Raw genomic sequence first — 57,671 nt, forward strand, 5'->3', positions numbered from 1 at the left:
ATGAAACGTCTTCTTTAGCATTATAAATAATATCGAAATTAAATTCTTCTTGAGGTAAGGCATACACCAATCTGTACATACCTTCTGTAACAGTAGAGTCTAGCTCTAAATTAAAGTTGCCTTTTTCATCCATTTGTGTATTTGCTACATACATAGTTGATGTTGGCGTTATTTTATACAACACAGCAAAGGGATAATCTTCTGCTGGCGAAAAAGTACCTTTAATAGTATGTTGCGCTATTAAAAAAGATGGTAATAATAAAAAGATGAAAATTATTTTTTTCAATTTAGTATGTGTTTATTTTTGTTAATACCTTTATTAGATAAGGCATATTTACTTATTTTATCAATTCAAGAATCACGCCAAAATTGGCTGTAATACCTCTAAAGCTTTATCTACCGATTTTACATTATCAAAAGTAAGCAATAATCGTAAACCTTGACGTGTTTGCTTTTCTTTCATTTTACACTTAGTTGGATGCGTTTGAATGTATTGCAATACTTTTGAAAAACCAATGCTTTGATAAAAACCACTCTGCTGATCTTTTATAAAATAGCCAATACATTTGTTTTTTTTCATCACTATTTTTTCGAAACCTAACTTGGTTGCAATCCATTTTATACGAACGCTATTTAATAAATCTGCTACTTGCGTTGGTAATTCACCAAAACGATCAATAAGTCTAGATTCAAAGTTAAGTAATTCTTCTTCCGTTTTTAAGTTGTTTAACTCGGTGTATAAGTTTAAACGTTCGGCAATATTATTGACATAATCATCTGGAAATAATAACTCGAAATCGGTGTCGATTGTTATATCTTTTACGTAATCTTTATCTTTATTTTCGTCTTTATATAAGTCTTTAAACTCATTTTCTTTAAGCTCTTCTATAGCTTCATTTAATATTTTTTGGTAGGTGTCAAATCCAATCTCATTAATAAATCCGCTTTGTTCACCTCCAAGTAAATCTCCTGCGCCTCTAATCTCTAGATCTTTCATTGCAATATTGAAACCACTTCCAAGTTCGGTATGTTGCTCCAATGCTGTAATACGCTTTCTAGCATCATTTGTCATTGCTGAATATTCTGGCGTAATAAAATAACAAAATGCTTTTTTGTTGCTTCTACCAACACGTCCTCGCATTTGATGCAAATCACTCAATCCGAAATTATTGGCATTATTGATAAAAATAGTATTAGCATTTGGCACGTCCAATCCGCTTTCTACAATGGTGGTACTCACTAGCACATCAAATTCACCATTCATAAATGCTAACATGAGCTGCTCAAGTTTTTTGCCTTCCATTTGTCCATGACCAATCCCTATTTTAGCATCAGGAACTAGTCGTTGAATCATACCTGCAACTTCTTTTATGTTTTCAATGCGATTATGAATAAAGAAAATTTGTCCGCCACGTTGAATTTCGTAACTCACAGCATCACGTATGGTTTCTTCATTAAAACGTATTACGTGGATCTCGATTGGATAACGGTTAGGTGGTGGTGTTGTTATAACCGATAAATCGCGAGCAGCCATTAAACTAAATTGAAGTGTTCGAGGTATTGGTGTTGCTGTAAGCGTCAATACATCAACGTTTTCTTTTATGGTTTTAAGTTTCTCTTTAACTGATACGCCAAATTTTTGTTCTTCATCAACAATTAATAATCCTAAATCTTTAAACTTTACATTTTTGTTAACTAATTGGTGTGTGCCTATAATAATATCAACACTTCCCTTTTCTAGGTTTTCTAAAGTTTCACGTTTTTGTTTTGCCGTTCTAAATCGGTTAAGATAATCTACTGTTACAGGAAAATCTTTTAAACGCTCGGTTAAGGTTCTATAATGTTGATATGCCAAAATGGTTGTAGGCACTAAAATGGCTACTTGCTTCCCATTATCAACAGCCTTAAAAGCTGCTCTAATAGCGACTTCGGTTTTGCCAAAACCAACATCTCCACAGACCAAACGATCCATAGGACGTTCGCTTTCCATATCTGCTTTAATATCTGAAGTTGCAGTTATTTGGTCTGGAGTATCTTCATAAATAAACGATGCCTCTAATTCGTGTTGCATATAGCTATCTGGATTATATTGATAGCCAGTCTTCATTTTACGTTTTGCGTATAATTTAATTAAGTTAAACGCAATTTCTTTAACCCTCGACTTGGTTTTTTGTTTAAGGGTTTTCCAAGCTTTACTTCCTAGCTTATAAACTTTAGGTGGTTTTCCATCTTTACCATTAAATTTGGTAATTTTATGTAATGAATGAATGCTTAAGTACAAAATATCTCGCTCTCCATATACCAACTTAATAGCTTCTTGTTTCTTGCCTTCAACATCAATTTTTTGTAAACCTCCAAAACGACCAATTCCATGATCTATATGTGTTACGTAATCACCAACATCTAAATTTGTAAGCTCTTTTAAGGTGATGGCTTGCTTTTTTGCATAACCATTTTTAAGATGAAATTTATGGTAACGTTCAAATATTTGATGATCTGTATAACAAACTACTTTAGCTTCATGGTCTATAAAACCTTTGTGCAATGACAATACAAATGTTTTGTAATGCACATCTTCATCTACATCATCAAAAATATCATGAAATCGTTTTGCCTGTTGTTCTGAAACACAACTAATATAGTTTGTATAACCCTTGGCATGATTTGTATTTAAATTATCAATTAATACATTGAACTGCTTATTAAAAGATGGTTGTGGAGATATATTAAATGTTATTGTTTGGGATGTATCAGACACGTTAGACATTACTGCCGAACTACCAAACTCAATAACATTAAAGTTTAAAAATTGCTTTTTCAATAAGTTTGAATCACAAAAAAGCTCCTCAGGTTGCGCATGTTTTATATCGCTTGATAAACTATTGAATACTTCAACAGCTTTCTCATAAAAACCATCAATTCTAGCAAACATAAGGCCAGCATTACTTGTAAAAATAACAGTTTTTTGGGCAATGTACTTTAAAAAACTCTGTCTGCTTTCTTCTAAAAACTTATTAGCAACATTAGGAATAATACTGATTTTTTTTATTTGCTCTGTAGATAATTGTGTTTCTACATCAAATGTTCGAATACTATCTACTTCATCTCCAAAAAATTCAATTCTATATGGTTCGTCATGAGAAAAAGAAAACACATCGACAATACCTCCTCTAACCGAAAACTCTCCAGGTTCGGTCACAAAGTCAACACGTTTAAATTTATATTCAAACAATACTTCGTTTACAAAATCAATTGATAAATTATCATCTTTAGATATTTTTAACGTGTTTTTTTCTAATTCTTTTCTGGTAACTACTTTTTCGAAAAGCGCATCAGGATAGGTAACAATAATTGCTGGTTTTTTTCTAGAATTAATCCTATTTAAAACCTCTGCTCGCAACAAAACATTGGCGTTGTCTGTTTCTTCTATTTGGTATGGTCTGCGATAGCTTCCAGGGTAAAACAACACATCTTTTTCATTTAGCAACTGCTCTAAATCGTTTAGGTAATAAGCCGCTTCTTCTTTATCATTAAAAATTAGTAAAAATGGTTTATCTGCTTCTTTAAAAGCATTAGAAATAACAAACGAAAAAGAGGATCCTACAAGTCCTTTTAAATGTGTCTTGTTTTCAATTTTGGCAATAGCATTTTGCAGTTTTTGCTGTTGCAAAGACTGTAAAAAAGTTTGCGAGATTGTTGCTTTACTCACTAAAAAAATTTTGAAACAAATATATAATAATTGTTGATTAGAATTTTACAATTTATAGAACAAAAACATATTAATAATATTATATTTGCATCACAAAAAAAGTACACATTATGTCAATTTCAGATTTATTTGATAGTGGATTTAAAAAGCGAAATGAAGACCATTTTGCGGCAATTGTTAGAGTTGCTATGAGCGATGATATTATTAATGACGCCGAAAAAGCTTTTTTAGATCGTTTAGCTAGGAATTTAAATATTTCGGAGCTAGAGTATAAACAAATATTAAAAGATTATAAAACACATCCTATTAATCCACCTTTATCTTACGACAGACGTTTAGAACGTTTATACGATTTAGCAAGAATGGTTTGGGCTGACCATATTGAAGGTGAAGACCAAGTGAAGATGCTCAAAAAGTTTGCTGTTGGTTTAGGTTTTAGAACCGAAAATGCCAAATACATTACAGATAAAGCACTTAAGCTAGTACATAAAGAGGTTGATTTAGATACATTTACAGAAGAAATGAAAACTATGAATCAATAGTTACATAGTACCATAAAAAAAGCGAACTTTATCAGTTCGCTTTTTTTATGGTACTATGTTAGTCTTATTTAGCATTTTTCATAAACTCCTCTGCTTTTTCAACCATATTTATACTACCGCAAATAAAAGGTACTCGCTGATGCAACTCGGTTGGTTGAATGTCCATAATTCTGTTAAATCCATCGCTGGCTTTTCCATTGGCTTGTTCTGCAATATATGCCATAGGGTTTGCTTCATATAGCAAGCGCAATTTACCATTAGGATATTTAGAACTTTCTGGGTACATATAAATACCTCCTTTAATCATGTTTCTATGAAAATCGGACACTAAAGACCCAATATATCTTGAAGTATAAGGTCTGTCTCCTTCTTCTAATTGGCAATATTTAATATAATCTTTTATGCCTTGTGGAAAACGTATGTAGTTTCCTTCGTTTACAGAGTAAATTTGACCATCAACAGGAAATTGCATATCTGGATGAGACAAATAAAACGTACCAATAGCTGGGTTTAAGGTGAAACCGTTTACACCATCACCTGTGGTATATACTAACATGGTTGATGTACCGTAAATAACATAACCAGCTGCTACTTGTTGATTACCTTTTTGTAAAAAATCATCAATTGTTACTGGTGTTCCTACTGGAGTAACACGTCTATATATAGAAAATATTGTTCCAACCGATACATTTACGTCTATATTAGATGAGCCATCTAAAGGATCCATTAATACAACGTATTTATTTTGATTGTTTTCGTCTTGACTATTTATTGATATATAATCATCTTCTTCTTCACTAGCTATACCACAAACTATGTTTCTGTTTGTAAGTGTTTGAATAAATTTTTCATTAGCATAAACATCCAACTTTTGTTGGTTTTCACCTTGAATGTTTTGGTCGCCAGCTGCACCTAATATATCTACTAAACCAGCTTTGTTAACTTCATAATTTACCACTTTAGCAGCCAACCTTATTGAGTTTATTAATCGCGATAATTCACCAGAAGTATATTTAAAAGATGTTTGATTTTCAATAATAAACTCTCCTAAAGTTTTGTTTTTTTGAGACATATTTAAGTTGTGGGTTGTTTTGGCAAATATCGTACTTTTTAACAAATTTATATAGTTTCGTTATATAATAAATAAACAATATTATCAACTTTAACCTATCTTTGAGCCTTAAAATTATTCAATAAATTACAATGAATTTTACTATTAGAGATGCCACAAAAAACGATATGCCTAGTGTATTAGAGCTCATCATTGAACTAGCTGTTTTCGAGAAAGAACCAGATGCAGTTGAAGTAACTGCAGAAAGTTTGGTTGAAGATGGATTTAGTGATAACCCTGCTTTTAAATGTTTTGTTGCCGAAGTAGAAAACAAAGTAGTTGGTGCGGCTATTGTATATAATCGTTTTTCTACCTGGAAAGGAAAAATATTACATTTAGAAGATTTAATAGTTTCACAAAACATGAGAGGGCATGGCATTGGCACTAAGCTGCTTGATGAAGTAGTAAAATATGGTCATCATTTAGGTGTAAAACGTATTAATTGGGAAGTTATTAGCTGGAATGAAGGTGCCATAAAATTATATGAAAGAAAAGGAGCCAAAGTATTACGCGATTGGAATGTTGTACACTTAGATGAAAATGGAATTAAAAACTACATTGAAAACTTAAGTTAATGCAAGTATTTAAATTTGGTGGTGCATCGGTTAAAGATGCTAATGGCGTAAAGAACTTAGCTAAAGTATTACAAACTGTTGGCTATAACGATACCTTAGTTATCGTTTCGGCAATGGGAAAAACCACCAACGCACTAGAGGCGGTAATTAATAATTACTACAAAAACAAGAAAGAGTTACAAAGCTCTATTCAAGACGTTAAAAAATTTCACAATGCTATTTTATTAGATCTTTTTGAAAACGAAAACCATACTGTATTTAAAAAGGTGGCTAATTTTTTTGAAGAACTAAGTGTATTTTTTGATAGAAATAAATCTCCAGACTACAACTTTGTTTATGATCAGGTGGTTATTTTTGGTGAGTTAGCGTCAACAACTATTGTAAGTGCTTATTTAGAAGACTTAGGTATAAAAAATAATCTTTTAGACGCAAGAGAGTTTATTAAAACAAATAGTTATTATAGAAATGCAACTGTTGACTGGGAGACCACTCAAAAAAATATCTCTAACAAAGTTTCAAAATCAGTTCTTAATATATCTCAAGGATTTATAGCAAGTGACAAGAATAACTTTTCTACCACCTTAGGCAGAGAAGGTAGTGATTATACTGCGGCTATTTTTGCTTATTGTTTAAACGCTAACAGTGTTACAATCTGGAAAGATGTTCCAGGTGTTTTAAACGCAGACCCTAGGTATTTTGAAAACGCTCAATTGCTTAATCAAATATCCTATCGCGAGGCTATAGAGCTTGCTTTTTATGGTGCTTCAGTCATTCATCCTAAAACATTACAACCCTTACAAAGAAAAGAAATTCCTTTGTACGTGAAGTCATTTCTTAATCCAAAAGAAAATGGCACTACGATAAGCAAAGGTATCGATATTGAGCCAAAAACTCCTTGTTTTATCGTTAAAAAAAACCAAGTGTTATTATCGCTCTCTTCACTAGATTTTTCTTTTATAGTTGAGAAAAATATTAGCTATATTTTTCAATTACTACATCAATATAAAATGAAGGTTGATGTCATTCAAAATTCTGCTATTAGTTTCTCTGTTTGTATCGACAATAATTACAATAAGCTTGAAGAATTGTTACAACAACTAAAGGCTACATTTAAAGTAGATTATTTTGAAAATGTTTCGCTTTACACCATTCGTCATTATAACCAGCAGTCTATTAAAGCTTTAGAAGCAGGCAAAACTGTTTTATTAAAACAAATTTTCAAAGAAACCGTTCAAATTGTAACAAAATAAGACCTATAGTACTCTTTAATTGTATAAAAAAATTGATTAGGTTTGTAACACTTTCTTTAAAATAACTAAATGGGACTTGTAACTGCAAAAGAGGTGGCTAAAGCCATTCATGCTGATAAGTATGGATTTATTGGAACTTTTTTTGGATGGATTATCATGAAGGTTCTTAATATTTCTGCTATTAATAAGATTTATAATAGAAATAAACATCTTAAAAATCTTCCTTTTTTAAATGCTCTTTTGGACGATTTTCAAATTAAGTTTGAAATTCCTGAAGAAGACCTTAAGCGCTTACCTAAAGAAGGACCCTATATAACCGTATCCAATCACCCTCTTGGTGGTATAGATGGTATTTTATTGCTTAAGTTAATGCTTGAACAGCGAAGCGATTTTAAAATTATTGGTAATTTTTTATTGCATCGTATTGAGCCTTTGAAGCCTTATATAATGCCTGTTAATCCATTTGAAGACAGAAAAGATATTAAATCGAGTGTTGCTGGTTTTAAAAACTCATTATTACATTTAAAAGATGGACATCCTTTGGGTGTTTTCCCAGCTGGTGAAGTATCGACTTACAAAGATGGTAAACTAGTAGTTGATAAACCTTGGGAAGAAGCAGCTATGAAGCTAGTAAAAAGAGCTGAAGTTCCTGTAGTTCCAATTTATTTTCATGCTAAAAACAGTCGTTTATTTTACCGACTTTCAAAGATTAGCGATACACTACGCACTGCCAAATTACCATCCGAATTACTAACCCAAAAGCATCGAACAATCCGTGTTAGGGTAGGAAAACCTATTTCGGTAAAAGACCAAAAAGAATACCAATCTCTTGAAAGCTTTTCGGAATTTATAAGGCGAAAAACTTATATGCTATCTAATGTGTATGACAAGCCAAAAATATTAGACAACTTTCAATCAAGCTTAAAGGTTCCTAAAGCGCCAAAAAATATTGTTACGCCTGTAAGTACAGAAAGTATGATATCTGAAGTAGTTGCACTAAATGATAGTGACTGCAGACTTCTAAAAAGTAAAAATTACGAGGTGTATTTATCGCATGCCAAACAAATACCTAACATTTTAAGAGAAATTGGACGCTTAAGAGAAATTACCTTTAGAGAAGTTGGAGAAGGCACTAATGAAGCTATAGACTTAGACAAGTTTGATAGTTACTACCATCATATGTTCCTTTGGGATGCAGATAAACATGTGATTGCTGGTGCTTACAGAATGGGATTAGGCTCAAGGATTTTTGAAGCTTATGGTATTGATGGTTTTTACCTTCAAGATTTATTTAGGTTTGAGCCTGAGCTCTATAAAATGATGAGCCAATCTATTGAAATGGGACGTGCATTTATTATCAAAGAATATCAGCAAAAACCTATGCCTTTATTTTTACTATGGAAAGGTATTGTGCATACAACTCTTCGTTTTCCTGAACATAAATATTTAATTGGAGGCGTAAGTATTAGTAATCAGTTTTCAAATTTCTCAAAATCGTTAATGATTGAGTTTATGAAATCACATTATTACGATCCTTATGTAGCACAATATGTACATCCTAAAAAAGAGTTTAAAGTAAAACTTAAAGATGCTGACAAGGACTTTGTATTTGATGCGACCGAAGCCGATTTGAACAAGTTTGACAAGATTATTGATGAAGTAGAGCCAGGAGCATTACGTTTACCTGTACTACTTAAAAAATATATTAAACAAAATGCAAAATTAGTAGCGTTTAATGTAGATCCATTATTTAATAATGCCGTTGATGGCTTAATGTATATTAAAATTGCCGACTTACCTGAAAGCACTGTACGTCCTGTTATGGAGGAGTTTCAAACGGAATTGGAACGTAAGTTTTCTGGAAACAATACTAATGAAGATACTTAATCTTTTAAAATTGTATCTATAACATTTCTTAAGGTATTCTTCAATGTTATTTTCAATTTTTATTGGTGTTCGTATCACACTTTGACTACACTTAGTGGGACAGCATGGAATGACAAATTATTTATAATCCTACTTTTTTACTTCGTCTTTCTAGAAAATGATTATTAAGCCATTTACCATCGCGTTTACCTATTTTTTCTCTAACACCTACTACTCTAAAACCACATTTTTCATGTAATTCTATACTAGCTTTATTTAGAGAAAAAATTCCAGCTTGTAAGGTCCAAAAGCCTTCTTTTTCGCTTTCTTCAACAAGAGCTTCAAGTAACAATTTCCCAATACCTTTTCCTCTACTATTTTTAGCCACATAAACGGTTACTTCGGCAACACCTTTGTAAACATCTCGTTTTGATACTTGCGATAACACTGCAAACCCAACTACTTCGTTATTAGTTTGAGCAACTAAGCGACATTTTTTTATGAATTTCTCATTCCAAATTTCAAACGAAGGGACTTCGGTTTCAAAAGTTGCAATTCCGGTAGCTATACCTTCAGCATAAATTTTTGAAACCGAAGCCCAATCCTGTTCATTAAATGTTCGGATTGAAATATTCATTCTTAGCAACAATTACCACTTGGTGAACAACAAGGTTCATCCGACACTAAATCGGTTTTTGCTTCTTCAACTATACCACAAGCCTCTTTAGCTTTACAGTCGGTTTTTTCAACACCTAACTTAATAATTAAGTTGTTATTTTGTATTTCAAAATCGTTAACAAACATTTGTGCAGTATGAAACGTTTTGTTACTATATTCAAATTTGAGTTCAGCTTCCATATCGTATGGCTTCATTTTACCAACCTTGTTTAAAATGCTCAATGCTTTATAAACACTCATAAAATCACGCTTGCCAATTTCCAATGGGCTTTCCCAAAGTTGTATAATGGTTTCATTCCAAGTATCTGTACCTGAGCCACAATCTACCGAATCGATTTTAATATGCTTTACTTCAGTAATGTGGTAATTTGCTCCAACAAACTCTTGTGGTTTGTATTCAAATAGTAACGACTTATCTTTATGTGTATTAAAGATGTCGAATAGTTCTTTTGTTTTCATGTTTTATTATTTATTTGTTTTGCGCTTGAATGGGCTAATAACATATGTCTTTGGCCTTAGCAACAGTTTAGTTTTGTTTGATTAAAGAACTGGTTAAATAAGGCTTGTAATTCTTGAAACCTATCAATATTTAAGCAATAACAAAGGCTTTTGCCTTCAAAAGTGCCTTTTAGCAATCCTGAATCGTTAATTACTTTTAGGTGTTGTGAAATGGTGGCTTGTGCTAAGCCAATTTCATCAACAATATCATTACAAATGCATGCCTCTTGTTTGCTTATAAATTGTAATATAGCCACTCTTGCAGGATGAGAAAATACCTTTGCAATAACTGCAATTTCATTGATTTCATCTGAATAAATATCTACTTTAGACGCTCCCATTAGTTTTATTTTAGATTACAAATATACAAATTAATTGTATTATTGCAATATTACGATAATGTATTTTTAAAAAAAGTCGAAGTATCTAGCTTCGACCTTATTTTTTGTGCTTATTTTAAAACCAAGGTTTCTTTCCTACTTGGTAAGTGTTATGAAATTCGGTGTCTGATTTTGTTAAATATATAATACCTTCAATTAATCCGATAAGACCGGAAATAGCAGAAGTGATTCCACAAGTAAAAAAACCTAAGAGACCTAAAATCAATAATACAATTCCTTCTGTATTATAGCCTAAAATAAACTTATGAATTCCTAGCCAACCTAATAATATCCCTAGAACTCCAGCAATTAATTTTTTATTATCACTAGCTGTAACCTCTTCGAATGTTTCTTTGGCGCTACTTGCAAATTCTTTTGCGCTTTCTTTTGCTTCTTCAGCAAATTCACTAGCCTTTTCTTTGGCTTCTTGCCCAAATTCTTCAGCTTTTTGTGCCGCTTTTCTTGCACCTTCTTTTGCGTCGCCTAACATATCATTAAGGTCGTCGCCTAAACTTTTTTCGTCTGACATTTTAAATAATTTTGGTTAGATATTTAAATATACTAAAAATAAAGGTTGATTAGTTTATTATTTTTCAACTAGTTAAAAGCAAACAACCTTACTGGAAAGCACTGTCTATAGGTTCCCATAGTTCAATTTTATTACCATCGTTATCCATGATATAACCAAATTTGCCGTAATCATATTCCTGAATATCACCAATAATCTTAACGCCTTCTTCTTTTAGAACCTCTATAAGCGCAACTAAATTCTCAACTCTATAATTAAACATGAAGTCTTTTTTGGAAGGCTCATAATACTTGGTATCGTGTGCAAAAGGACTCCATTGTGTAGAGCAATCGTTTCCTTCTTTATCTTTCCACCAAAAGGTGCAGCCATAGTCGTCTGTATTAAACCCCAAGTGCTTTTTATACCACTCTTTTGTTGCCTTTGGATCTGTTGTTTTAAAAAACAGACCTCCTATTCCTGTGACTCTTTTTTTCATGTGTATAAATTATTAGTCTTTGTGATACGTAATTTGTTACAGATTGTTATTTTGTCTTAACAGCAGACTCATATATATTAATCCAATCTTGAACGCTTAATTTAGTTGATAATTCGCCTATTAAGTCAAACGGAATTTCCTCTAATTTTTTAAAACGAATACAACTTTTCCCCATATCAGGCTTTCTTTTACAGTGTTTCGGATATTCATTTATAAACCAATTGTGCAATTCTGGTTTTGCATATATACCACTATGATACAAATTAACAGAGTTTTTTTGAGACGCAAAACTCATAAATGGTAATGGTTCAGAGGGTTTACAATGGTAGCCATCTGGATAAATACTGTGAGGGACGTAATAACCTATCATGCCATATTGAATGCCTTCTTCAAATCCTTTTGGAAGATTATCATTTATAACTTGTCGCAATTTTTTTAAAGTTTCCTGACGTTCTTCAGGCACTTGGCTTATATAATCTTCTGGTGATGTTGCTTTATACTGCATGGAAATTTTGTTTGAAGTACTAAAGTTAACAAAATTTCGCCTTTATTTTATTTACAATGGTTTGTGCTAACTTTTCTTTGCTTTCGACTGTCCAACCTGCTACATGAGGTGTTAGTAAAACATTTTTTGCTTCTATCAGGTATTGAAATGCATCAGGCATTTTAGATGAAAATAAACTCTCAAATGATGCTTTTTCGTATTCTAAAACATCTAATCCTGCTCCTAATATTTTACCAGATTTTAAAGCCGAGACTAAATCTTTGGTCACAACACTTTTTCCTCGAGCAGTATTTATAAGCCAAAATGATTTTTTGAAAGCATTTATAAATTCAGAATTTACCATATTGATAGTTAATTCTGTTTGTGGAGTATGTAAACTTAGAATGTCTGCTTTATTTTGAAGCTCACTCAAAGAAACTTGCTTAGCATTTTCATCACCAATATTGGGTTTAATGTCATAGCAAAACACCTCAACATCAAATCCTTTTAGTTTTTTAGCAAAAGCTTTTCCCATATTACCATAACCAATAAGTCCAACAGTTTTACCATCGAGTTCAATACCTCGATTGTCTTCTCTTAGCCATTTACCTTGTCTTACTTCTTTATCGGCTTTATTTAGTTTATTAAAAAGAGATAATATCATTCCTAAGGTATGCTCACCTACAGCATTTCTATTCCCTTCTGGAGCTGAAATAAGATAGATACCTTTAGATTCGGCATAATTGCAATTTATATTTTCCAATCCTGCACCAACACGACCAATGAATTTAAGGTTAGTTGCTTTGTCTAAAAACTGTTTGTCGATAGTAAATCGACTGCGAATGATTATGCCATCATAATCAGAAACTTTAGCTTCAATTTCTGATTTTGAAGATGTATAATCTTCATGATTGGTAAAACCTAAATCATGTAACTGATTTATAAGTAAAGAATGATTTGTATCGAGATGAAGGATTTTCATGTTTGTTCTCCTTAGGCTGAAATCTTATTAATCATTAAATAAAATTATGAGATGCTGATTCATGTTCAGCATAACTAAAGTTAGATTTTAGGATAATGTGTTTGTGTCTTTTCATGTTCTACAGTTCCTGTATGTGCTGTTGAAAGCTTTTCAAACAACAACACATGTACTTCTTCGTTATTTTTTGTAAAAGGGTTATGCTCTACTCCTTTTGGAACAACAATGATTTCACCTTCTTTAACGACTTCGGTTCTATCTCTAAATTGCATGTATAATGTTCCTTTTACAACTTGAAACAACTCATCTTCATCCTCATGACTATGCCATACAAATTCGCCTTTTAATTTTGCCAATATGACTTGCATATCATCAACTACTGCAATTTGGTGTGGATGCCAGTTTTTGGAAAACTTAGTGAATTTCTCTAGGATATTAATTGGTTTCATCTTGTAAAATTACATATTTTCCTGTCATTACGAACGCATCATACAATACTTGTTTAGATGTTGTGAAGGATCTTATAAATAAAACTCCAAATAAAAAAGACTGTTACGTCGTTACAACCGCAGTGATACATGGAATAAAACGGATTACTTCGTCGCCTTATCACTCTTCGTAATGACGTATGAATTAAATACCGAGAATCAGTTTTGCAATCATTAAATAAATTACAATACCAAAAATATCGTTGCTAGTTGTAATAAAAGGTCCTGTTGCAATAGCTGGATCGACACCACGCTTATCTAAAAATAAAGGAATAAATGTACCTATTAAACCAGCAATAATAATAACTGCCACTAGTGATACCGAAATTGACAAAGCTAGTTTTAAATCAAACTCCCAAGCATAAACAAACAAGAATAGAAATACTGATAGAATAACTCCATTAAGAGCTGCTAAAAGCATTTCCTTAATCAAACGATTATTAATACTTCCTTTTACATCGTCATTTGCTAAACCTTGTACAATAATCGCACTTGATTGTACACCAACATTTCCTGCCATAGCTGCAATTAGAGGTGTGAAAAGAAATAAAATTATGGCTTCTTCAGGTAAACTACCTTCAAAATAATACATGATAATAAAAGCGCCTATTCCTCCAACCAATCCTAAAAATAGCCATGGTAAACGCGCTCTAGTAAGTTCTAGAATACTGTCATCGGCTTCAACATCTTGTGTAATACCTGCCGCTAACTGATAATCTTTATCTGCTTCTTCTTTTAAAACATCTACAATATCATCAATAGTAATTCTTCCTAGTAAAGTTTGTTCGTCATCAACTACTGGAATGGCTTCTAAATCGTACTTAGACATGACTTTTGCAACATCTTCTGCATCGTCATTTACATTAACAAAATCTACATTATCCTTTGCTATATCAGCTATTTTTTGATCGCTTTTGGCTACAATAAGATCTTTGAGTGATAGCCTTCCTATTAACTTTTCCTGTTTGTCAACCACATAAATAGAGTGTACTCTTGTAACATCTTTTGCTTGACCTCGAATGCGACGCATGCAACCAGCAACTGTCCAAGTTTCATAAACTTTTACAAGCTCTTTTGCCATGAGTCCACCAGCTGTATCTTCATCATAGGCCAATAATTCTTCAATCTCTGCCTTATGTTCCTCATCTTCAATGTTTGAGATAACTTCTTCCTGACGCTCTTCAGGAAGTTCCATAATCATATCAGCTGCATCATCAGTATCTAGTTCCTCAATTTCTTCAGCAATTTCTTTGGCTGATAAATTTTGAAGTACTTTCTCCCTGATGTCTTCATCAAGCTCCATCAAGATATCAGAAGTTGTCTCAGAATCTAATAACTTAATGACATAAATTGATTGTTCTAAATCAAGTTCATCCAGAATTTCAGCAATATCAGCATAATGAAACTCATCTAAAACATGTTTTAGTTCCTTATCATTATTTCCTGAGATAAGTAACTCAACTTGTTCGATGATTTCATCAGTGAGCTGAAATTTTATGTTCTCTTTTTCTTCTGACATGAGGTTTCTCGTGGTTGCGCTCTGTCGGAATGACAAATCGTGTTATTCCTATTCGTCGTTTTCAATTAATTGCGTGAGTTCAATAAATGAGTTTACGCTTAATTGTTCTGGACGTTTGCCAAATATAACATTTGCTTTTAAATTATCGGAAAGATTAAAGGTTTTTAAGCTATTACGTAATGTTTTTCGGCGTTGTTGAAAAGCTGTTTTTACCACTCTAAAAAATAATTTTTCATCACAAGGTAAATCAAAATGTTCTTTTCTGGTTAAGCGCAACACTCCTGAATCGACTTTTGGAGGAGGGTTAAACACACTTGGTGGTACGGTAAATAAATATTCGGCATCATAAAATGCTTGTGTTAACACTGACAAGATTCCGTAGGTTTTACTACCTTCTTTTTCACAAATGCGTTGTGCAACTTCTTTTTGAAACATTCCAGAAAATTCTGGAATTTGGTCACGCATTTCTAGAGTTTTAAAAACTATTTGTGAAGAGATGTTATATGGGAAATTACCAATAATTGCATAAGACTCTTGATTAAACACCTCGTTTAAATTGTACTTTAGGAAGTTTTTTTCAATAATTCTTGGTGCTAAGTTTAGGTAATTAGCTTGAAGGTATTCTACAGATTCAGTATCTATTTCGATAACATACGTTGTGATATCTTTTTCAAGTAAATATTTAGTAAGCACACCCATTCCTGGACCAATTTCCAATACTTTATTATACCCTTTTAACGTTAGTGTATTGGCAATTTTTTTTGCGATATTTTCGTCTCGCAAAAAATGTTGTCCTAAATGTTTTTTAGCTCTTACTGACACATGAATATAGTTTAATTAAATGATACTGAGTACTCATCTATAACTTCTAGTTCGGTTCTAAACGCAAGCATTTTATCGGCAAAACGTTTTAGACCTTCATCTCTTAAACGGTTCGCATCATGTGCATAATAACTATCTAAGGCTTCTCTAGAGATTGCTTTATATTGCACCGAATAGGTTGTTCCTCCCATTTCTTCCTCTACCAAAACCCTTGTAAGTTTTGCTTCTACAAATTTTCCAGTGGCCAACACTTTTGGGATGTGAAGTTTTATCCAGTTAAGCCATTCTTGATGAATGCTTTCGTCTATATTTACCGTTACGTTGTATATTATCATGATGTTAAAGTAATTCTTTTACAAAGAACAGAAGTTCTTGGTCATCATCAAAGAGTTTTATCCTTTTTTCGAAAGAAAAGCCTAGTTTTTCTAATAGCTTGATAGAATTTAGATTAGATTGTAGTGTAATTGCTCCAACTTTAGTTATACCAAACTTTTTTTTAGCTTCTTCTAAAACCGACACCGAAGATTCGTAACCATAACCTATACCTTCATACAGAGGTAACATTGCAAAACCTAAATCCGGAATTTCAAGCTCCTCTCGCTTTATTAAACCACAAATACCAATAGTTGCACTTGGATTTGATTTTAAAGCAACTTTATAAAAACCATAACCTCTTTCATGATAACTTTTTATAATGCCCTTTTCAAGATATGTTTCGGCTTCTTTAACTGTTTTAACATTTCTATCTCCTATGTATTTAATCCAGTTTGGACTATTCATTATCTCTAGGAAAAATGGTGCGTCTTTAAGTGTGGCTTTGGAGATAATAAGACGACTAGTTTTTACAATAATCTTCAAAATTATTCTTTTTTTAATCCTTTAATTCCCGTAGCACAACCATAAAAATATTCTATGTATTCTACATGAAGACCATGGTTTTCAAAAATTTCTTTTGTCTTTATTGAGTTTTTAAAATTATTAGTATAAACACCTAGCATTTTATAGGTTTCTGGGTTACTTAAAAACAGTTTTCCAATTAAAGGAATTACATTTTTTAAATAAAACAAATACAATATTTTTAAAATTTTATTTTCTGGAACAGATACATCAATCAGTGAAAATCGTCCATTAGTTTTTAGTATTCGTTTTATTTCTTCAGCAAGCAAATTCAATTGTTCTTCATTAAATGTTTTCAATCCAAAACCAGAATATACAATATCTGCAATATTAGTTTTAATTGAATTTTTAAAAACATTTTCTTCTAGAATTTCTATCTTTTTATTGGAGTGTTTTTCTTTTCTCTTCTTTGATTTATTAACCATTTCTGAAGAAAAATCTAAAGCAATCAAGGTTGAGTCCTCTCCTATTTTAGGAAGTATAAATTTCCAACACTCTCCCATTCCAGACATTAAATCTACAATAGTTAATTTACTTTTTTTAATATCAATTTCGTTCACAAACTGCTTTCTCCATTTGTCACTAAATCCAAATGAAGAATAATAATTCATTAATTCGTATGAACCACTCATTCTATCAAATAAATCTTCAACAAATTTTGGATTATAAAGGTTTGACATTAAAAAAGAAATTAATTTATAGCATCACCTCGCAATGCTCTATACTTCTTACGTGCTTCTACAAAAAAGATACTATCTGCATAATCGAAAATAACTTTTTCGTAAAACTCTTTGGCTTTTTCTGGTTGTGCTAATTGATTGCTATATAGTTCTGCTAATCTGTAATAAGCATCATCTGCTAAAATATCTTCGCGATAGTTTTCAATAATAGCTAAATAATTGGCTTCAGCTCTTGTATAATCTTTTAATTCTTCAAACAATCTAGCTTGCTTATACAAGGCTTGATCCATTATGGATTCTGTTTTATGATTAGCTATTATTACATCTAACTTAGTAATGGCTTCGTTAGTTTTGTTTTGAAACGCTAGTAAATCTGCTTTAGCGTAGAGTGTTAAAGCTGTTTGTGTAGAGTCGTCGTATTTATTATCTGAGATTAGCAGCTTTAAGTCTAAAGCATCATTGGCAATTAATTGTGATGTAGAGGATTTAAGTATTTTTAGTTGTGATTCTGCCCATTTAAAGTCGCCTTTATAATAACTTGCTTTTGCAACTCGAAACCTAGCTTCTTGCGAAATAATACTATTCTTTAAACTGGTTTGAATTTGAGAATAGTAAATAAGTGCTTCATTAAATTTTTCTTGTAAAATTAAAATATCTCCTAACAACAGTTTTACTCTAGCCTCTTGAATTCTTGCCATTCTGGTTTCCAGTGTTTCTTTTAAAAATTCAATAGCAGATTCGGCTTTATCTAAATAAAACGCATTAAATTTTGCATACGATAACTGTAAGTTAATCGTTTGAATATTGCTGCCGTAAATATCTAGTAAATCTTTATATTTTTTATCAATAGAAGCATAATCCTCCTCATTGGCGTGTTTAATCTCTAACTCCAATAAATCTTTATGAGCATTGAGCACTAAGGTAGGTTCCATAACATTTTCAATGACATAAGTTAAAATATCCTTGGCTATTTCTATATCATCTTGTTCTATCGTGATATTTGCTAAATCTAGAATGCCTCTTAAGGATTCCGGTTGTCTTTTAAAGATAGCTCGTTCTTGAGCAAACGCTTTAGCATAATCTCTTTGCTGAATAAATAACCAGCTCAATAGCTGATTCCAAAGTGTATTAGGTTGCAATTGGGCTTTACGCAACAGTGCCTTTCTTAAATAGGTGTTGTTTTGGTCGTCTCCGTTTTCGGTAATGTACTCACTAAATAATCGTTTTGCTTGATGAATAAATGTTGGACTCACATCAAGAAAGTTTACATAGCTATTAAACATTTTTTCAACCTTTCCTTGCTCCCCATAAATAGCTGCTAATTGTCTGTGAAAATTAGATTCAGGCCTTAATTCCATTGCCTTTTCATATACAATGGCTGCTTTATCAATAAGTGCATGTATTTCAAAACGCCTCGCTACAAAATATGCAAAAATAGGATCTTCCTCAATATTTGTAATTGCCTCATTATAGTATTTTTCGGCTTCTTCTTGATTTCCTTTTAACTGATAATTATAGCCTAATTCAACTATAAACTGGCCATCTCTTTTACCAGTAATCTTTTCCTTAAGTAAAGATTCGGCAATATCGTATTGTTCTAATTGCTGATGAATCTCTACAATCTTGAAAAAATAATTTAGATTGTTTTTCTTTTCGTTATAGAGGTTTTGATAAGAGATAAGTGCTTTTTCGAATTCGCCTGTATCAAAATAACTTCTAGCCAAAGCATCATCATTCTGCGAAAAGGCAGTTAGTGAAAAAAGAAAACAACATATGTAGATTACAAACTTCATAGCATTGTAAATATAGTAAATGTGTATGTTGATAATGTGAATATTTTAATAAAAAAATGCCTGAACCAAAGTTCAGGCATAACCATCCAAAATAAATGTGCTATTAATCATATTATAAAATAAAATGATTCAATTATCCTGCTGTGGTATTCTATTATATATCTTAAGGGAATTATTCGATTTGGGTTATATTTTTAATTAAAAATTACTTGAACTACCAATACCACAAGGGTTACCAATAGAAATATTCTTTTAAAATTTTTCATGACTGTAGGTTAATTAGATTTGGTGCTACTAACTTCTGCAATTTTTTTCAAAAATCAAAGGAAAATGACTAAAAATTCGTCAAACAACGTGTTTTTTTACATTTAAACGATTAAAATGTTAAAATTTAACAGTTTTAAAAACTTAAAAAAAGACTTAGTCTATATATGAAAATCCTGTATATGGCACTAAAACTTCAGGAATTTTGATGCCTTTTTCTGTTTGGTAATTCTCTAAAATTCCAGCTAAAACTCTTGGTAAAGCTAATGAGCTTCCATTTAACGTATGCGCCAACTCGCTTTTACCATTGCTGTTTTTAAATCGTAATTTTAATCGATTAGCTTGAAAGGTTTCAAAATTTGAAACCGACGATATTTCTAACCATCTGTCTTGTGCTGTTGAAAACACTTCAAAATCGTAAGTAAGTGCTGAAGTAAAACCAAGATCTCCACCGCATAATCTTAAAATACGATAAGGCAACTTCAGTTCTTCTAGAATTGTTTTAACATGATTTACCATTTCATCTAAAGCTTGATAAGAACGTGTAGGATGTTCTACTCTTAAAATTTCAACCTTATCAAATTGATGTAATCTATTTAACCCTCTAACATGCGCTCCATAACTTCCAGCTTCGCGACGAAAACAAGGAGTGTAGCTAGTTAAAGCTTTTGGCAACTCATCTTCTTTTAAAAGTTCATCTCTAAAAATATTTGTTGCAGGTACTTCGGCAGTTGGAATTAAATATAAGTTATCGCCAGTAACATGATACATTTGCCCTTCTTTATCTGGTAATTGTCCTGTACCAAAACCTGAAGCTTCATTTACTAAATGTGGCACTTGTACCTCTTGGTAACCTGCTGCTGTATTTTTGTCTAAAAAATACCAAATAAGGGCTCGTTGTAATTTGGCCCCTTTTCCTTTATACACAGGAAAACCCGCACCTGTTATTTTATTTCCTAATTCAAAATCAATGATATCATACTTCTTAGCTAATTCCCAATGTGGCAAAGCATTATCTCCTAAATCTGGAATATCTCCCTCACGAAATACTTCTTCGTTGTCTTCATCTGTATTTCCAGTTGGCACTGACTCGTGTGGTACATTTGGAATTTTAGAAAGTAATTCTTCTAATTTTTCGGAGGTATTATTTAGTCTTTCAGTTAAGGCTTTGCTGTCTGCTTTTAATTGAGCAGTTCTATCTTTAATAGCATTTGCTTGGTCTGCTTTACCAGATTTATAAAGCATCCCAATTTCTTTAGATAATGCATTAGACTCTGCTAAAGTATTATCTAATTCTGCTTGGGTTTTTCTGCGCTCTTCATCAAGACTAATCACCTCTGCAATCATTTTGGTAGCATCAATATTTCTTTTTGCTAACCGTGTAATTACTAAATCTTGATTTTCTCTAATAAAAGGAACTTGTAACATTGACTAAAAATTTAAGCGACAAATTTACGGAATTACAGAGAAAATCAATCTTGTTTTGAAGGTAAAATCCAAGAAGAATGTTTAAAGGCATTCCACTTAACTGATGCTAAATCTACCTCTGGATTTATAAAAGGTTTAAATGGCTGTGCATTAACTTTTACTTTGCAATCTACAAACACCTTAACATCTCTATTTACAATCTTGAATCTTCGTTTAATTAACTGTGAAAACTGCCAAATCATATCTGGCTTTGTTGCAAAATTTCGTTGTTGTTTAGGTGATAAATAATCTTCTAACCTTATAGGTATAGTCTTATTCGTGCTTTTATCGATAACTTTGAAAGAAATTATACCTTGTCTTGCTCTTAACATCATTCTCCAAGATAATCGATGACCTTCTTCTGTCCATAGTACATCATCTTTAATCATCCAATGTCTAAGTGGCAACACTAATTGAATTATAAAATAACTAGCTAATATCCATTTTATAAGGTTAGGTTTTTTAATAAGTAACTTATCTTTTTGTTCTATTGGTTTTAAAGTTTTCAGAAAAACTCTTCTAATCAATTTAGGGTCAAAGAAAAACACACACAGAGCTATAGACATGTAAGGGAATATTCCTATTTGAAACACAAGTGAATTAAACAAATGAAAAAATATGGCTACAATAAAGGCTAGTTTCCTACTTCGTTTCCAAAGTAATAAAGGCACTATTAGCAAGTCAAAAATTATTCCGAAATAAGCTATAATATAATGTATCCATTTTTCCTGGAGCAAGTTTCCAATAATAGCATAATCGGCTTTAGATTTTAACAATATTTCAATAACCGTTGTATCTAACCAATCAGGATACCATTTGGCAATTGAAGCGTAGGTATATACAATAAACATTTGCGCAATAAAAATTAAAGTACACCAATTAGGCATTACATTACTTTTTATGAGCTTATTTATTTTTGAATCTATTGAAGCATTGGTATTTGCAGGAACTATTGTCATAAACAAACTCAAAAGAATTAACAAGTAATAATGATTATTATAAGACGTTTTCTGCATTAAATAGGTTCCAGACCAAAGCACTAAAAACGTGACTATACTTATTCGATATTTATAGCCTATCATTACCATTAAGCCACAAATTCCCATAACTGAATAATATACATACATCCAATTATCTGGAAGTGGCTGTAACCATTCGAAATCTATAAATGGAAAGGTATATTTTGGTGCTATTAAGGCGTTATAAACCCAGCCTGTAAGTATAGCTCCAAAAGATTCTATAGCTATTAATAAACCAAACAATATTCTAAACACTATAAGTGCACTATTATCTATTGGTTTAAATAACAATTTATTAAACATTATTTTGCTCTAGAAAATTTAAGCTAGTGAGTTTATCTTTGCTCAACTGTGCTTTTAAATCATCAATTGAGTTGAATTTTTGCTCGTCTCTTAATCTTTTTAAAAGCTCAACTTTAATTTTTTGGTTGTAGATATTTTTTTTAAAGTTAAAAAAATGTACTTCGATAGATTGTTTTTCTCCACTTACAGTAGGATTATTACCAATATTCATCATGCCATAAACTGTAACATCATCAATTTTAGATTTAACAACGTATGATCCAGTTTTTGGTATAAGTTTATAAGGCTCTTCAATATGGATATTAGCAGTAGGAAACCCTATTTTTTCTCCAAGGTTTTTACCCTTCACAACCTTACCTGTAAGCATAAAGTTATACCCCAAATAAGCATTTGCTGTTTCAATATCACCTTGGCTTAATGCCTTTCTGATTTTAGTGGAACTAACTGCTACTTCGTCAATTTCTTGAGCAGATATTTCGGTAACTTTAAACCCATAAACCTCACCATATTCTCTCAAATTATCTACGTTGGCATTTCTGTTTCTACCAAATCGATGGTCATAACCAATAATAATATGCTTTACATGTAATTTGTTTACAAGTACATCTCTAACAAATTCTAAAGCACCTAACCGAGAAAAATCTCTTGTGAATTTTTTTATAACTAAGTGGTCTATCCCTAGATTTTCGAGTAATTGTGATTTTTCATCAATAATGTTAATCAATTTGATATTTGCATCTTTTTGCAATACCATTCTAGGATGAGGGAAAAAAGTTAGTACTACAGCTTGTAATTTTTCTTTTTTAGCTATTGTAACAAGTCGCTTAATAATTTTTTGATGACCAATATGCACACCGTCAAATGTACCAATAGTAACTACTGAATCCGTTTTAGGATAGGCTTCTAAAGTGGTTTTTATTTTCAACTAGTCTATTTTTTAATAAATGGCAATGATAAGGAAGCTCCTTGTTTTATTATCTTAATAAAATACATCCCGTTACTTAAGCCTGAAACATTTACTTTAAGTTCAGATATCTTATTAATTTTCTTTTCATTAACTAACTGACCTAACATATTATAAACCTTAAAAGCATCTGGTAAGTCATTTCCGTTAGCTAATTTTATATTTAAAACCTCCATAGCTGGATTAGGATAAACTGACACTTTATTATTTGTAAAATAGGTATCTGTACTAAGCGTAGCTGTTGAAATTTTTGTAGCTTCAGATGATTCAAACTCACCTCCTGTAACTATTACAGTATTATCATCTGTTTTTAACTCATAAGAACCGTTTCCAAAAGGACCACAACATATACCATCATCTGCTGAGTCAAAAATAGTAAAGGTGTAGCATTCATTTGAAATAACATCAAAAGATTCATTAATAGTAACGTTATCCAAATGTGGTCCTCCACTGTATAATATTACACCATTACCATCTTTAAAATTCCAAGTAGTTTCGCCACCAAAGCCATCAGTATTTAAAGTTAGATGTATTTGTGTTGTTGTTGTATATGATGGGCTAACACTAAATGTAGCATTGGTGTTATTGTTGCAACTTCTTAAATCAGAACTTCCATTAGGGTTAGATATTGATGCATTAAAGGTGTGGTTTCCAAATGAAGAAATTATTGCAGGTAAATTAACAACTTCAAACTCACCATATGCCAAAGACCCAGACCAATTGTAATTTGATGTACTTCCGCCGTCTTCATTATAAGAAACTGTAGCAGATGTTAATGTGGTTGTTCCCCAATTTGTTATTCGTACTGACGTAGTTACACTTACTCCACAATCTTCAACTGCAATACCTTCAATTTCTACACTAGCATCATCATTTACTGAGGCCAACGGTGTACAAACATTTGATGTGGTTGTTGTTGGTCTATTAGCAGAGCCTGTTATTGTTGCTATAATTCTTGCTTTTTGGTCGTTTGTAAATACATTCATACATGAGTCTTGGCTATAATCCATGTAATTTTCAACCATGTCAACTTGACCTTGAGGGCAAGAATCATTTCCAATATTACAGTTACTATTGTTTGATGAAGAGCTAGCTACAGCAGGTGTGTCATCACATAAATCTCCTCCATTAACTTCGGCGCAACCTCCTTGAAATGTATGATAAAGACCCAAATAATGTCCTACTTCATGTGTTGTTGTTCTTCCTAAATTAAAATCTCCTGAAATGGTAACATTTGGGTCATCATCTGTACCAAAATACTGATACCCAACGACAACACCATCTGTATCTGCTGGTCCATTTGGAAACTGTGCAAATCCTAATAAAGTATTATTCTCAAAATTTACAGACCATATATTTAAATACTTTGATGGATCCCAAATAGTGGCTGGCTTTAAAACAGTATCTGTATTGCCTCCAGGTCCAGACCAACTGGTACTGGTCGCAGACATATCAACTCTATTAATCCCATTTGTTACACAACCATCTGGTGTTTGTTGTGCCAAACAGAATTCAACCTCAACGTCAGCACCATCTAAATTAAGGTTAAAGCCTCTAGTACCAGACATTCTTCTATAATCTTCATTTAATACTTGTATTTGAGATAACACCTGAGCATCTGAAATATTTACACCAGTACCAATAGCTTCTCCATTATGAATTACATGAACTACCACAGGAATTGTATAAATAACTCTCCTATTTGCGGATGGAGTTATACTACTATTCCTTGCTTTATTTAATTGAATTTGTTTGCTGAGGTTTTTTTCAAATGCTTTACCACCCATCATATTTGGGTACTTCTTTAACAGCAGTTTGTTATACTCATCAGTAGCACAGCCTGTGAAGTCTTCTTGAGCAATCATTACTATACTTGATAGCAAAAACCCTAAAAACAAACTAGTACGTATTGTTTTCTTAAAATCCATAATCTCTAGGTTAAAGTACTTAATAGCAGCTATAAAGTTACTGATTTTTTTATTTACCGTTAAAGTTGTTCATCGTATTATTGATGCCAGACAACGCAAAAGACTTGATTATTTCAGTGCTTTTTTCAAGTCGCTCGTCTAACTTGTCATTTTCTTCATGAGTCCATTCGCCCAAAACATAATCCACCTGACGACCTTTCCCAAAGTTGTCACTAATACCAAATCTAAACCTATTATATTTAGTTGTGTTTAATTTTTCTTGTATGTCTTTTAGTCCGTTGTGCCCACCGTCGCTTCCTTTGGTTTTAACCCTTAAGGTTCCAAACGGTAAATTTAAATCGTCAGTAATTATTAGAAGGTTTTCAATTGGAATTCTCTCCTTTTCTAACCAATATTTAACTGCTTTACCGCTTAAATTCATGTAGGTATTTGGTTTAATAAAAATAAAAGTTCTTCCTTTTAATTTATAGTCTGCTCTATCTGCAAGTTTTACAGTTTCAAAAACTAACTCTTCTTTTGAAGCAAAAAAATCAAGAATCTTAAACCCAATATTATGTCTTGTATTTTGGTATTTCTCACCTATATTTCCTAAACCTACTACTAAAAACTTTTTCATTAGTGACGTATCCTCTTTTGAGGATTGTTTGTTGTTTTTATAAAACCAATTTAATAGCTTACACATTTTTAAATACTATAATTGTGTAAAAATAAAAAAGCATCCTGAAATTAACAGAATGCTTTTATTTTTTATTGAAAGACTAAGAAATTATTCTTGAGTTGCTTCTGCTGCAGGAGTTTCTTCTCCTTCAACTCCTTCTTCATCTTCATCTTCGTCTTCGATATCAACAGATACTCTTGAACGCTTCACTTGACATACTACTGTATTGTCCGAATGTAAAAATTTATACGCTTCATTTTCTAACTCAGTAATATAAAGCTTACTACCTATTTTTAATTTAGTGATGTCTGCTTCGATAAAATCTGGAAGGTTAGTTGGTAGTGCTTTTACTCTAAGTTTACGTCTATTTCTTCTTAGGTTTCCACCATTTTTCACACCAATTGAGTTCCCTACGATACGTACTGGAATATCCATTGAGATTTCTTTATCTTCAAATAATTGATAGAAATCTATGTGTAAAATTCTGTCTGTTACTGGATGAAATTGAATATCCTGCAATACTGCATTATAGTTTTCATCTCCTAAAGCAATCACAACTGTATGCGCATTAGGCGTATAAACCAGTTTAGAGAATGCCAATTCAGTTGCTGAGAAATGTACTGGCTTGTCTCCTCCGTATAATACGCAAGGAACCTCTCCAGCATTACGTAAGGCTTTTGTTGCTTTTTTGCCTACGCTTTCTCTTTTCGATCCATTGATTGTAATTGATTTCATTTTGAAATTGTATATAAATTAATTTAATTATTCACTTTTTTGGTAGCTGAGCTAGTCGAAGCTACATTATAAATTTTGAGCTGATTGATTTGTTATGATGTACTTTATGCATTACATCGGCAAATAAATCGGCACAACTTAATACTCTTATTTTGCTACTTTTTTGTGACAACGGAATAGAATCGGTTACGATTAATTCTTCTAGCTTAGAATTTTCTATTTTTTCGTAAGCATTACCTGACAATATTGGGTGTGTACATATTGCACGAACACTTAATGCGCCTCGCTCCATCATCACATCGGCCGCTTTGGTTAAGGTTCCTGCTGTATCAACCATATCATCTACAAGTACTACATTTTTACCTTCTACATTACCTATTAATTCCATGTGCGAAATTACATTGGCCTTAGCACGTTGCTTATAACAAATCACTACCTCACTTTCTAAAGCTTTAGAATATGCGTAAGCCCTTTTAGAGCCTCCCATATCTGGTGATGCTATGGTAAGGTTGTCAAGATTTAAACTCTTTAGATATGGCAAAAAGATCGTTGATGCAAATAAATGATCAACTGGTTTTTCAAAAAATCCTTGAATTTGGTCGGCATGCAAATCCATTGTAATAATTCTAGTTGCACCAGCTGTTTCTAACATTTTAGCTACTAATTTAGCAGCTATTGGCACTCTAGGTTTATCTTTTCTATCTTGTCTTGCCCAACCAAAATATGGTATAACTGCTGTTATATGTCTTGCCGAAGCACGCTTTGCAGCGTCTAACATTAGCAATAGTTCCATTAAGTTTTGAGGTCCTGGGTTTGTTGACCCAATAATGAATACTCTAGCGCCTCGAACTGATTCTTCAAATGAAGGTTGAAATTCTCCATCACTATAAGTAGATGTTATCACATTTCCTAAATCTTCACCATAAGCTTTAGCAATGTTTTTTGCTAACTCAGTACTTTGAGTACAGGCAAATATTTTGGCTTGTGTTTTTATTTTTGTCATGACTAACTTCTTGTTAATGAATCAAAAAAGACTACTTATTTTAAATGAGGTGCAAATTTAGGGATTTATTTGAATTCCAAAAGGATAAAAGCTACTATTTTAATAGTTGAGAGTTAAATTATTTTTTATTTTTGCAATCGATTTAGCTCAAGTGGCGGAATTGGTAGACGCGCTGGATTCAAAATCCAGTTTCTTCGGAAGTGTGGGTTCGATTCCCACCTTGAGTACAGCTTAAAAAGCTTAACACTATAGAAATATAGCTGTTAAGCTTTTTTGCTTTTTTATTCACCCCTAATGCAACCCCAGAATCTTAATTTTTCGTTTTTTTTAATGTTCATCCTCCAGTTTGGACTTCCTATATTAGACTAGACATTAGGTTGCGAGATTTAGAGTTAGAAAAATTAACTTTGAATCATAAAAAAAAGAAACAGAACCTACAGTCCATTATTTAAATCTAATAATTTCAAAGAGGAATTCCTTTTCATAATCGGTTAGTTCTACAAAACAATTTTCTATAATAGCTTTTAAGTCTTTATTATTAAAGTCATCTATTATAGATGAGGCAATTATTAAAGATGATAAAATTCCACCTATTTTAGATGGGTGACTACCATCTTTATCATACAACTCAATATCAGGATATTTCTCTTTTGCAATTTGCCATTTATTCCCTACTGGAATTAAAAAACCTCCACTTTCTTTAGAAGCTTTGACATAGGCGTTTATGATTTGAACTTGTTGATTGTAATGTGATTTATTTTTTGCCCAAGTAACAAAGAGTCCTAATTTAGAGTCATGTCTTGTTGTATACTTAGAAAACCATTTAATGTCTCTTATCAAACCATCAGGATTATCAATTGGACGCATACTTTGATCTTGTAAAATAACATAGTCATACTTGTTTTCTAAAATAAGCGTTCGAGTCTTTAATCCTCTTTTTTGATGCCAATGATCATCTAACGAAGCACCTTCGGCCGTAGATAAGGCAACCTCAATTGTACTTCCTGCATAAGTGCCAATAGTTGAAACTGTTTGTGGTATATTTTCCCTAGCGGTATAACTGTTACCAACAAACAATACTTTTATAGTTTTACTTTGTTGCGCACTTAAATTCGCTGTATTAACAAAGCATACAACACAAATAAACCTTACTATTGTTTTAACCATTTAGAAGTTTGTTTACGTAAAGTTATTTCAATAAAACGTTCATTTGTACCATTTCTTAAAAGTATATTCGCCATGCGACTACCGCCACCAATTCCATCTCTGTACATTAATAAATTTTGGTCAACAATTGTTAATTCAATTTTTGGTTGGTCATCGTATTGAATAAATAATTTTGAATCTTTCTCAGAAATGGTGACTTTGTTTTCTTTATTATAGTAAGTACCAGTAAATTGATTAATCTCAGATTTAGTTAATTTTTTTGGTTCTGGAAATTCAAATTTATTATCAGGAATACTTTCGTTTATAGTTATTGAATTTAATAGGTTTATATTTTTTTCCCTTGGCGGAAAATAAGATTCAGATCTAAAAGGAATCATAACATTATTTATATCTCTATAATCTTGAAAATAACGTATCATTTCTGCTGTACCTTGAGAAGTTTCAATAAATCTACGTGTCTTCCTAATTAACCATAAGTTGTCAACAAAATATACTTCTTCCGTGACGCCTTCTTTACTTGTGTAATCTACCCTATGAAGCTTTTCATTTTGTTCAAAAAAAGACTCTATATATTCAGTTTTAACCCCTCTTTCATCTAAATTAAATAAATAAGGGTAATCCTCACCACCTTGATTTATATGCTCTTCCTGTGGTTGCATATAGGGTGCGAAGGCACCATCATTTTGTGTCCAAGAATAACTACCATTACTAGCAAAAACTAATTTCTGTCCGTACTTTTTTTGATAAGCTGGTGATTGATAGTAATGTTTTCCTCCTTCTTTCTTTAAACTTAAGAATTGGTTCGATTTAAAAAGACTATCATTTATAAAGATTAGGTTAACCCCATTTTCAATTTTAGTTTTTATGTTTCTTAATTTTGCTTTGCCACCATAAGCATTAATAGCCTTGTTTATAATTGTGTTTGCATCAAGGCGTTCTCCTTCTTTGTTTTGATTTTCACAGCTTACAAACAACACGAGTATTACAAATAATCTTACTAATTTTCTCATCTATAATTTTTTTAAATTAAAGAACAAAAATATAGTCAAGGTATGTTAAAAGTTGTTAAATATGGCATTGCTTTTTGCTCATCTTATAACTTGATATAAATTTTAATTACGAATTGAGTTTAAATATTGCTTAGGTGTCTGCTTAGTGAACTTTTTAAAAGCCCTGTTAAAAGTTGATATAGAATTAAACCCAATTTCAATTGAGAGGGCGGAGAATGTATATTCATTAGAAAAATCTGTGGCAATTAGTTGTTTTGCCTTTTCTATTCTAAATTCATTTATATAATCTTGAAAATTCAGACTCTTGCATTTATTTATTGCTTGCGAAATATGATGTACTGGTATGTTTACAAGTTTTGAAACTTCTGATAAAGATAAGCGTTTAATTAAATATGTTTCATTTTTCATGATGTAAACATCTAGAACTTCCATTATTTTTAAGCATTCTTTTGTATTTAATGAAGAATTTTTATAGGCTTTCTTTTTTGGTAATAAAGAGTTGTAAAATTGCGGGCTTAAATTCGCATAAGATATTATTATTATAAGCATACAAAATTGTAAACTTGAAAACGCCCAATAAATCTTGCTTACAAAATGAAAATATGACGACAGTACAAAAAAGCTAATATTTATAAAGTAAATAACCGAATAATAGATTATAAAAAAACGAATCCAAAAAAGGCGTTTGCTCTTTACCTCATTATAATTTTTTTCCTTTCTAAACAAATAAATTATTGAAACTATTAGATATAAAACTGGATGAATAAGCCATAAGTCATTTAATGATACCGTTGCATTTGCTGGTATTTGTAAATTATTATCTAAGGCATAATAATATTCATTTAAAAAATTTAATTTATAGACAACGTCACGACTAATTTCATTGAAAATATTTTCAATATTTTTTATAAAGAAAACAACTAAATGTAAACCATCATACCAATGAAATTTGAAATTTGATTTAGTACTTGATTTAATTAAAAAGTAAATGACAGGGCCTTTTAAATAGGTAAATAAAGACGCCCAACCAACTAAGAATGGGTATTGTAGCATTAAGCGTGAATAAACAAACAGATCGTGAGTTAAATCAAAAGCAAAAATTAAAAGTAATGTGATAAGTAAATAAGAAGTAATAGACTTTTTATCATCTTTTATAAAATAAATAATCGATAAAAAAGCGCACTGCCCAATACAAAATATCCCCAAAACGATTATCCAATCTAAGTTCATCTTAGCAAAAAAACCAATTATTTTTTAAGTAAAATAATAATAAATATCAAATACTTTAAATTAAATGTTATGATTACTCCTTCCTTTAGAATAATGAATACCTCTGATAGTTTTAATGATAAAACGACCTCTATTTGTTAGACGTCAGCAAAAAGTTTGTATGATTCTTAAGTTTTTCAAAGCACTGGAGAATTATAATCCATAATACCTCAACACAAATGAGGAGGTATCTATTAAAGCATGTACAAAAATGAGAGGCCAAATATTACGCCCATTAATTATGTATATAATTCCAAAAAGTAAACCTATAGAAAAGACAACAATACTACCATGGCCTCCTGAAAAATAGAAGTGTCTTAAACCCCAAAATAAAGCAGGTAATAAGATGGCAATAGCAATACCCATTTTTTTATTAATTAGTTTTTCTATGGCATTCACAAAAAAGCCTCTGTAAACAATTTCTTCACCAAATCCTCCAGCGGCTATTCCAAGTGTAACCCAAGAAAGAGTCAGACCGATGTTACCTTCTAAGTTTCCAAATCGAATATTTTCTCTCGGAAGCTTTTCAAAGAAAATATTAGCAAGCTTCCCTGCAAAAATTATCACAAATAAAGCAATCACAAGGGTAATAAAAATCCATAATATAGTTTTTAACCATTCTTTTTTAAAGCCTAAAAGTCGCCAAGTAATATTATTCTTTTTATTATAATACCAAACTGCAACTAGACCAAAAAACAAAGAAATAGGCCCTGCAACTTGCCATGCAATAAAGTCAAAAATAAATCTCATGGAGTTAAGTAGTACAAAGACTATAACAACTTGATTAAGCAGTTTCTTATTATTAATATCCTCATACGGATTTTTACTCTTACTGAATAATTTGAAGGGCTTCTTGTTAGTCATTTTCTTCTAATTTGAATAATTCATTAATATCAATATTAAGGGCTTTGGCTATTTTAAAAGCCAATATTACTGAAGGCTGATACTTTCCTTTTTCAATCGAATGAATAGCTTGCCTGGTTACTCCAACTTTTTTAGCAAGCTCTTCTTGTCCAATATTTTTAATAACCCTAGTTACTTTTACTTTATTGACCATTTTCTTTTGAATAGATGAAAGAGAACTACATATAATAAAAGTTGTATTTGAAGTAATTCTAAAACATATAAATGTCGTACTTTAAAAAGAAAAATATCTAGTAAAGAATAACAAAATGTAAGTAGGATTACGATGATTATGATACGGATTCTAATGTGATTTAAAAACTCATCATCTACCTTTTCCTTTGCAAATGCAATTATAGAAAGACCAATAAAACCAAGTACCTCTAATGTATTCCTAATTATTTCACTATTAGATAAGCTATTGATTTGTGCAAAAGCAATAAAAAAAGTCGCTAAAAAAATAAAAAAACCTATTTTTTTAAATTTGTTAGGTAGCATAAATGTGATTTATTGATTACATATGAAACTTACTAATTACAAATGTAATTATAAAATTACATTTATTAAAATAATTTTTAGCAAAAACTTACTTCTAATAATTAAAAACAAATAGAACAATCACGGTTATACTACCATCCCTAAAAACTTTTATTAAGGTTAAGATTTATTTTATTGATAGTATTGTCTTACTAACTCTAATATTCTTAACTCTACATATTTAACTTTTTTTTTATTTAAGTGTTTTAAATCATTCTAGTGTAGGCCTACTGCCGAAACACCTATTTTAGTAATTTGCTTTTCTATATTATTTAGATTTAATAAATGACGTGGAGTAATTTTTAAAGTTTAGCTAGTTAATAGAAAAAATAAAGAAAAACAATTGGGATAGTAATTTTATTATTTTATATAACATGTTGTTTGGCCACATGTTCAAATGATAAAACTATCAAGAAAATTGAAGTAAAAAAATTTCTAATTTAATAAAAGACAAGCAGCTTTTGATAGATGTAGATAGTACTTATATTCGTGATTATATTTATTACTCAAGAGCCTAATATTAAAAAAATATTCAATGAAATATTAGTTTTGATATTTTTAGGTTTTTGTTACTACTAATTTGATTCCCATTCACGCCAACGTAATTTTTTAGTCTCCTCCAGTAATTGCTTCATTTTTGGGCTGTCTAAATCATACAGAAGAGAATATTGTACTAGCTTTTTATAGCTGTCTGTACTATAAATTGATGAAAACACATGATTGTCATCTGCTAAGAATAGTAAACTATTAGGTATAAGTCCATTTAAATAATACTGCCCTCTGTAATCTACCACATGATCCCATCTTCCAGCAAATAAAAATACTTGAGTGTTTATATTTCGCAAATTAGAAAGGCTAAAGCTGGGAAGTTCAATATTTCCTTTTTTAAGTTCTTTAATAAGTGGCTCAACATCTATTTTTATCATTTCCATATCGGGTCTATATTTTCCCAAACTTCCTTCTAAAACTTTCGAAATATCTCTATACGTATAAAACTCAAAAAGTCTTATAGTACTACATATTCCCATAGTTGTAGGCTTCATTCTTTTTATAGCATTCACTTGATATTTTTTTAGCACACTATCAAAAGCAATTTTGTTTTTTTTAAACAAAATATCTATTAATTTTTTTCTTTCTTGATTTATTTTTTTTGAATCAACAAAAAAGTTTTGTCTTTGAAATGCAGAAGCTACATCATATCTATTGAAATATCCTTCTTTTAATACTTGGCTAATCTTTACTTGTAAATTATGATCATAACTTGAAATTTCTTCCCAAAACCTATCATATGAATACCCTAATTTAGTTTGTAATTTTGGTACTAAAGCAGTTTGACAGAAAGCCTTATCTACATATTTGCCATAACGCTCTAAATATTGAAGTAATAAAAACCCACCTCCTGATCTACCATACAAATTAATTTTTTTATTTGGACTGACTTTTTTTCTTACACTTTCAATATCTTCTACCCATTGTTTGGCTCCGAACAAATTATATGCATTTACCCAATTTATTTCATTGTCCTCATTTCTTAAATGAGATTCTATGATTTTACTATTAGGTCTCCCAAAAATTACTACAACATTCATTCTTAAGCCAAATGTTTCTTCTTGAAACCTATTGGCTCTTCCAGGCCTAGCCCAAAATTGTTGACCATCAGCAATAGCAAAAACAGTTGATAGATTTTCATTAAAAGTATCTCCAAATTGATATTTTAGATAAAACTTTTCGCCATTTGGTTTATTATAATCTATAGGAACAAGGAGAGAATCAATATTACTTTGCGAATTTCCTATTATATAAAAACACAAAGCAAAGAAACAAGAAATAATTGTTGATTTTTTCATAAAATTAATATGAATTATAAAATTTTTAACTTATATATACCAAATTTACTTTTTTAACTATTACATATTGTGTTAAACTATTTAAGAGTTATTTAAAATGAATTAGAAGTAATTTTTTTTGATTTAAAGTTGTTTTATATTTAATCTTTTCCTTTTATTTCTCTACTAAAAATAAGCCTATTTTTAATTTTTATATTTTTAAGGTCTTCTTGTTCTAATTCTAAATATTCGCCATATTTAGATATCAGATCCTTATATCTTTGACTTAATTTTTCATTAATATTTCTTAGATACTTTCCCATTTGCAATTGAGTTAATTCTGGTAACTTTCTTACACTAATCTCATCTTGGATTTTAAGTAATTCTTCAACTCTTTTCTGCTCTTGATAAACCAAAAAAAATTGATTTACCTTTTTTGGTGGAATTTCAGAAAACACATCACTTAATCTTGCTGATTCCCATGCAACACTTTTTATAGTTGGCCTTATACTATTTTGTGGAATATTACTTATTCTTTTCTGGCTATATAGTTGAATTAAGCTATCATATTTTAATACATTTACATTTGTTAAACTATCAACAACTCCATGTAAAGCCTTAAGGTTAGAGCTAATCTCTTCTTCTATAAAAGAAACAAGAACATTAGCTTTTTCTTGACGGTTTATATTGTCAACCCAATTTGTGAGATAGATTGCTAAAATAACAGCTATCAATATGGAAGGAGTCTCAAGTAAAATTTGCTTAAAATATGATTTGACTTTCATATAGCTCTAGGTTTTTTTTCAAGATCTAGTATTACATTTTTTGATAATAATTACCATCATAAGAAAACCCTTTTACCCATTCTCCCTCGACATCGAGTTTAAAAACTCCAGGTCTTATAAACTGTACTCGTATTGTGTTTAAATCTTTATAAGGCTCCACTAAAGCATTCCATTCTCCTTGCTTAATGGAAAACCCATTCTTATTCTCAAAAATTCTAATCAAATCCACATTTTCGTTATCTTTAGATTTATAAATACCTGTAATTGCATTTTTTGGAACTGAAAAATTCCATTTTCTTTTAGACCTATTTAAAAAATCTTTGTATATCACTTTTTTACCAACACTTTCAGTTTGAAACTTTAAATCTTTAAGCCAATTATAATATGCTTCCTCCCAATCTTTATTTTCTTTTTTAAACTTTTCATCTATAGCATCATAGGCAAGCATTGAAAGTTTATTAGTATATAAGTGTCCTAACTTACTATCATTTACCATAACAACGACACCTGATTTAGTTTCTGGCATGTACGAAATCATAGTTAAATATCCAGTATATGCTCCTCCATGATGATAGAGTGTTTTTCCTTTATATTTAGCAATATTCCAACCAAGTCCATAACTAATGTTAAAGCGGTCTAAACCAAAATCCATTCCTTCTATCTCATTTCTAATTTTTCTGGTTTCAAACAGCGAGGTTGGAGAAATAATAGTTTTATTATTATTCTTTCCGTTATTTACTTGAATAAGTAGCCATTTTAAGACATCATCAACTGAAGAATACAGGCCTCCTGCAGCATGAAGAGTAGCATCTTTTTTAGTATATCTGGAAATTTCAAATAACTCTTTGCCATTTCCAAGTGCATTATATGGAACTGCTATTTCTTCTTTATTTTCTAATAATTTAACATAACTGCTATAGGTATGTGCCATGCCAATTGGATCTAACACTTCTTCTTGTACAACTTCCTTCCACGTTTTCCCTAATTCTTTAAGAAAAATTAAATTCATAATGTTATATCCTAAATTAGAATACCTATAAGTACCATAAGAAAGCCTACCACATGTTTTATTCATTAATTCAAAAAGTTGCATATAAGTATAAGCTCCTGTATATGCAAGTTTTAAAGTCATGTATCCACAATTATCAATTCCTGAAGTATGCCCCAGTAAGTCAGGTATCTTTATTTTATGTGCCTGTATTGAATCCGGAAAATTTACTTCAGAAAAATAATCTTCCAATGATTTATTAAAATCTAATAACCCTTTTTCTTCTAAAAGAACACTCGCCAAAGCTGTAAATGACTTGGTAGTAGATGCAATATAATACTGTGTGGACGTCGTTGCAGGTATGCTATTTTTTACATCACTAAATCCATATGCCTTTTTATGAACAATTTTTCCATTATGTACTATACCAATTGATATGCTTGGAATGTACTCTAGAGAATCGAACATTTTTTCAATAAACTCATCTATGGCTTTAACCTTAGCTGTTTGAGCTTTTGCAGGGATACTTAATAGTATTAATATACAAATAATGAACGTAATATTTTTCATGATTTAAGAGTGCTTTTTCTTTGAACTATACAATAGCATTATAAATTTGCATTGCTAATAACGAATGTTATTTTGAATATTAACGACTACCTAGGAGTTAAACGAGTTGAATTAGTGCCATCTTTTTTAATCATATAAATATCGCCTTTATCTTTTTTACCATGTCTATAGGTGGCAAATGCTATCCATTCTCCATTAGGCGACCATGCAGGGAGGACATCTTTGCCACCACTCTTAGTTAATCGTAATCTATTTGAACCATCTATATCCATCAAATAAATTTGCCTTTCATTACTAGCATCTGAAACAAATACTAATTGATTTCCATCTGGAGACCAATCTGGATCAGTTTCATTCCAAGGAGTATCTGTTAATTGTTTTATTTCTGAACCATCAGTCAACATGATATACAAATCAAAATTACCTGAGCGATTTGAAGAAAACACGATTTTTGAACCATCTGGAGACCAAGAACCAGATCTATCAATAGACGGTGAGTTGGTAAGATTTATTCTTTCTGTTCCATCAATATTAACAACAAAAATTTCCGCATTTTTTTTTGGCCCAATATAATCGCCACTGTATAATAGCTTGTCTCCCTTTGGAGATAATCTTGGCATGATATTAAACACACCCTCAATAGAATCTTTAGTAATCTGTTTTAGAGAGTTATCATTTAAATTTAGTTCAAAAATTTCTGATCCACCAAATCTTTCAGAATGTCCAAAATCTGAAGAAACAAATATTCTTTTACTATCATTAGTAGGCTCGCTCCACCACTCATTATGATATGTATTGGTTAAACGAGTCATTTCTCTACTTTCAATATTCAAACTATATAATTCTGCTCCCTCATCATCATGTCTATAGGTGTAAAAAATAAGTGAATTGCCCTCTGGCAACCATCGTGGCGCAGTATCATATACTAAAGAGTCGTTTTGGGTTAACGTTTCTTTTGAGTCTAAAGTTGATTCTCTTTTATCCGATTTACAGCTTATTAGTTGAATTGTAATAAAAAAAAGAACTACCATTTTTATTCTTGTATTTAGCAATAAATTAATTGTTCTCATATTGTAATTTGTTAATTGGAATTGTTTTTAATAAAAAATCTCAAGTTATTTAGAATGACCAAACGGGGTCTCTTCCTTTAGTTAATTCTTTATAGTCTGTTCCGTCTAAATTAATAGTTGATATCCTTTCATTTTTTGAAACAAACACAATAGATTTACTGTCTGACGAAAAAGATATTCTTGACCATTTATCAATATCTAATAATTTTTTTTGATTTTTGCCGTTTGAATTTGCAACAATTAATTCAGCATAATTAGATTTTTGTTTTATAAACGCAATCATTTTACCATCTTTTGAAAATGTAGGATACCTTAAATTGTCTTTGCTTTTTATAAGCGTTTTCTTGTTATTTCCATTGATATCTGTAATAACAATATCATTGCCTTTAATGGAATTTGAAGTTTCATAAATAATATATTTACTATCTGGTGACCATTTTGGATAGCCTTTAGTATTGTTGCTAATACTTATTAGCTCACTACCATCAATATTCATTCTGTAAATCTTTTCATGGTTATTCGTTCGTAATGAACTAAAAACAACATAATGACCGTTAGGTGAAATTGTAGAGTTCCATGTGCCAGAATCTTTGGATTTTGGTTCATTTGTAAGTCTTCTTTTATTTGAGCCATCAATGTTCATTATGTAAGTGGACATCCACCCATGTTTTAATGGATCATAGATATAACAAATTTTTCCACTTTTAGAAATAGAAGGCCTACAGCTTATTGGAGTATGTCCTGGTACTTTATAATTTGTAAGTTGTTTTATATTCCCTCCATCAGGATCCATACTATGGATTTCTCTATTCTTAACAAAAACAATTTTTTCTTGGGCATAAGAACAACTAGCTAAAAAAAGGTTAGTAAAAAGAACACAAAAAAGGATTGATTTCTTCATGATTTTCATTAATTATTTTCCAACAAAACTAGTCAAGATGCCGTTTCTAAAAAAAAAAAATGTGATGTGACGTTAATTTTGTGACGAATGGTTAGTAAAAATGACTTTCTCTTAAAAAAAATGAAGAGTTAGAAAAACTTGTTATGTAAACTTTTTTTAAATAATTTACAAGGTGCCCAAATACGAGACAATTGAAGGTTTATAAGAGCGAGAAGAAGTTAATTTGATACCATTCTTTAATGTAAATTCATATTCATTGTTGCTTAAATATTTACATTTCTCAATATAAAATTTGTTTATAATTACTGACCTATGGATTCTTAAAAACTGCATTGGGTCTAATCTGTCATTAATCAAATTCATTGTCGTTCTATATAAATGAGGTTTTTCATCTGTTATTATTTTAACATAATTCCCATCACTCTTAAAACATATCACATCATCAATATTAATACTAAAGTCTCTGCCTTTTGTAGGTAAAGATATTTGAGTTAAAAACTGGTTAGAATCTTTTTCAATATTCTGTAAGAGCTTCTTTATATTTTTTTCTAACTGTGAGGCTTTATTTGTTTTTTTTATTTCTAAAATTCTTTCGATTGCTATTGTTAAACGATCTTCATCAAACGGTTTTAATAAGTAGTCCACCGCATTTATTTTAAATGCATTTAGCGCATAAGTGTCATAAGCAGTTGTAAAAATAACATATGGTTTTTTTTGAAGTTTTTCATAAACAGTAAAACCATCAATATCTGGCATCTGTATATCCAAGAAAATCAAATCTGGTTCTTTAATTCTTATTTTTTCTAATGCATCTTTACCATTTCTACATTCACCAACTATCGATAAGGATTTAAAGGGTTCCAATAATTTAAGCAAACGCTGTCTTGCTAAAAACTCATCATCTATAATTAGGCACCTTAACTTCATTGCTATTTAATAATTGGTAAAATCATTTTCGCTTTATACAACTTTGGAGTTTCAAAATCAGAATTAAACAAAAACCTATTGTTATAAAATTGATTAAGTCTTTTTTTAATATTTACTAAACCAGTACCTGTTCCTACTGGTTTTATATAATTTTGTTGATTGTTATTAAATGTATTTGAAATTTGAAGAACTAAAGCCTCTTCTTGAAGTATTTCATTATGTTCTAATTTAATATTTATTTTAATCTCACCATCGTCAACCGTAGGGATTATTCCATACTTAACTGCATTCTCTACCAAAGGTTGGAATATCATATTAGGTATTTTTAAATGCATGGTCTCTTTCGCTACATTGTAGTTAATAGTTACTCGGTCTTGATAACGTACTTGTTCTAAATCTAAATAGTTTTTTATAAAATCGAGCTCGTCCTTAACGGTAACCATTTGTTCTGTATCATACTCCAACATATTCCTTAATAGAGTACCTAATTTACTTAGCATTTTTTGAGCATTTTTTGTATCAATATCTATCATTGATGCTATTGAGTGTAATGTATTAAACAAAAAATGAGGCTGAAGTTGCATACGTAGGGCATTTAACTGTGATGCAATTAATGCCTTCTGGTTTGCTATAAACTTCTTTTGATAGTCGAAAGCTAGAAAAACTGCTACAATAACTAATAGCTCAATAAAACTTGAAAAACTACCAATGGTGAAAGCCACCATACTATTATGTCCCCAAAAGGATTTTAGGTAACCACTATTTATATAATTAATAATATCATCCAATCTAGAAGCAATTAGTTGATGAATTAAGGCTAGGATAATACAACCCATTATGAATTGAAAAACCTTATAAATTTTTTGGGAAACCAGATTTTGAACTATTTTAGTTAAAAAATAAACCAAAGGTGTTAAAATTGCCCAAAGTAGATAAACAATACTTATTTTTAACGTAGTTAATAGCCAACTAAAAGGATAATTATAGTCGTTTATTAAGTGATTAGTATAAGCTTTTAGAATAAAAAATAAACTAACCAATAAACTTACCATTACTATTTTTTTGATAGATATTGGTAAATTATTATAGTATGAATAAATTATTTTTTTCATTATAGTTTAAAATTAACTAGAGATAATCTTTTTCAATTTAAATATTTTATTATGAAATTATATAGTCTTTTTTTATTTCTGATAATCACGATTTTACTTTCTGGCTGTAAAAACAATAAAACAACTTCTATTCAACCAGATTTAAATATAACGGATATCAAATTAAAAGATATTAGTGAATTATCATACATAGAAATTTATAAAATACTTTTTATTGATAATAATGGTGGCTTTGATGCTCATGGTGATTTATATGGTCAAGATGCTATTTCATATTTATCTTCTTCACAAGAAATTGATTCATGCGGAAATATACTATATCTAACGAACACTTCTAAAGATAGCATAACTTTGGCATTAAAATCAAGCTTTAATTTCCCTGGAAATCCCAACAAAGAGATTACCAGAGCATATCAACTACCTCCAAGCGAAAAAATCTCTGTTGGTAATACTAAATTATGTTATAACGGAAAAACGTATAATATAAAAAAAGAAATTACCTCAGCTGGGTTTAGTGATAATTAAACTCTAATCCACAAGTTATTCTTCACAAGAATAGCCAATTTATAGTTTCTTCTAAAATGGAATGTGTTGCTTAGTTTAATTTGTGACCAATGGTTAAACTATTAATGTATGTGTTTTATAATACACTTTCATTTATGAACCATTGGTCACAAAATTAACCATCAACCACAACTTACTATTCTAGATTTTTATTACAAATTATTTTTACTGTGAATTTAAAACTAATGAAGATGAAAAAACTAAACTGTATAATATTATCAATGATTTTCTTTAGTACTGTTTATGTTTTTGGACAACAAAAATTGGAAACATTTGAGTATCAAGGAGAAAAACTAAGTTATACAATTCTGCTTCCTATAAATTTTGATGCTACTAAAACATACCCTGTAATGGTTGGGCCTTCTCAAGCTAAATCTGTTAATGATGAAAGCTTTTATTGGAAAGGGACTAAAGATAGCCAAGGCTGGATTCTTATAGGTTACAGAATTTATGGTGCTGCTAATAGAACAAATGAGATTAAAGCACTGTTTAATCATCTAAAGTCCACTTATAATGTAGAAGGTAATAAATTTTATACAACATGCCATAGTGCCAATAGTGCTGGAATTTTTGATTTAGTAATGGAAATGCCTAATTATTTTTCAGGAATAATAGGTATGGCAGGAAATCCTAATAATAGTGACAAAGAAAAAATGAAACAATTAAAAGGAGTTAAAGTTCTATTTATAGTAGGTGACCAAGACACCTATTGGATGAGCTCTGCAAAAAAGAGTTATAAAATATTACAAGAAATAGGAGTAGAAAGCTCAATAGAGATTATAAAAAATGGAAAACATGTTATGAAGCCTTTAATAGGTAAGGGATTTTTAGATCGAGTCGAACGTTTAAGAAATTAAGATATTTAATTTTTGGTCAATTTAAATTTGGTTGGTTTAGTTTTTTGGTCAAAAAAAGAGAAGTAACTGATGTAATTGAAGATGATGCGCTAGTAGTTGCTTCTCTAATAACCAATATAAAATATTAGAGCAAATAAATCAAGAGAGATTTATTAATTCAATAAAGCTCAAAGAATTTATGCCAAGTATAAATTGATAGAAATTATAAAATAAAAAAAAACGGATAACATGTTTGAAACAACTTATTAGTAGAGGGTTTTTACATAGAGTCAAACGATTAACAAAATAATAAAATTAAAAAAATGAAATATTCAATTCTAATAATTACAGTTTTACTAACTAATAACTTATTCTCTCAAAAAGTTATATACTCTGAATTAAATAATAATAACTGGGATCTCTATTCGCTTTCAACGGAAAATGGAATTATTAAAAGAATAACCAAAGACAGCCTCAAGGATTTTCAATCTGATTATTCTAATGTCCATGGCAACATTATATTTGATTCATATAGAGATAATAATACAAGAAACATTTTTACATTAAATTCAAAAACAAATGAATTAAATCAGCTTACGTATCTAAAAACACGTGATGGACATCCTGTTTGGTCTCCAGATGGCAGTAAAATTGCATTTCAATCATCTAGAACAGGAAACCCAGAAGTCTTTGTTATGGATAGTAATGGTGAAAATGTAGAACAACTTACTTTTAATAAGGAGTTTGACGGAATACCAAAATGGTCTCCTAATGGTAAATTACTTGCATTTAATAGTAATAGAAATGGCTCACCAAATATCTTTACCTTAAATTTAGAAACTAAAGAAATGATCCAAATCACTTCAAATGAATCATATAATTTTGTTCAAGATTGGATTTCTCAAAGCAAAATTATAATAATAACAGATGTAAATGAAAAAAGACAGCTACAAATTTTAGATATAAAACTTGGAAGCATAATTAAAACAATTACAACCGAAGGAGATGTCACCTATGCACGTTGTAATAAGAATGGTCAAATTGTGTTTATACAAAAGGCTACTTCAGGAGAAGTAAATGTTTTTTTAACAGATATAAAAAAGAACAATATTAAACAATTGACGTATTCTAAAAATGAAAAAAGATTTCCAGTTTTTATGGATTAATTAAGTGAAAGAATTATACATTAAATAGTTTATTTTGTAAAAGGAATCCTTTTAAAATAATTGGAATAAACACCACCATATATTTAGGAATAAATATAATGTAGATAAACGCAATTGTATTTAGACAATTGTTGGCGCGATTCTTATCACGATAAATGTTTTTGCATCATTAATTAAGTTATTCAAATCATTGTTATAAAAAAAAACAATATTTTCAATATTTTAGGTTTTAAAAAAGAAGCTAATGAGAATACCATTATATAAGTTAAAGTCAAAATTAATAATGACACTTTTATTACTTACTTCATTTTTTTCCTACTGTCAAACATCATCAGAAGGAAAATTATATAAAAGTCAAGAGTATAAAGAAAATCAAAATGTGCAAATAATTGTGCACAAAATTATTATCCCCGAAAATGGCTCTCTTAAAGAAGCTCTTGGCTTAACTCAAGAATGGACTGAAAATGTACTTCGAAAAAATGATAATTTTGAAAACATTCAACTTCTAATATCAGACACTACCAAGGATACGATTGACTTAATGGTCCTCTACAAGTACAAATCAAATATTACTCGAGACACTAACGCAATCAATAAAGAGTTAATCAATAAATATTGGACTAAAGAAGGAACTTTTGAAAAATTCCTAAAAAGACTTCATTCATATATTGATCCTAAAATGAATAAACGTAGTGTTTTCAAAGAATTGATATTAGAATAATTAATAAACACTACCATATATTTAGGAATAAATATAATGTAGATAAACGCAATTGCATTTAGACAATTGTTCGCACTTATTTGAGAAAAATATGAATAATAAAAAGATATATATATATTTATTAATAACCATTATTTGGTCTTGGGCTTTTTGGGTTTTAGGTCTAAATTATCTTACCAATGGAATCAATCAAGAATCAATCGGAAAATTTTTAATATTCTTTTTTACGGGTATATATGGACCTACAATCAGCGGAATTGTAACAACACTTCTTTTTGATGGACTTAAAGGTGTATTGAATTTACTTAAGAAAATGTTTATTTGGAATATTCCCTTTAAAAACTATTTATACATAATACTTTTACCTATAATTTTTGTCATTATTGGAATTGGTTTTTATAACATATTTATTGGAGATATTGGGAGTTTTGACATAGCGGCTTTTCTTTCAATTCCGACTGTATTATGGGCTGGTTTTTATGCTGGACCTTTAGGCGAGGAACTTGGATGGAGAGGTTTTTTATTACCCGAATTACAAAAAAAACATTCTAACTTAAAAAGTGCAATCATAATTGGAGTTATATGGTTTATTTGGCATATTCCACTTTGGTGGGCCCCATTTGGCACTTTAGTTAGTGGAGAATCAATTTCTTTTTTAACTGTAACAGCTTATTTTCTAATGCTAATCTGTTTATCAATAATAATCACTTGGTTGGTAATTAATTCTAATGGAAGCATTCTAGTTGCAATCTTATTTCACTTATCAATTAATGCAGGAATAGCTTTGCTGTTTTTCCCTGAATTGAGTGTGGATTTTAAAAAAGTACATTTATTGTCCAGTATTGGAATGCTAATATTTACAGGAATATTGATTGCTAAAAATAAATTAAAAACAAGTGCCAACAATGTTTAAAAATAATAGCAGTTTAATTGCTAAAACGAAATAAAGTAAATATAAAAAGGTTAGTATTAATCCAAAAAGTTAGTGTCTTTTTGCGCGCTACGTTTCATACACAGACCGTTGTAAACAGTAGCTCGAAAACTGAAATTAAATTTAACAAATGAATATGTTTTCAATAGTTTGAAAATATATAATAAATAAAAAAAGATTCCCAGCTTTTATGTAATCTTTAAAAATTAATTAGACTATTTTCTTTATCAAGGACAAATAATGGACATACAATTACAGTTTGATTTTTATTCATTATTCGGACTCGTTGCCATAGGTCATGGTATATTTCTTTTGATTTTTATAGCATCAAAATATTATAAATCTATCTCATATAGGCTTTTATCATTGATACTGTTTGTCTTGCTATTTGAAATCATTCATGATTTTTTTGTCAATACCAAATTGATTCTTTACGTTCCACATATTTTAAGTACTGGAAATTTTTTTTCTTATTGTATAGGGCCATTAATTTTCCTTTACATTCTTTCTCTCACTCGATCTTCATTTAAATTAAAGCATTTACATCTTTTACATTTTATCCCTTTTGTACTTTATAATCTATTTAATCTCTCTAAATATTTACAAACAGCACAACAAAAACTATTTTTTTTAAATTACTATTACTCTTCTTTAGAAAGTGATCCAAGATATTTTTTTGAAGCTAGAGGTATTGTAAATATACTTAAAGGATTTATGCGTTACGATATTCATAAAATTATTTATGTTGCCATTGCTTTTTATTTTTTCTTAGCCTATAAGAAAAAAATATTGGATGAATATTCTAATATTGAAAAAACCAATGTACGATGGATGAAATCAATACTGTATGGATATCTTATTATTTGGTTATTAATCCCAGTTGAACGATTTGCGGGTTTCTTCGATGTAGATATAATTCTAATTAACAACCTAAGCTCTCTCATTTTACCTCTTCATATTTATTTCATCTCTTTCATCACGTTTAGTCAACAAAACTCATCTAAACTTATTCTAAAAAATAAATTAAGTTCTGAATCGGATAACAATGAATTACAGAGTATTATAGAACAGTCTAATACTGTATTCATTAAAGAAAAGTTATACTTAAATCCTGACCTTACACTTACAATTTTGGCAAAAAAAATTGGCGTTAGAGAGCATGCTTTATCTATGGCAATAAACAAGATATTGCAAATAAATTTCTTCGATTATGTTAATAAGCAAAGGGTGCTTGAAGCTCAAAAACTCCTAAAAGACCCTAAAAAGAAGCAATACACTATCGAGCATATTGGTACTTTATCTGGTTTCAGTTCTAAAGCAACATTCTATAGGGCATTTGTAAAACATACTGGAAAGACTCCAGGTCAATTTTCGAAGTCTCTCTCCTAAAAAAAAATTCTCAAAACGTATCAATGGATACAATGAGACTTTTCTACCATTCATTTTAACAATTATTTAGTATTAGTGAAAATATATTTGCTCAAATCAAAATAGTATATAATGAAAACATTAAGAAAATCTAGTCTTTGGCTATTAGTTATAGCCTTAACCATAAACACTAGTAGCAAAATAAAGGCCCAGTCATCAAATAATTCAGACTATAAAATTTATTTCACACTCCGAGAAAAACCAGGACAGAATGCGCAAATTGTTTATTATGATGGGAAGGAGTTGAAAAACTTCACACCACAAGGAAAAAGTTCAAGAGGAGAAAATAGTCCTGTAGTTTCTTCTGATGGAAAAAAGATAGTTTTTAGCACCTATCATTTTGGAGGTTGGAAAGCAGCAATCGCAAATATCGATGGATCTAATATCAAACAGTTAAGTAATTCTAGAAATTATTCTGGAGTTCCTAGTTTTTCTAAAGATGGAAAATGGGTTGTATTTTACGAACATGAAAATGGACGAATGGGGAAACGTAATATTTTTAAAATTAAAACTGATGGAACAGGCAAAAAACAACTTACAAGTAATTCTACACATCACTATACACCATCCTTTTCACCTGATGGATCAAAAATCACATTCTTATCAGGAAGAGGCGGACCTAATTATGAGGTTTTTGTAATGAATAGTGATGGCTCTAACATAACAAATATTACAAATCATCCTAGCCATGAAAGTGCTCCTTCTTGGTCTCCTGATGGAAAGCAAATTGCCTTTCTTTCTATTAGGAATGGATATTTAAATCTATATACCATTAATCCTGATGGCACAAAGATTAAAAATATCACTAAAAACGAAGAGAAAAATTTTAATTCTTTTACTGAAACTGATCAAAGTGTAGATGAGCTATCTTATTTGTATGGGACAAGTTGGTCTCCTGATGGGAAATCCATTGTATTTGTTCAGAAAATAGGAGAACTTCAAAAATTGTTTATCATCAATGTTGATGGAACAAATTTACGTGAGTTAGTATCTACTCCTGGAAATCAATACAAACCATTTTGGGCAAAATAGATAACTATCTATTCTGCAATTCATATCTAAATAAATTACCAAAAATAAAATTCACTTAAAATATTATATCTCATGAATAAAATGATAAAAAGAACCTTAGTATTAGTCATTCTTTTAACGCTAAATGATATTGTTGTAGCTCAGAGTTCTTCAGATTATGCTCCAAGAATGTCAAATGATGAAAAACAAATTGTTTTTTATTCGTATCGTGATGGTAAAGGACGAATTTACACAATGAATATTGATGGATCGAACCAAAAAAAATTAACAAACGGTAAAGGAAATCATATTGAACCAATCTGGTCTTCTAACGGAAAAAGAGTTTTGTATACATCTTCAAATGGAAATATAGGTCAGATTTATAGTATGAAAGCTAATGGAACTGATGCTATACAATTAACAAAATTTGAGAAAGGTTTTTCAGGAGCTAATCTTTGGACCCGAGGTAATAAAATTTACTTTAGGCATGATGGAGAAGATGAAGAAACAAAAAATGGGATTTATGTAATGAATGGGGATGGCTCTCAGCAGAAAAGAATAGCAAGTGGATCATCAATATCAGGGTTTAGTATATCTTCAGATGAAAAAAAAATATACTATATAGCCTCAGATAAAAATAAAGTGAAGGATATTTATGTGATGAACATTGACGGAACAAACATTCAAAACATTACAAATAATTCAGTAGAGGAATTTGCAGTAGCTATTTCACCAGATAATCAAAAAATAGCTTATACCTCCAAAGAAAGCGGAAACTATGATTTATACCTTATGGATATAGATGGTAAAAATAAAAAAAGATTGACTTTTTCTGAAGAAGCAGAATATTTTTTATCATTTACTCCAAATGGGAAAAACATTTTATTTGATTCTGAAAGAACAGGAGGAGCAGATATTTATAGTGTAGACTTACAAGGGAAGAATTTGCGAAATATCTCAAAAACATCAACACGTAATCAATATGCTTATGCAGCTGCAAAAAAAATTGTCTATGTCTCACAAAAAGATGGCAATAAAGAGATTTACATTCGTAATGAAGATGGGGGTGAAAGTAAAAGATTAACAAATAATACTTATGTAGATGATGCACCTGTATTATCTAAAGATGGAAAGAATATTACTTTTTATTCTAATCGTGAAGGATCTTATCAGTTGTATTTAATGAAGACCAATGGAAAAGGTGTTAAAAAAATAACAAATTCTAAAACAGATAATTACCAACCTTCATTCTCACCAAATGGAAAGAAAATTATTTTTACTTCTGAAAGAGATGGTAATCCTGAGATTTATGAGTTAACTTTATCTAATGGAAAAGAAAAAAGGCTAACAAATAATACTGCTTCAGATTCAAATCCTCAGTATGCATCGGATAATACAATAGTTTGGCATACTAAAAGAGATGGAAATTATGAAATTTATTCAATGAATGTAGATGGGTCTAATCAGAAAAACCTAACAAATAGTACGTTTACTGATGTGTACCCAAAGGTTTCACTTGACGGTAAGCAAATAGTTTTCAATACTACTAAGTATGATAACAAGATTAATGTGGCTATTATGGATATTGATGGAAAGAATATGAATAAGTTAAGTAGAGAAGGTAATGTACAAGACTGGTGGCATCCAACATTTTCAACTGATGGAAGTAAAATATATTTCGATTCCAAAAAAGGAACGAAAGATAAAAATTATCATTTATTCTCTATGAGGCTTAAAACTAAAGAGGTTAAACAAATAACACCAAAATAAAAAGCTTTTTTTAAATTATAATTAATAATCCTAAATATAACAACCTAACATCCAGTCTAATATAGGAATAGTATCAAAGATTAAATACAAAAATTTCCAAGATTGTTAATTTAATAAACAGAAAAATAAAGCAATTAAGTTTTCGGACATTAAATATCATTGTAAAATATGAATTGTATATGTAATTAATATTTTACAATGATATTTAATCCTAAACTCACATTTTGTTCTTCAATCCACGTTCCTTGACTTGCATACCTTGAAAAGGTTTTAGATCCATTTGGTGTTGTAGAAAAATAGAGTTCCCTTTCTATTGAATTCTCTATCCACTCCATTGAAACAAAAATATCCTTATAAACAACAATGTTATATTTATTGACATCAATAGTAAAAACGTCTTTTTTCTTTTTACATTCAATTATTATGTTTTCTTTCAAAATGTTTTTATCTGGAACACCATCTTTTAAATCATATATATTAAGCCTGAATTTAAATACTTTAAGAGGGTTTTTATAAATATTAATGTTTATTTTATTAATTGAAATTGGACCGTTTTCGACCTTAATTATTGTTCCAAGTTCATTTCCTAATTAATTGGACTGAAACCCATATACAGTATTGTTTGTAAACTCTTTATTACCTAGTATATGCTCTTGTTTATTATTGTTAGATATTATAACTTCATTTAATTGCATTACCTCAGCTTCTAATTTAAAAAGCGGATTTTCCCGAATTTTGTTTTTAAAATCTATAAACTTAAATAATCTCTCTTTATAACCAATCATTGAAATCCTTATAGTGTCTTGATTGTACTTGTCGTTAATCTCCATTTTGAAGTTTCCTTCATTGTTTGAAACCGTTCCAATGCTTTTGCCCGCAATCCCAATATTTACCCACGCTAAAGGTTGTTTTGATTTGCTGTCAATTATTTGCCCTTCAATCAAATTTTGACTAAATAAATCTAATGAAGAAATTATAAAAATAGTGGTTATATAATATTTTATATTCATTTTTAAAGTTTAGGAAATCAATATTCTAAGATTATTTAGTTAACGAGGTAAAAGTTAATAAAGTTTGAGTAAGCAAAGATGATTTAGTCTTTTATCAGGAAAATACACTTTCCTTTTTAAATAAATGATTTTACAATCATAAAACAGCTCGAATAACTTCAAATTTTACATATTTAAAATCAAAAAAAAGATCATCACATCACAATACTATGAATTAAATTCAATGACGGTAGCAAATATGTTGTTCATGCGTCTTATAAATATAAACTAAAACAGAAAACGATGAAATTTTATTATGCGTTACTAGCCTTTTTTCTATTGCTTAATTTTTAAATGCGCAAGAAGTTAAACTTACTCCTCAAAAACAAATACTTTCTGACTTTGATAAAGCAGTATCTTATATAAATACATTCGCTGTTCATAAAGATTTAAATGCAGCTCGTCTTGGTATTGATTATGAAAAAAAGTTTAAGAATCTCAGAAGTGAAATTAACAATAATATTTCAATTTGTGAATTTTAAAACCTTGCTTGTTAAACTTGATGAATTTTGTAAGATAGTACAGAACCGTTAAATCATTTTTATTTAAAAGTTATTATTACTGCATTATTTTCTTTCTTAACATTAAACTCTGTTGCCTTTACTTCAAACTCCTTATATAACATTTTGTTGGTTGTTCCATTAGTAAATTCATCAATTGATGTGTTTATTGAAAAATATACTCTTTCTTCTTTTGTATTAACCAATAAAGGGAAAGGTGTTTTTGAAATTAACTCAGGTACTTTGTCAAAATATATACCAACAGGAACCATCTCATAAATTATTGAATTATCATCAACTTTTGTAACTCCAAAGGGTGTATAATTCATTCCTGTAATTTTATGCCCTTTATAATCAAGAATAACCAGTGTTTTATTTGGTGCAGACATTATAGCGTCTACTTTTTCTTGAATTACTTTTTTCCCTTCTTTTTCAAACTCCAACTTAGTCTTAAAGATGCCATCATAATCGTATTCTAATTTAGCTTTATCTAGGTATGCTTTCTTTTGATTACTTGATAAACTAAGGCTTTCATCCAATAAACCTGAAAGAAATACTTCTTTGTCAAAAATTCTACTCTTCCATTTTGGCATTACTTTATCCAGAAGAAGTCCTTGACAAGCTCCGAGGTAGTACAATTTAAATCGCAGAGGACCTGCTCCAAATTTGTTTCCAAACCTATTATCATTTACAGATACAATGTTTACCATATCTTCTATTTCTTTTTTAAAGAAGTCAGGCAAGGTGTTTTTGTAATCAGCAAATCCGTTTATATATTTCATTTCATCTATTGGAGTAATATTTTCACCTTCACTATAAAACTTATATTCAATATACTTTGCTGTACCTTCAGCGAATTCATTCAAGTTTTCGTAAGCAACGAAAACAGAATCAAGTAGTGACTGCCTATAATTTCTAACAGCAACAAACTGACGTGCTTTTTTTGAAATTATTTTTTCATCTTTAGATAATAATGCGTCCTTTAAGATTAAACCTTCTAATACAGAAAGTGAATTATTTATTGGATCGAGAAAAGGATAGTTAGCCACACTTCCTTCATTTGCATTTTTACCTTTGGCTAAAGTTTCCTGGTGTACATGAAATCCTTCATGTAAAATAGTACTGAGTTTATGGTAAGGAGAACCTATAAAACTCCAGTCATCAAGCCATTTATTTAAAAACTCTTTGGGTTGATTCATGATAGCTCCTCGTAATTGATTTCTCATACTGGAATAGGTGTCTGCCACAACAAGCACTTTTACTCCATCAATTTCGATAGTGGTATTTTGATCATCATACTGTATATAGGTAGATTCATTTCTCACATAAATAGTTTGTCCATCCAATGGATTAAACCCATTGTAAACATCAAAACCTTCTGGTTTATGAGGAAAATTGATTAATATATCTTGAACATTGGGTTTGTAAAATAGAACAGGCGTTTTACTAAACTTCCAATTTGGGTATAATTGGTCACTTAATTGATTCGTGACATTCTGACTTTCCTTCAATAAAATTAATAGTTCTGGATCAAGTTTTAATAATGACGACTCTTGAGAAAAAAGTGGAGTACAATACGTAACAGTTAGGATTGAAAATAATACTATTGTTAGCTTTCGATAATAGGCTTCTATACGTTTCATGTGTTTCTGATTATTTATGAGACCAAATTTAAAAACCTGTAAAGTAATAAACTGTTAACTACTGTTAACACAAGCCAATGACTCCATAAATGAATTGAACGCACTGTTTTTTGATGTGAAAATAATCGCTAAGATATTTATGCTTTATAACGATTAGTATTTTATTAATCATCCATCTTTTCTTACAAGTCCAATAAAATGTCAATCTTCAAAGTAGTAAATTGTTGATTTGCAAATCCAATATTCCTATTTAGAGATTGTAAGCACTCGTTTATTTTTATGTTTCTCTTCGAATTATTTTATTCGTTGATTGAAGTATTATCGCTAAAAACATCACAACAATAACTCCTATAACATTTAACCATAAAAATTCTAAATTAATAAACTCATACTCGTTTAATAAAAACAATCCAATCACTATCACTTGTGTGATTAATGCTGCATTAAATGCTGCATTACCTCTAACAAACTTTACAAAAATCAATCAAAGTTAATTTATTGGTGTTAACAGTTATAATCTTACTCTTATCAAAAAGTTCAAATATCACTGAAAACGTACACCATATCTTTAATTGATTTAAAACAACCATTTAAAGATATTAAACATAAAAAACAGCATTCTATGATTAATGTTTCTGGCATCAAACAATATAGAAAAAGAAACACTTTGACTTATCACAGGAATTTAGAATTAATTGCTTTTAATCCAAATACAATAGAAGTGAATCCACAATCATTAATTTAAATCAGTAACCAAACATTTTGAATTCTATTTAAATTATCATTAAAGATTTTATTATCTTTTCATTCTCGAACCATAACTACATTTAACCCTCTAGTTGTGCCACTAAAAAACACCACTAAATCAGTTAAAGAAATAGTAAAGAGATGAAAAAATCAGATTCTGTCATTTTAATATTTTATTTGTTTTTATGGATCTTAATTGACAGTCCTAGAAACCCTAACCCTATAATTTTTGGCTCAGTATTTATCTATCATTTTATTGCTCTTTTTATAGCAGTTTTATTTCACATTAGGATTGTAAAAAAACGTTTTAAAATTTCACTATTTTATTTAGGTTATTTGGTCGCACTAGCAATTATAACTTGTGTTTTGAAAGTTATAATTGAAAGATTGTTATGGGAATTCTGTGCATTTACGTTTGATTATTCATTAACAGTAATTACTTATGAAGGAAGCGATTTTCTTAAACAATATTCTTCTCTTTTTAAGAGTTACTTAATTTTCTTCCTTTTTTATGAGTTAATAAACAATATGTTCTCCAATCAAAAATCTAAATCTTCGAAAAAAAAATTAGATGAAAAAGTATTGTTTATCAAATCGAATAAAGAGATTATACAAATTCCAATCATCGACATATTTTATTTTGAAGGACTTAGAGATTATGTAAAAGTATATTCTAAAAGAGGAATGCATATTACTAAAAGAACTCTAATTAGCCTAGAAAGTGAGTTAGATAATGAAATGTTTTTAAGAGTTCAAAAATCTTACATTGTTAATAGGACACATATAGAGAAGTTAAAAGGAAATAGAATAGAAATCAATGGAAATTATATTCCAATTGGAGCTGCTTATAATGAATCAATAAAAAAAATATTCTCTATTTAGTCGATTATCATTCTATTTAGTCTACTCGAAGGGCGGTTTGGTCTATTTTTATTTTTAGTTTTTTCTCTACTACGTTTCTTGCGGGGAAATAATATATATCATGAAAAAAATATTAATGACCTTAGGTTTCATTTTAATTAGTAAATTTTCATTTTCACAAAACGAGGGCTCCATTGCAAGAATAGTTAAAGCTTATGATTCTACAAGTATTGTAGCTTTCGGTGAAAGGCATGACCAAATTGAACTTATAGAATACTATAAAAATTTAGTCAATGATAAATCCTTTCAGGAAAAAGTAGATGATATTGTGCTAGAATTAGGTAACTCATTTTATCAAGAAGTACTCGATAGATATGTTAGTGGACAAAATATACCTTTTAAGGAAGTTCGAAATGTATGGTTTAGTGCTACTAACTCTCTTTTACAGATTGGGAATTTAAGTGCTATAGAGATCTTAATAAAACATATTAGGGAGGTAAATTTAAACTTACCAAAAGAAAAACAATTTAGAGTTATTGCAGCAGATCCTCCTGTTAATTGGAATGTCATAAAATCACCATCAGATTTCTATCCATTTCTGGGGAGAAGGGATTTACATTTTGCGACAATAATTTGGAATGAGGTAATTGACAAAAAAAGAAATGCTTTTGTAATAATGGGTAGATCACACTTGTTACGAAATGACCCAAAACCTGTTAATTATGTAAATCTTGTAGATATCTTAGAGGCGAGACTTGGTAAGAGAATATTCATTATTAGGGTAGAACTAGATAAAACAATAGAGAAAACCCCAGTAATAAAGGATATAGAAAACACCAATTTAAAAGAAAAGCTTATACGAAAAAATTTTAATCAAAAATTCAAAGAAAGTATTGATGCTGTAATTTATTTTAAAAAACTAAACTCATTACTGATTGAGCCATTTTCAGATAAAAAAGATATTGAAGAATTAGATAGAAGAAGTCTTATTATAAATAAATCAAACTTTCAATTTAACAGCTATGATTACTTATCCTATCTAATTAAAAAACATGGAGAGGAAGGGGTAGGAATATTTGAACAATTAGTTAAAACAAATAATAGTCTTATCAGTTATAATGAACAGTTAGTAAAAATATTTGCTAATGAAATCGATGATATGACTATCAAGAATAAAATACTTGAAATGGTAAAAGAATTGAAAAATTCAAAAAATTAAACACCACACACAACAAGTGTAATCTATTACTTAGTTTGTATATTGGAAAGCCCTTTCCAAACTTTCTATTCAGTTTATATGACTTAGACAACTCAACAATAAAGCAATTAATGGAGGAGATTAAAAAATTGCGTTGTTTCCAGCAAAACTTGAAGATCCTAAAAATGATTTGAACTCTAAAAATATAAAAATAGATCATTTTGCTTTTAACGTAACAAGAGAAAATTTTAATAAAGCTCAAAAAAAGTATGTTGAGTTGAATTTAGAATTTGACATTCAAGACCATCACTACTTTGAATCAATTTATACAAAAGACCCAGACGGACATACAGTTGAATTAACCACTATAAAAGTAAGTGAAAACGAATTTTATGAGCTAGATTAATGTTGTTTTTCCAAACATAGGTAAAAATATCTTTTAGCATCGTTAAGGTATTAACCCAATATAAGCTGTAAGCATAACTCTGTTAGTATGATTGGTCGTTTAAATCGAGTTTCATAATACATTATTAATGTTAGTTGTATTTGATTAAACTGTACAAAATTTCTGAATCTGATAATTTTCATTAATAGTTCTTATTGATAATCAATGTTTTAATATCTTCTTCTATTTGCTCTGAAAATCCAAAATATTCTTTTTGTATAACCTTATCTTTATCTACTAAAAAATATCTTGGCAGGCTACTTACACCAAAGGCTTTTTTTAATTCATTATTGCCAACTAAGTTTTTAAAAGTAGTACCTTTCTTTTTTATTAAATTAATTGCATTTTCAGTGTCTTCAGAGACTATTCCAATTACTTCTTAAGGTTTTCTATTTTTGAAAATGAAACTATACAAGGCCCACACCAAACCTCCCAAAAATCAATCAAAGTCAATTTATGATTAGTGTTAACATTAATAATCTTATTCCTATCAAAAAGATCTGGTAATTTTATTTCTGGAAGTTTTTTAGAAAGTAATTTATTTTGTTGACGTGTTTTAGGTTCTATTAATGTGTGTGTGTTTAGCTCACTTTTTAGTTGCTTAATTGATTTTGATACCTCGTCATTGATTTTTAAATTACGTATTATACTTTTTGTGATTGATTTATGTCCAAGTTGATTTGAAGATTATGTGATTTTTAACGGAAAAAAAAATTGGCTTTACTTAATTGAATCGTTTTAGTTATATCTGTTATAGCATGAACTGTATCATTATCAAATTCATATGTTAAAAAAATAAGAATCTTTACTTTCTTTTAAAGATATACGCTTATAGACTGTATCAAGCTTAAACAAATTTTGAAGTATCATTTGTCCTCCTGGACTACCAATGAAACCATAATGACCAGGTACTATTTTATAAGTACTATCCTCTTTTGATATCTCAAAACCATTCCCTCTATTAAATTAAGTGCTTTTGAATAATGTGATTAGAGAATTCAATAGGATTTGTTATTGAACCCATGATGACAATGTAAAACCATACTAATTTTGATTTTCAAATATTTGTCCAAGAATACAGATCAATTATTTTTTTGAAAGGGTGTTCCTGGACTCACATTAGGAATAGCTAAATAAGCATCAAAGCCAGTAATTAGCTGAACAGCTTTACTATTTAAAAATGGGCTTAATTCATATAAATGTTTTCTTAAAGGACGTAAGTCAATAAGGAATAACCCATTGGTGTTTTTCAATTGATTGATAAACACATGCCTTGACTTATCATCCGGAGATTTGTCAGGGTCAATACTTCCAAAATAGCTCATAACTTGTATGGTTCCTTTTCCTCCTTCAACATTGTCTTGCCCACTGGCAAGTGTTTGTCCACTTACAGCATCTATGTATATATTAAACGCTGTTTCATTTCTACTTATAGCCCATTCTTCAATAAAGGTTCCCAAAGTGGACATTCCATTACTCAAGGATGGAGCTGAATGAAACCCACCAAACTTAAAAAATACTTTTGGTGATATTCCTTGCTGCTTTTCATAATTAGAAATAAGATGTACCAAGTTTTGCTTCATTAAGTTCTCTCTAATTGCATTAGATTCAACTCTTGTAATCTCTCCTCGAAAGCGACCATATATTTTATTGCTAATCAATAGTGCATCTAATAAACTTAATGCATCATTATTATCAACAAATAAAGATTTTAACTCTGTAAGGTCATTTTTTATAGGGCTTCCCATTAAAAAACGATTTTCTTCTAATTGCAAGTCAAGTTTTGAAAGAAGGTTTTTTTGAGTATCGGTTGTTGCTAATTTTCTTAAACGTTCCAGGTACATTTTAAAGCCAAATAGAAACTCTTGGTCTAATCCCCAAATAGCCTTTTCTTTTAGTTTTGACTCACTAACAATTCTAGAAGCGAGTAATGATTCCTCTTTCCAGTCTAAAAACGCGATAGCTTGAAAATATTTAGGGTTTTCTAGAAATGTCTTTAATGAATCGTAACCACCATTTTTTAAAATTTCTTGAACTTCTATAGAAGCTTGCCTCCCTATTTCTAGTGCTGCAAGATGATAATCAACTTCTGTAAGTTTCGAAAATATCGCTCCACTAAT

Annotated in this window: 56 protein-coding genes and 1 tRNA gene (2 of these 57 cut by a window edge); 16 read left to right on the top strand and 41 right to left on the bottom strand. The window is 30.0% G+C overall.

Going from position 1 to position 57,671, the window contains the following annotated elements:
• Together E5167_RS00280 and mfd are read right to left on the bottom strand one after the other, a co-directional pair.
• On the bottom strand, positions 1 to 286 hold the 5' portion of the coding sequence (locus E5167_RS00280; RefSeq protein ID WP_136839854.1) for a TlpA family protein disulfide reductase. It extends 1,040 nt beyond the left edge of the window; only the first 286 of its 1,326 coding nucleotides appear in the window; its start codon is at positions 284 to 286; its stop codon lies off the left edge, out of view.
• Positions 287 to 358: 72 nt separating this feature from the next.
• The gene (gene mfd, locus E5167_RS00285) at positions 359 to 3,709 is read right to left on the bottom strand and encodes a transcription-repair coupling factor (RefSeq protein WP_136839856.1); all 3,351 of its coding nucleotides are present in this window, start codon (positions 3,707 to 3,709) and stop codon (positions 359 to 361) included.
• A gap of 110 nt (positions 3,710 to 3,819) precedes the next feature.
• Between mfd and E5167_RS00290 the strand changes: the two genes are divergently transcribed.
• A complete protein-coding gene (locus tag E5167_RS00290; RefSeq protein ID WP_136839858.1) occupies positions 3,820 to 4,251 on the top strand; it encodes a TerB family tellurite resistance protein in 432 nt (143 codons plus the stop codon).
• Positions 4,252 to 4,315: 64 nt separating this feature from the next.
• Here the strand turns inward: E5167_RS00290 and fbp are convergent, their stop codons facing one another.
• Positions 4,316 to 5,323 carry a class 1 fructose-bisphosphatase gene (fbp, locus tag E5167_RS00295; RefSeq protein WP_136839860.1) on the bottom strand — a complete coding sequence of 336 codons (1,008 nt, stop codon included), beginning with the start codon at positions 5,321 to 5,323 and terminating at the stop codon, positions 4,316 to 4,318.
• A 131-nt stretch (positions 5,324 to 5,454) separates the two neighbouring features.
• Between fbp and E5167_RS00300 the strand changes: the two genes are divergently transcribed.
• The 3 genes from E5167_RS00300 (at position 5,455) to E5167_RS00310 (ending at position 9,074) form a co-directional block, all read left to right on the top strand.
• Positions 5,455 to 5,937, top strand: a complete 483-nt coding sequence (locus tag E5167_RS00300) for a GNAT family N-acetyltransferase (protein WP_136839862.1) — start codon at positions 5,455 to 5,457, stop codon at positions 5,935 to 5,937.
• Positions 5,937 to 7,187 (top strand): aspartate kinase, encoded by a 1,251-nt coding sequence (locus tag E5167_RS00305; protein ID WP_136839864.1) that lies wholly within the window; start codon positions 5,937 to 5,939, stop codon positions 7,185 to 7,187. The genes E5167_RS00300 and E5167_RS00305 overlap by 1 nt, the downstream gene beginning before the upstream one ends.
• Before the next feature lie 69 nt (positions 7,188 to 7,256).
• Complete coding sequence (locus tag E5167_RS00310; protein ID WP_136839865.1) at positions 7,257 to 9,074, top strand: GNAT family N-acyltransferase; 1,818 nt, start codon at positions 7,257 to 7,259, stop codon at positions 9,072 to 9,074.
• Positions 9,075 to 9,195: 121 nt separating this feature from the next.
• On the opposite strand, the gene E5167_RS00315 is transcribed toward E5167_RS00310, so the two are convergent.
• From E5167_RS00315 to E5167_RS00415, 21 genes are all read right to left on the bottom strand, one after another.
• Positions 9,196 to 9,690, bottom strand: coding sequence for a GNAT family N-acetyltransferase (locus E5167_RS00315; RefSeq protein ID WP_136839867.1), 495 nt, complete (start codon positions 9,688 to 9,690; stop codon positions 9,196 to 9,198).
• Between the two features lie 2 nt (positions 9,691 to 9,692).
• The gene (locus E5167_RS00320; protein ID WP_136839869.1) at positions 9,693 to 10,190 is read right to left on the bottom strand and encodes a DUF6428 family protein; all 498 of its coding nucleotides are present in this window, start codon (positions 10,188 to 10,190) and stop codon (positions 9,693 to 9,695) included.
• A gap of 56 nt (positions 10,191 to 10,246) precedes the next feature.
• Positions 10,247 to 10,570 (bottom strand): ArsR/SmtB family transcription factor, encoded by a 324-nt coding sequence (locus tag E5167_RS00325; protein ID WP_136839871.1) that lies wholly within the window; start codon positions 10,568 to 10,570, stop codon positions 10,247 to 10,249.
• Positions 10,571 to 10,685: 115 nt separating this feature from the next.
• Positions 10,686 to 11,138, bottom strand: coding sequence for an NINE protein (locus E5167_RS00330; RefSeq protein ID WP_136839873.1), 453 nt, complete (start codon positions 11,136 to 11,138; stop codon positions 10,686 to 10,688).
• Between the two features lie 88 nt (positions 11,139 to 11,226).
• Positions 11,227 to 11,613, bottom strand: coding sequence for a VOC family protein (locus E5167_RS00335; RefSeq protein WP_136839875.1), 387 nt, complete (start codon positions 11,611 to 11,613; stop codon positions 11,227 to 11,229).
• 46 nt (positions 11,614 to 11,659) lie between these two features.
• Positions 11,660 to 12,118 (bottom strand): DUF1801 domain-containing protein, encoded by a 459-nt coding sequence (locus E5167_RS00340; protein ID WP_136839877.1) that lies wholly within the window; start codon positions 12,116 to 12,118, stop codon positions 11,660 to 11,662.
• A gap of 25 nt (positions 12,119 to 12,143) precedes the next feature.
• Complete coding sequence (locus tag E5167_RS00345) at positions 12,144 to 13,079, bottom strand: 2-hydroxyacid dehydrogenase (protein ID WP_136839879.1); 936 nt, start codon at positions 13,077 to 13,079, stop codon at positions 12,144 to 12,146.
• Positions 13,080 to 13,159: 80 nt separating this feature from the next.
• Positions 13,160 to 13,525 carry a cupin domain-containing protein gene (locus E5167_RS00350; protein ID WP_136839881.1) on the bottom strand — a complete coding sequence of 122 codons (366 nt, stop codon included), beginning with the start codon at positions 13,523 to 13,525 and terminating at the stop codon, positions 13,160 to 13,162.
• Between the two features lie 184 nt (positions 13,526 to 13,709).
• The gene (mgtE, locus tag E5167_RS00355; RefSeq protein ID WP_211242124.1) at positions 13,710 to 15,083 is read right to left on the bottom strand and encodes a magnesium transporter; all 1,374 of its coding nucleotides are present in this window, start codon (positions 15,081 to 15,083) and stop codon (positions 13,710 to 13,712) included.
• A gap of 48 nt (positions 15,084 to 15,131) precedes the next feature.
• Positions 15,132 to 15,905, bottom strand: coding sequence for a 16S rRNA (adenine(1518)-N(6)/adenine(1519)-N(6))-dimethyltransferase RsmA (gene rsmA / locus E5167_RS00360; RefSeq protein WP_136839883.1), 774 nt, complete (start codon positions 15,903 to 15,905; stop codon positions 15,132 to 15,134).
• Positions 15,906 to 15,916: 11 nt separating this feature from the next.
• Positions 15,917 to 16,240, bottom strand: a complete 324-nt coding sequence (locus tag E5167_RS00365) for a DUF4286 family protein (RefSeq protein WP_136839885.1) — start codon at positions 16,238 to 16,240, stop codon at positions 15,917 to 15,919.
• Between the two features lie 4 nt (positions 16,241 to 16,244).
• Positions 16,245 to 16,763: a GNAT family N-acetyltransferase gene (locus E5167_RS00370; RefSeq protein ID WP_239021909.1), complete on the bottom strand. Its 519-nt coding sequence runs from the start codon at positions 16,761 to 16,763 to the stop codon at positions 16,245 to 16,247.
• 2 nt (positions 16,764 to 16,765) lie between these two features.
• On the bottom strand, positions 16,766 to 17,482 hold the full coding sequence (locus tag E5167_RS00375; RefSeq protein WP_136839887.1) for a class I SAM-dependent methyltransferase: 717 nt from the start codon (positions 17,480 to 17,482) through the stop codon (positions 16,766 to 16,768).
• A gap of 11 nt (positions 17,483 to 17,493) precedes the next feature.
• Complete coding sequence (locus E5167_RS00380) at positions 17,494 to 19,275, bottom strand: tetratricopeptide repeat protein (protein WP_136839890.1); 1,782 nt, start codon at positions 19,273 to 19,275, stop codon at positions 17,494 to 17,496.
• A gap of 420 nt (positions 19,276 to 19,695) precedes the next feature.
• Positions 19,696 to 20,967 carry a serine--tRNA ligase gene (gene serS / locus E5167_RS00385; RefSeq protein ID WP_136839892.1) on the bottom strand — a complete coding sequence of 424 codons (1,272 nt, stop codon included), beginning with the start codon at positions 20,965 to 20,967 and terminating at the stop codon, positions 19,696 to 19,698.
• Between the two features lie 44 nt (positions 20,968 to 21,011).
• Complete coding sequence (locus tag E5167_RS00390) at positions 21,012 to 22,328, bottom strand: HTTM domain-containing protein (protein ID WP_136839893.1); 1,317 nt, start codon at positions 22,326 to 22,328, stop codon at positions 21,012 to 21,014.
• A complete protein-coding gene (locus E5167_RS00395) occupies positions 22,321 to 23,253 on the bottom strand; it encodes a bifunctional riboflavin kinase/FAD synthetase (protein WP_136839895.1) in 933 nt (310 codons plus the stop codon). The genes E5167_RS00390 and E5167_RS00395 overlap by 8 nt, the downstream gene beginning before the upstream one ends.
• Before the next feature lie 5 nt (positions 23,254 to 23,258).
• Positions 23,259 to 25,220, bottom strand: a complete 1,962-nt coding sequence (locus E5167_RS00400; protein ID WP_136839897.1) for a M43 family zinc metalloprotease — start codon at positions 25,218 to 25,220, stop codon at positions 23,259 to 23,261.
• A gap of 49 nt (positions 25,221 to 25,269) precedes the next feature.
• Positions 25,270 to 25,902 carry an aminoacyl-tRNA hydrolase gene (gene pth / locus E5167_RS00405; RefSeq protein WP_169301344.1) on the bottom strand — a complete coding sequence of 211 codons (633 nt, stop codon included), beginning with the start codon at positions 25,900 to 25,902 and terminating at the stop codon, positions 25,270 to 25,272.
• Positions 25,903 to 25,986: 84 nt separating this feature from the next.
• A complete protein-coding gene (locus E5167_RS00410) occupies positions 25,987 to 26,613 on the bottom strand; it encodes a 50S ribosomal protein L25/general stress protein Ctc (RefSeq protein ID WP_136839899.1) in 627 nt (208 codons plus the stop codon).
• 61 nt (positions 26,614 to 26,674) lie between these two features.
• Entirely contained in the window at positions 26,675 to 27,616 is a 942-nt protein-coding gene (locus E5167_RS00415) for a ribose-phosphate pyrophosphokinase (protein ID WP_136839901.1), read from the bottom strand.
• A 145-nt stretch (positions 27,617 to 27,761) separates the two neighbouring features.
• Between E5167_RS00415 and E5167_RS00420 the strand changes: the two genes are divergently transcribed.
• Positions 27,762 to 27,843 (top strand) — tRNA-Leu (locus E5167_RS00420).
• 217 nt (positions 27,844 to 28,060) lie between these two features.
• Here the strand turns inward: E5167_RS00420 and E5167_RS00425 are convergent.
• From E5167_RS00425 to E5167_RS00480, 12 genes are all read right to left on the bottom strand, one after another.
• Positions 28,061 to 28,783, bottom strand: a complete 723-nt coding sequence (locus tag E5167_RS00425; RefSeq protein ID WP_136839903.1) for an SGNH/GDSL hydrolase family protein — start codon at positions 28,781 to 28,783, stop codon at positions 28,061 to 28,063.
• Positions 28,768 to 29,793, bottom strand: coding sequence for a hypothetical protein (locus E5167_RS00430; RefSeq protein WP_136839905.1), 1,026 nt, complete (start codon positions 29,791 to 29,793; stop codon positions 28,768 to 28,770). The genes E5167_RS00425 and E5167_RS00430 overlap by 16 nt, the downstream gene beginning before the upstream one ends.
• A 102-nt stretch (positions 29,794 to 29,895) precedes the next feature.
• The gene (locus tag E5167_RS00435) at positions 29,896 to 31,023 is read right to left on the bottom strand and encodes a helix-turn-helix domain-containing protein (RefSeq protein ID WP_136839907.1); all 1,128 of its coding nucleotides are present in this window, start codon (positions 31,021 to 31,023) and stop codon (positions 29,896 to 29,898) included.
• Positions 31,024 to 31,215: 192 nt separating this feature from the next.
• Positions 31,216 to 31,926 (bottom strand): CPBP family intramembrane glutamic endopeptidase, encoded by a 711-nt coding sequence (locus tag E5167_RS00440; protein WP_136839910.1) that lies wholly within the window; start codon positions 31,924 to 31,926, stop codon positions 31,216 to 31,218.
• Complete coding sequence (locus E5167_RS00445) at positions 31,919 to 32,119, bottom strand: helix-turn-helix transcriptional regulator (protein ID WP_136839912.1); 201 nt, start codon at positions 32,117 to 32,119, stop codon at positions 31,919 to 31,921. Before E5167_RS00445 ends, E5167_RS00440 begins: the two co-directional genes overlap by 8 nt.
• Positions 32,120 to 33,077: 958 nt before the next feature.
• The gene (locus tag E5167_RS00450; protein WP_136839914.1) at positions 33,078 to 34,349 is read right to left on the bottom strand and encodes a hypothetical protein; all 1,272 of its coding nucleotides are present in this window, start codon (positions 34,347 to 34,349) and stop codon (positions 33,078 to 33,080) included.
• A gap of 140 nt (positions 34,350 to 34,489) precedes the next feature.
• On the bottom strand, positions 34,490 to 35,113 hold the full coding sequence (locus E5167_RS00455) for a hypothetical protein (protein ID WP_136839916.1): 624 nt from the start codon (positions 35,111 to 35,113) through the stop codon (positions 34,490 to 34,492).
• 31 nt (positions 35,114 to 35,144) lie between these two features.
• Positions 35,145 to 36,671, bottom strand: a complete 1,527-nt coding sequence (locus E5167_RS00460; protein ID WP_136839917.1) for a serine hydrolase domain-containing protein — start codon at positions 36,669 to 36,671, stop codon at positions 35,145 to 35,147.
• A gap of 86 nt (positions 36,672 to 36,757) precedes the next feature.
• Positions 36,758 to 37,741, bottom strand: coding sequence for a TolB family protein (locus E5167_RS00465; protein ID WP_136839919.1), 984 nt, complete (start codon positions 37,739 to 37,741; stop codon positions 36,758 to 36,760).
• A gap of 49 nt (positions 37,742 to 37,790) precedes the next feature.
• Positions 37,791 to 38,642: a TolB family protein gene (locus tag E5167_RS00470; protein WP_169301345.1), complete on the bottom strand. Its 852-nt coding sequence runs from the start codon at positions 38,640 to 38,642 to the stop codon at positions 37,791 to 37,793.
• A 165-nt stretch (positions 38,643 to 38,807) separates the two neighbouring features.
• Positions 38,808 to 39,569: a LytR/AlgR family response regulator transcription factor gene (locus E5167_RS00475; protein ID WP_136839923.1), complete on the bottom strand. Its 762-nt coding sequence runs from the start codon at positions 39,567 to 39,569 to the stop codon at positions 38,808 to 38,810.
• Positions 39,570 to 39,571: 2 nt separating this feature from the next.
• Positions 39,572 to 40,681 carry a sensor histidine kinase gene (locus E5167_RS00480; RefSeq protein WP_136839925.1) on the bottom strand — a complete coding sequence of 370 codons (1,110 nt, stop codon included), beginning with the start codon at positions 40,679 to 40,681 and terminating at the stop codon, positions 39,572 to 39,574.
• 51 nt (positions 40,682 to 40,732) lie between these two features.
• On the opposite strand from E5167_RS00480, the gene E5167_RS00485 reads away from it, so the two are divergent.
• From E5167_RS00485 to E5167_RS00520, 8 genes are all read left to right on the top strand, one after another.
• On the top strand, positions 40,733 to 41,206 hold the full coding sequence (locus tag E5167_RS00485; protein WP_136839927.1) for a hypothetical protein: 474 nt from the start codon (positions 40,733 to 40,735) through the stop codon (positions 41,204 to 41,206).
• Positions 41,207 to 41,436: 230 nt separating this feature from the next.
• On the top strand, positions 41,437 to 42,102 hold the full coding sequence (locus tag E5167_RS00490) for a hypothetical protein (protein ID WP_136839929.1): 666 nt from the start codon (positions 41,437 to 41,439) through the stop codon (positions 42,100 to 42,102).
• Between the two features lie 302 nt (positions 42,103 to 42,404).
• Positions 42,405 to 43,247, top strand: a complete 843-nt coding sequence (locus E5167_RS00495; protein WP_136839931.1) for a TolB family protein — start codon at positions 42,405 to 42,407, stop codon at positions 43,245 to 43,247.
• Between the two features lie 244 nt (positions 43,248 to 43,491).
• Complete coding sequence (locus E5167_RS00500; protein WP_136839933.1) at positions 43,492 to 43,968, top strand: hypothetical protein; 477 nt, start codon at positions 43,492 to 43,494, stop codon at positions 43,966 to 43,968.
• 91 nt (positions 43,969 to 44,059) lie between these two features.
• On the top strand, positions 44,060 to 44,881 hold the full coding sequence (locus E5167_RS00505) for a CPBP family intramembrane glutamic endopeptidase (protein WP_136839935.1): 822 nt from the start codon (positions 44,060 to 44,062) through the stop codon (positions 44,879 to 44,881).
• Positions 44,882 to 45,139: 258 nt separating this feature from the next.
• Positions 45,140 to 46,288, top strand: a complete 1,149-nt coding sequence (locus E5167_RS00510) for a helix-turn-helix domain-containing protein (RefSeq protein WP_136839937.1) — start codon at positions 45,140 to 45,142, stop codon at positions 46,286 to 46,288.
• Positions 46,289 to 46,399: 111 nt separating this feature from the next.
• The gene (locus E5167_RS00515; protein ID WP_136839939.1) at positions 46,400 to 47,359 is read left to right on the top strand and encodes a TolB family protein; all 960 of its coding nucleotides are present in this window, start codon (positions 46,400 to 46,402) and stop codon (positions 47,357 to 47,359) included.
• A gap of 72 nt (positions 47,360 to 47,431) precedes the next feature.
• Positions 47,432 to 49,108 carry a DUF5050 domain-containing protein gene (locus E5167_RS00520; RefSeq protein WP_136839941.1) on the top strand — a complete coding sequence of 559 codons (1,677 nt, stop codon included), beginning with the start codon at positions 47,432 to 47,434 and terminating at the stop codon, positions 49,106 to 49,108.
• A 185-nt stretch (positions 49,109 to 49,293) separates the two neighbouring features.
• On the opposite strand, the gene E5167_RS00525 is transcribed toward E5167_RS00520, so the two are convergent.
• The 4 genes from E5167_RS00525 to E5167_RS00540 form a co-directional block, all read right to left on the bottom strand.
• On the bottom strand, positions 49,294 to 49,545 hold the full coding sequence (locus tag E5167_RS00525) for a hypothetical protein (RefSeq protein ID WP_136839943.1): 252 nt from the start codon (positions 49,543 to 49,545) through the stop codon (positions 49,294 to 49,296).
• Positions 49,546 to 49,698: 153 nt separating this feature from the next.
• A complete protein-coding gene (locus E5167_RS00530; RefSeq protein WP_136839945.1) occupies positions 49,699 to 50,118 on the bottom strand; it encodes a carboxypeptidase-like regulatory domain-containing protein in 420 nt (139 codons plus the stop codon).
• Positions 50,119 to 50,698: 580 nt separating this feature from the next.
• Positions 50,699 to 52,300 (bottom strand): hypothetical protein, encoded by a 1,602-nt coding sequence (locus E5167_RS00535; protein WP_136839947.1) that lies wholly within the window; start codon positions 52,298 to 52,300, stop codon positions 50,699 to 50,701.
• Positions 52,301 to 52,577: 277 nt separating this feature from the next.
• On the bottom strand, positions 52,578 to 52,784 hold the full coding sequence (locus E5167_RS00540; RefSeq protein ID WP_136839949.1) for a hypothetical protein: 207 nt from the start codon (positions 52,782 to 52,784) through the stop codon (positions 52,578 to 52,580).
• Positions 52,785 to 53,413: 629 nt separating this feature from the next.
• Between E5167_RS00540 and E5167_RS00545 the strand changes: the two genes are divergently transcribed.
• The 3 genes from E5167_RS00545 (at position 53,414) to E5167_RS00555 (ending at position 55,512) form a co-directional block, all read left to right on the top strand.
• Entirely contained in the window at positions 53,414 to 53,929 is a 516-nt protein-coding gene (locus E5167_RS00545) for a LytR/AlgR family response regulator transcription factor (protein WP_169301346.1), read from the top strand.
• Between the two features lie 100 nt (positions 53,930 to 54,029).
• The gene (locus E5167_RS00550; protein ID WP_136839952.1) at positions 54,030 to 55,127 is read left to right on the top strand and encodes a hypothetical protein; all 1,098 of its coding nucleotides are present in this window, start codon (positions 54,030 to 54,032) and stop codon (positions 55,125 to 55,127) included.
• Positions 55,128 to 55,260: 133 nt separating this feature from the next.
• Positions 55,261 to 55,512, top strand: coding sequence for a VOC family protein (locus E5167_RS00555; RefSeq protein ID WP_239021910.1), 252 nt, complete (start codon positions 55,261 to 55,263; stop codon positions 55,510 to 55,512).
• Between the two features lie 1,121 nt (positions 55,513 to 56,633).
• Here E5167_RS00555 and E5167_RS00560 read toward each other — a convergent pair.
• Positions 56,634 to 57,671, bottom strand: the 3' portion of a protein-coding gene (locus tag E5167_RS00560; protein ID WP_136839957.1) for a hypothetical protein. It continues 267 nt past the right edge of the window; only the last 1,038 of its 1,305 coding nucleotides appear in the window; its start codon lies off the right edge, out of view; it ends in the stop codon at positions 56,634 to 56,636.

This window comes from Pontimicrobium aquaticum (assembly GCF_005047595.1).
GTDB classification, from domain to species: Bacteria; Bacteroidota; Bacteroidia; order Flavobacteriales; family Flavobacteriaceae; genus Pontimicrobium; species Pontimicrobium aquaticum.

What these genes read in the sequence shown, in the direction of transcription:
- E5167_RS00365 (WP_136839885.1), bottom strand. Translation starts at nt 16,240, where the DNA reads ATGATAATATACAACGTAACGGTAAATATAGACGAAAGCATTCATCAA.
- pth (WP_169301344.1), bottom strand. Translation starts at nt 25,902, where the DNA reads ATGTGTAAGCTATTAAATTGGTTTTATAAAAACAACAAACAATCCTCA.
- E5167_RS00390 (WP_136839893.1), bottom strand. Translation starts at nt 22,328, where the DNA reads ATGTTTAATAAATTGTTATTTAAACCAATAGATAATAGTGCACTTATA.
- E5167_RS00410 (WP_136839899.1), bottom strand. Translation starts at nt 26,613, where the DNA reads ATGAAATCAATTACAATCAATGGATCGAAAAGAGAAAGCGTAGGCAAA.
- E5167_RS00400 (WP_136839897.1), bottom strand. Translation starts at nt 25,220, where the DNA reads ATGGATTTTAAGAAAACAATACGTACTAGTTTGTTTTTAGGGTTTTTG.
- E5167_RS00340 (WP_136839877.1), bottom strand. Translation starts at nt 12,118, where the DNA reads ATGCAGTATAAAGCAACATCACCAGAAGATTATATAAGCCAAGTGCCT.
- E5167_RS00315 (WP_136839867.1), bottom strand. Translation starts at nt 9,690, where the DNA reads ATGAATATTTCAATCCGAACATTTAATGAACAGGATTGGGCTTCGGTT.
- E5167_RS00495 (WP_136839931.1), top strand. Translation starts at nt 42,405, where the DNA reads ATGAAATATTCAATTCTAATAATTACAGTTTTACTAACTAATAACTTA.
- E5167_RS00475 (WP_136839923.1), bottom strand. Translation starts at nt 39,569, where the DNA reads ATGAAGTTAAGGTGCCTAATTATAGATGATGAGTTTTTAGCAAGACAG.
- E5167_RS00305 (WP_136839864.1), top strand. Translation starts at nt 5,937, where the DNA reads ATGCAAGTATTTAAATTTGGTGGTGCATCGGTTAAAGATGCTAATGGC.
- E5167_RS00300 (WP_136839862.1), top strand. Translation starts at nt 5,455, where the DNA reads ATGAATTTTACTATTAGAGATGCCACAAAAAACGATATGCCTAGTGTA.
- E5167_RS00485 (WP_136839927.1), top strand. Translation starts at nt 40,733, where the DNA reads ATGAAATTATATAGTCTTTTTTTATTTCTGATAATCACGATTTTACTT.
- E5167_RS00425 (WP_136839903.1), bottom strand. Translation starts at nt 28,783, where the DNA reads ATGGTTAAAACAATAGTAAGGTTTATTTGTGTTGTATGCTTTGTTAAT.
- E5167_RS00510 (WP_136839937.1), top strand. Translation starts at nt 45,140, where the DNA reads ATGGACATACAATTACAGTTTGATTTTTATTCATTATTCGGACTCGTT.
- E5167_RS00310 (WP_136839865.1), top strand. Translation starts at nt 7,257, where the DNA reads ATGGGACTTGTAACTGCAAAAGAGGTGGCTAAAGCCATTCATGCTGAT.
- E5167_RS00490 (WP_136839929.1), top strand. Translation starts at nt 41,437, where the DNA reads ATGAAAAAACTAAACTGTATAATATTATCAATGATTTTCTTTAGTACT.
- E5167_RS00460 (WP_136839917.1), bottom strand. Translation starts at nt 36,671, where the DNA reads ATGAAAAATATTACGTTCATTATTTGTATATTAATACTATTAAGTATC.
- E5167_RS00530 (WP_136839945.1), bottom strand. Translation starts at nt 50,118, where the DNA reads ATGAATATAAAATATTATATAACCACTATTTTTATAATTTCTTCATTA.
- E5167_RS00290 (WP_136839858.1), top strand. Translation starts at nt 3,820, where the DNA reads ATGTCAATTTCAGATTTATTTGATAGTGGATTTAAAAAGCGAAATGAA.
- E5167_RS00465 (WP_136839919.1), bottom strand. Translation starts at nt 37,741, where the DNA reads ATGAGAACAATTAATTTATTGCTAAATACAAGAATAAAAATGGTAGTT.
- E5167_RS00515 (WP_136839939.1), top strand. Translation starts at nt 46,400, where the DNA reads ATGAAAACATTAAGAAAATCTAGTCTTTGGCTATTAGTTATAGCCTTA.
- E5167_RS00325 (WP_136839871.1), bottom strand. Translation starts at nt 10,570, where the DNA reads ATGGGAGCGTCTAAAGTAGATATTTATTCAGATGAAATCAATGAAATT.
- E5167_RS00320 (WP_136839869.1), bottom strand. Translation starts at nt 10,190, where the DNA reads ATGAAAACAAAAGAACTATTCGACATCTTTAATACACATAAAGATAAG.
- E5167_RS00350 (WP_136839881.1), bottom strand. Translation starts at nt 13,525, where the DNA reads ATGAAACCAATTAATATCCTAGAGAAATTCACTAAGTTTTCCAAAAAC.
- fbp (WP_136839860.1), bottom strand. Translation starts at nt 5,323, where the DNA reads ATGTCTCAAAAAAACAAAACTTTAGGAGAGTTTATTATTGAAAATCAA.
- E5167_RS00455 (WP_136839916.1), bottom strand. Translation starts at nt 35,113, where the DNA reads ATGAAAGTCAAATCATATTTTAAGCAAATTTTACTTGAGACTCCTTCC.
- E5167_RS00440 (WP_136839910.1), bottom strand. Translation starts at nt 31,926, where the DNA reads ATGACTAACAAGAAGCCCTTCAAATTATTCAGTAAGAGTAAAAATCCG.
- E5167_RS00505 (WP_136839935.1), top strand. Translation starts at nt 44,060, where the DNA reads ATGAATAATAAAAAGATATATATATATTTATTAATAACCATTATTTGG.
- E5167_RS00500 (WP_136839933.1), top strand. Translation starts at nt 43,492, where the DNA reads ATGAGAATACCATTATATAAGTTAAAGTCAAAATTAATAATGACACTT.
- E5167_RS00335 (WP_136839875.1), bottom strand. Translation starts at nt 11,613, where the DNA reads ATGAAAAAAAGAGTCACAGGAATAGGAGGTCTGTTTTTTAAAACAACA.
- E5167_RS00535 (WP_136839947.1), bottom strand. Translation starts at nt 52,300, where the DNA reads ATGAAACGTATAGAAGCCTATTATCGAAAGCTAACAATAGTATTATTT.
- E5167_RS00445 (WP_136839912.1), bottom strand. Translation starts at nt 32,119, where the DNA reads ATGGTCAATAAAGTAAAAGTAACTAGGGTTATTAAAAATATTGGACAA.
- E5167_RS00550 (WP_136839952.1), top strand. Translation starts at nt 54,030, where the DNA reads ATGAAAAAAATATTAATGACCTTAGGTTTCATTTTAATTAGTAAATTT.
- E5167_RS00470 (WP_169301345.1), bottom strand. Translation starts at nt 38,642, where the DNA reads ATGAAGAAATCAATCCTTTTTTGTGTTCTTTTTACTAACCTTTTTTTA.
- E5167_RS00415 (WP_136839901.1), bottom strand. Translation starts at nt 27,616, where the DNA reads ATGACAAAAATAAAAACACAAGCCAAAATATTTGCCTGTACTCAAAGT.
- serS (WP_136839892.1), bottom strand. Translation starts at nt 20,967, where the DNA reads ATGTTACAAGTTCCTTTTATTAGAGAAAATCAAGATTTAGTAATTACA.
- mgtE (WP_211242124.1), bottom strand. Translation starts at nt 15,083, where the DNA reads ATGTCAGAAGAAAAAGAGAACATAAAATTTCAGCTCACTGATGAAATC.
- E5167_RS00345 (WP_136839879.1), bottom strand. Translation starts at nt 13,079, where the DNA reads ATGAAAATCCTTCATCTCGATACAAATCATTCTTTACTTATAAATCAG.
- E5167_RS00450 (WP_136839914.1), bottom strand. Translation starts at nt 34,349, where the DNA reads ATGAAAAAATCAACAATTATTTCTTGTTTCTTTGCTTTGTGTTTTTAT.
- E5167_RS00435 (WP_136839907.1), bottom strand. Translation starts at nt 31,023, where the DNA reads ATGAACTTAGATTGGATAATCGTTTTGGGGATATTTTGTATTGGGCAG.
- E5167_RS00430 (WP_136839905.1), bottom strand. Translation starts at nt 29,793, where the DNA reads ATGAGAAAATTAGTAAGATTATTTGTAATACTCGTGTTGTTTGTAAGC.
- E5167_RS00380 (WP_136839890.1), bottom strand. Translation starts at nt 19,275, where the DNA reads ATGAAGTTTGTAATCTACATATGTTGTTTTCTTTTTTCACTAACTGCC.
- E5167_RS00480 (WP_136839925.1), bottom strand. Translation starts at nt 40,681, where the DNA reads ATGAAAAAAATAATTTATTCATACTATAATAATTTACCAATATCTATC.
- E5167_RS00330 (WP_136839873.1), bottom strand. Translation starts at nt 11,138, where the DNA reads ATGTCAGACGAAAAAAGTTTAGGCGACGACCTTAATGATATGTTAGGC.
- E5167_RS00520 (WP_136839941.1), top strand. Translation starts at nt 47,432, where the DNA reads ATGAATAAAATGATAAAAAGAACCTTAGTATTAGTCATTCTTTTAACG.
- E5167_RS00375 (WP_136839887.1), bottom strand. Translation starts at nt 17,482, where the DNA reads ATGTCAAACCTTTATAATCCAAAATTTGTTGAAGATTTATTTGATAGA.